This window comes from Achromobacter sp. UBA2119, from assembly GCF_002331005.1.
In the GTDB taxonomy this organism is placed as follows: Bacteria; Pseudomonadota; Gammaproteobacteria; order Burkholderiales; family Burkholderiaceae_B; genus Achromobacter; species Achromobacter animicus.
On sequence record NZ_DCYD01000002.1, the window covers coordinates 110,220 to 166,387 of the forward strand.

The 56,168-nt window shown below is 66.0% G+C and carries 54 protein-coding genes (2 of these 54 cut by a window edge); 20 read left to right on the top strand and 34 right to left on the bottom strand.

Translation table 11 applies throughout. The features are described 5' to 3' along the window. On the top strand, positions 1-557 hold the 3' portion of the coding sequence (locus B3098_RS00765; RefSeq protein WP_056569853.1) for a LysE family translocator. It extends 76 nt beyond the left edge of the window; the window shows 557 of its 633 coding nt (coding positions 77-633); its start codon lies beyond the left edge, outside the window; the stop codon is at positions 555-557. Next, positions 557-853 (top strand): hypothetical protein, encoded by a 297-nt coding sequence (locus tag B3098_RS00770; RefSeq protein ID WP_191576901.1) that lies wholly within the window; start codon positions 557-559, stop codon positions 851-853. The genes B3098_RS00765 and B3098_RS00770 overlap by 1 nt, the downstream gene beginning before the upstream one ends. 7 nt (positions 854-860) lie before the next feature. On the opposite strand, the gene B3098_RS00775 is transcribed toward B3098_RS00770, so the two are convergent. Then, positions 861-2,354 (bottom strand): PLP-dependent aminotransferase family protein, encoded by a 1,494-nt coding sequence (locus B3098_RS00775; RefSeq protein WP_286890120.1) that lies wholly within the window; start codon positions 2,352-2,354, stop codon positions 861-863. 126 nt (positions 2,355-2,480) lie between these two features. On the opposite strand from B3098_RS00775, the gene B3098_RS00780 reads away from it, so the two are divergent. After that, entirely contained in the window at positions 2,481-3,233 is a 753-nt protein-coding gene (locus B3098_RS00780; protein WP_279973338.1) for a GNAT family N-acetyltransferase, read from the top strand. Then, positions 3,224-4,108: a DMT family transporter gene (locus B3098_RS00785; RefSeq protein ID WP_175138484.1), complete on the top strand. Its 885-nt coding sequence runs from the start codon at positions 3,224-3,226 to the stop codon at positions 4,106-4,108. The genes B3098_RS00780 and B3098_RS00785 overlap by 10 nt, the downstream gene beginning before the upstream one ends. A 46-nt stretch (positions 4,109-4,154) precedes the next feature. Here B3098_RS00785 and B3098_RS00790 read toward each other — a convergent pair whose 3' ends face one another. From B3098_RS00790 to B3098_RS00810, 5 genes are all read right to left on the bottom strand, one after another. Next, complete coding sequence (locus tag B3098_RS00790) at positions 4,155-5,507, bottom strand: carotenoid oxygenase family protein (protein WP_286890124.1); 1,353 nt, start codon at positions 5,505-5,507, stop codon at positions 4,155-4,157. A 102-nt stretch (positions 5,508-5,609) separates the two neighbouring features. Continuing rightward, positions 5,610-6,575, bottom strand: coding sequence for a DMT family transporter (locus B3098_RS00795; RefSeq protein WP_286890375.1), 966 nt, complete (start codon positions 6,573-6,575; stop codon positions 5,610-5,612). Between the two features lie 2 nt (positions 6,576-6,577). After that, positions 6,578-6,913, bottom strand: coding sequence for a thioredoxin family protein (locus tag B3098_RS00800; RefSeq protein WP_175124098.1), 336 nt, complete (start codon positions 6,911-6,913; stop codon positions 6,578-6,580). 8 nt (positions 6,914-6,921) lie between these two features. Further along, positions 6,922-8,199, bottom strand: coding sequence for a Zn-dependent hydrolase (locus B3098_RS00805; RefSeq protein ID WP_286890126.1), 1,278 nt, complete (start codon positions 8,197-8,199; stop codon positions 6,922-6,924). Between the two features lie 62 nt (positions 8,200-8,261). After that, positions 8,262-9,056, bottom strand: coding sequence for an enoyl-CoA hydratase/isomerase family protein (locus tag B3098_RS00810; RefSeq protein ID WP_286890127.1), 795 nt, complete (start codon positions 9,054-9,056; stop codon positions 8,262-8,264). A 140-nt stretch (positions 9,057-9,196) separates the two neighbouring features. Between B3098_RS00810 and B3098_RS00815 the strand changes: the two genes are divergently transcribed. Continuing rightward, the gene (locus B3098_RS00815; RefSeq protein WP_279973331.1) at positions 9,197-10,108 is read left to right on the top strand and encodes an SDR family oxidoreductase; all 912 of its coding nucleotides are present in this window, start codon (positions 9,197-9,199) and stop codon (positions 10,106-10,108) included. On the opposite strand, the gene B3098_RS00820 is transcribed toward B3098_RS00815, so the two are convergent. Then, a complete protein-coding gene (locus B3098_RS00820; protein WP_175124102.1) occupies positions 10,072-10,803 on the bottom strand; it encodes a TetR/AcrR family transcriptional regulator in 732 nt (243 codons plus the stop codon). The genes B3098_RS00815 and B3098_RS00820 overlap by 37 nt on opposite strands. 154 nt (positions 10,804-10,957) lie before the next feature. On the opposite strand from B3098_RS00820, the gene B3098_RS00825 reads away from it, so the two are divergent. Together B3098_RS00825 and B3098_RS00830 are read left to right on the top strand one after the other, a co-directional pair. Then, on the top strand, positions 10,958-12,595 hold the full coding sequence (locus B3098_RS00825) for an acyl-CoA synthetase (RefSeq protein ID WP_286890130.1): 1,638 nt from the start codon (positions 10,958-10,960) through the stop codon (positions 12,593-12,595). 141 nt (positions 12,596-12,736) lie between these two features. After that, positions 12,737-14,593 (top strand): phosphoenolpyruvate carboxykinase (GTP), encoded by a 1,857-nt coding sequence (locus B3098_RS00830; RefSeq protein ID WP_175124104.1) that lies wholly within the window; start codon positions 12,737-12,739, stop codon positions 14,591-14,593. A 117-nt stretch (positions 14,594-14,710) separates the two neighbouring features. On the opposite strand, the gene B3098_RS00835 is transcribed toward B3098_RS00830, so the two are convergent. Beyond that, positions 14,711-15,589, bottom strand: a complete 879-nt coding sequence (locus B3098_RS00835; protein WP_279973326.1) for an aldo/keto reductase family oxidoreductase — start codon at positions 15,587-15,589, stop codon at positions 14,711-14,713. A gap of 108 nt (positions 15,590-15,697) precedes the next feature. On the opposite strand from B3098_RS00835, the gene B3098_RS00840 reads away from it, so the two are divergent. Continuing rightward, positions 15,698-16,603: a LysR family transcriptional regulator gene (locus B3098_RS00840; protein WP_279973324.1), complete on the top strand. Its 906-nt coding sequence runs from the start codon at positions 15,698-15,700 to the stop codon at positions 16,601-16,603. 50 nt (positions 16,604-16,653) lie between these two features. Then, positions 16,654-17,283, top strand: coding sequence for a class I SAM-dependent DNA methyltransferase (locus tag B3098_RS00845; protein ID WP_286890376.1), 630 nt, complete (start codon positions 16,654-16,656; stop codon positions 17,281-17,283). Between the two features lie 90 nt (positions 17,284-17,373). On the opposite strand, the gene B3098_RS00850 is transcribed toward B3098_RS00845, so the two are convergent. Beyond that, the gene (locus tag B3098_RS00850) at positions 17,374-17,892 is read right to left on the bottom strand and encodes an O-acetyl-ADP-ribose deacetylase (protein ID WP_279973323.1); all 519 of its coding nucleotides are present in this window, start codon (positions 17,890-17,892) and stop codon (positions 17,374-17,376) included. 13 nt (positions 17,893-17,905) lie between these two features. On the opposite strand from B3098_RS00850, the gene B3098_RS00855 reads away from it, so the two are divergent. Both B3098_RS00855 and B3098_RS00860 read left to right on the top strand, forming a co-directional pair. Next, complete coding sequence (locus B3098_RS00855; RefSeq protein WP_279973321.1) at positions 17,906-18,052, top strand: hypothetical protein; 147 nt, start codon at positions 17,906-17,908, stop codon at positions 18,050-18,052. A gap of 164 nt (positions 18,053-18,216) precedes the next feature. Further along, positions 18,217-19,482 (top strand): sensor domain-containing diguanylate cyclase, encoded by a 1,266-nt coding sequence (locus B3098_RS00860; protein ID WP_286890132.1) that lies wholly within the window; start codon positions 18,217-18,219, stop codon positions 19,480-19,482. Positions 19,483-19,548: 66 nt separating this feature from the next. Here B3098_RS00860 and B3098_RS00865 read toward each other — a convergent pair whose 3' ends face one another. The 4 genes from B3098_RS00865 to B3098_RS00880 form a co-directional block, all read right to left on the bottom strand. Further along, entirely contained in the window at positions 19,549-20,127 is a 579-nt protein-coding gene (locus tag B3098_RS00865; protein ID WP_286890134.1) for a hypothetical protein, read from the bottom strand. Between the two features lie 294 nt (positions 20,128-20,421). Then, a complete protein-coding gene (locus B3098_RS00870; RefSeq protein WP_286890136.1) occupies positions 20,422-21,180 on the bottom strand; it encodes a hypothetical protein in 759 nt (252 codons plus the stop codon). After that, positions 21,093-21,395, bottom strand: coding sequence for a hypothetical protein (locus tag B3098_RS00875; RefSeq protein WP_286890138.1), 303 nt, complete (start codon positions 21,393-21,395; stop codon positions 21,093-21,095). The genes B3098_RS00870 and B3098_RS00875 overlap by 88 nt, the downstream gene beginning before the upstream one ends. Positions 21,396-21,686: 291 nt before the next feature. Further along, a complete protein-coding gene (locus B3098_RS00880; RefSeq protein ID WP_218343428.1) occupies positions 21,687-22,550 on the bottom strand; it encodes a pirin family protein in 864 nt (287 codons plus the stop codon). 171 nt (positions 22,551-22,721) lie between these two features. Between B3098_RS00880 and B3098_RS00885 the strand changes: the two genes are divergently transcribed. From B3098_RS00885 to B3098_RS00900, 4 genes are all read left to right on the top strand, one after another. Next, positions 22,722-23,270 (top strand): DNA-deoxyinosine glycosylase, encoded by a 549-nt coding sequence (locus B3098_RS00885; RefSeq protein ID WP_286890140.1) that lies wholly within the window; start codon positions 22,722-22,724, stop codon positions 23,268-23,270. A 177-nt stretch (positions 23,271-23,447) separates the two neighbouring features. Continuing rightward, complete coding sequence (gene dsrO / locus B3098_RS00890; protein ID WP_279973306.1) at positions 23,448-24,221, top strand: sulfate reduction electron transfer complex DsrMKJOP subunit DsrO; 774 nt, start codon at positions 23,448-23,450, stop codon at positions 24,219-24,221. 19 nt (positions 24,222-24,240) lie between these two features. Then, positions 24,241-25,275 (top strand): NrfD/PsrC family molybdoenzyme membrane anchor subunit, encoded by a 1,035-nt coding sequence (nrfD, locus tag B3098_RS00895; RefSeq protein WP_286890142.1) that lies wholly within the window; start codon positions 24,241-24,243, stop codon positions 25,273-25,275. Between the two features lie 36 nt (positions 25,276-25,311). Beyond that, complete coding sequence (locus B3098_RS00900; RefSeq protein ID WP_286890378.1) at positions 25,312-28,512, top strand: tetrathionate reductase subunit A; 3,201 nt, start codon at positions 25,312-25,314, stop codon at positions 28,510-28,512. Between the two features lie 26 nt (positions 28,513-28,538). Here the strand turns inward: B3098_RS00900 and ccmI are convergent, their stop codons facing one another. The 16 genes from ccmI to B3098_RS00980 all read right to left on the bottom strand — a co-directional run bounded on the left by ccmI (position 28,539) and on the right by B3098_RS00980 (position 42,021). After that, positions 28,539-29,855, bottom strand: coding sequence for a c-type cytochrome biogenesis protein CcmI (gene ccmI, locus B3098_RS00905; protein WP_286890143.1), 1,317 nt, complete (start codon positions 29,853-29,855; stop codon positions 28,539-28,541). Further along, positions 29,852-30,337, bottom strand: a complete 486-nt coding sequence (locus B3098_RS00910) for a cytochrome c-type biogenesis protein (RefSeq protein ID WP_414631251.1) — start codon at positions 30,335-30,337, stop codon at positions 29,852-29,854. The genes ccmI and B3098_RS00910 overlap by 4 nt, the downstream gene beginning before the upstream one ends. A gap of 44 nt (positions 30,338-30,381) precedes the next feature. After that, positions 30,382-30,903 (bottom strand): DsbE family thiol:disulfide interchange protein, encoded by a 522-nt coding sequence (locus tag B3098_RS00915; protein ID WP_279973301.1) that lies wholly within the window; start codon positions 30,901-30,903, stop codon positions 30,382-30,384. After that, the gene (locus B3098_RS00920) at positions 30,903-32,915 is read right to left on the bottom strand and encodes a heme lyase CcmF/NrfE family subunit (RefSeq protein WP_286890145.1); all 2,013 of its coding nucleotides are present in this window, start codon (positions 32,913-32,915) and stop codon (positions 30,903-30,905) included. Before B3098_RS00920 ends, B3098_RS00915 begins: the two co-directional genes overlap by 1 nt. Continuing rightward, positions 32,912-33,370: a cytochrome c maturation protein CcmE gene (ccmE, locus tag B3098_RS00925; RefSeq protein WP_279973298.1), complete on the bottom strand. Its 459-nt coding sequence runs from the start codon at positions 33,368-33,370 to the stop codon at positions 32,912-32,914. Before ccmE ends, B3098_RS00920 begins: the two co-directional genes overlap by 4 nt. Beyond that, positions 33,367-33,549, bottom strand: coding sequence for a heme exporter protein CcmD (ccmD, locus tag B3098_RS00930; protein ID WP_279973297.1), 183 nt, complete (start codon positions 33,547-33,549; stop codon positions 33,367-33,369). The genes ccmE and ccmD overlap by 4 nt, the downstream gene beginning before the upstream one ends. Next, positions 33,546-34,370: a heme ABC transporter permease CcmC gene (gene ccmC, locus B3098_RS00935; RefSeq protein ID WP_279973296.1), complete on the bottom strand. Its 825-nt coding sequence runs from the start codon at positions 34,368-34,370 to the stop codon at positions 33,546-33,548. The genes ccmD and ccmC overlap by 4 nt, the downstream gene beginning before the upstream one ends. A gap of 7 nt (positions 34,371-34,377) precedes the next feature. Further along, the gene (ccmB, locus tag B3098_RS00940) at positions 34,378-35,043 is read right to left on the bottom strand and encodes a heme exporter protein CcmB (RefSeq protein ID WP_105238346.1); all 666 of its coding nucleotides are present in this window, start codon (positions 35,041-35,043) and stop codon (positions 34,378-34,380) included. After that, entirely contained in the window at positions 35,009-35,683 is a 675-nt protein-coding gene (ccmA, locus tag B3098_RS00945; protein WP_286890150.1) for a heme ABC exporter ATP-binding protein CcmA, read from the bottom strand. Before ccmA ends, ccmB begins: the two co-directional genes overlap by 35 nt. After that, the gene (locus tag B3098_RS00950) at positions 35,670-36,308 is read right to left on the bottom strand and encodes a cytochrome c3 family protein (protein WP_056569895.1); all 639 of its coding nucleotides are present in this window, start codon (positions 36,306-36,308) and stop codon (positions 35,670-35,672) included. Before B3098_RS00950 ends, ccmA begins: the two co-directional genes overlap by 14 nt. A 16-nt stretch (positions 36,309-36,324) precedes the next feature. Beyond that, positions 36,325-36,801, bottom strand: coding sequence for a nitrate reductase cytochrome c-type subunit (locus B3098_RS00955; protein WP_175185102.1), 477 nt, complete (start codon positions 36,799-36,801; stop codon positions 36,325-36,327). Between the two features lie 18 nt (positions 36,802-36,819). Beyond that, positions 36,820-39,315: a periplasmic nitrate reductase subunit alpha gene (gene napA / locus B3098_RS00960; protein WP_175138464.1), complete on the bottom strand. Its 2,496-nt coding sequence runs from the start codon at positions 39,313-39,315 to the stop codon at positions 36,820-36,822. Further along, complete coding sequence (locus tag B3098_RS00965; RefSeq protein WP_279973291.1) at positions 39,299-39,640, bottom strand: chaperone NapD; 342 nt, start codon at positions 39,638-39,640, stop codon at positions 39,299-39,301. The genes napA and B3098_RS00965 overlap by 17 nt, the downstream gene beginning before the upstream one ends. Further along, complete coding sequence (gene napE / locus B3098_RS00970) at positions 39,640-39,798, bottom strand: periplasmic nitrate reductase, NapE protein (protein ID WP_056569899.1); 159 nt, start codon at positions 39,796-39,798, stop codon at positions 39,640-39,642. Before napE ends, B3098_RS00965 begins: the two co-directional genes overlap by 1 nt. A 343-nt stretch (positions 39,799-40,141) precedes the next feature. After that, positions 40,142-41,014 (bottom strand): 3-keto-5-aminohexanoate cleavage protein, encoded by an 873-nt coding sequence (locus B3098_RS00975; protein WP_279973289.1) that lies wholly within the window; start codon positions 41,012-41,014, stop codon positions 40,142-40,144. 44 nt (positions 41,015-41,058) lie between these two features. Continuing rightward, entirely contained in the window at positions 41,059-42,021 is a 963-nt protein-coding gene (locus B3098_RS00980; RefSeq protein ID WP_279973288.1) for a 3-hydroxyacyl-CoA dehydrogenase family protein, read from the bottom strand. A gap of 122 nt (positions 42,022-42,143) precedes the next feature. On the opposite strand from B3098_RS00980, the gene B3098_RS00985 reads away from it, so the two are divergent. The 4 genes from B3098_RS00985 (at position 42,144) to B3098_RS01000 (ending at position 48,219) form a co-directional block, all read left to right on the top strand. After that, on the top strand, positions 42,144-43,055 hold the full coding sequence (locus B3098_RS00985) for a LysR family transcriptional regulator (RefSeq protein ID WP_286890155.1): 912 nt from the start codon (positions 42,144-42,146) through the stop codon (positions 43,053-43,055). Positions 43,056-43,368: 313 nt separating this feature from the next. Next, positions 43,369-46,572, top strand: coding sequence for a T6SS effector BTH_I2691 family protein (locus B3098_RS00990; RefSeq protein WP_286890157.1), 3,204 nt, complete (start codon positions 43,369-43,371; stop codon positions 46,570-46,572). Continuing rightward, positions 46,565-47,344, top strand: coding sequence for a DUF6708 domain-containing protein (locus B3098_RS00995; protein WP_279973286.1), 780 nt, complete (start codon positions 46,565-46,567; stop codon positions 47,342-47,344). Before B3098_RS00990 ends, B3098_RS00995 begins: the two co-directional genes overlap by 8 nt. Positions 47,345-47,676: 332 nt before the next feature. Beyond that, positions 47,677-48,219 (top strand): DUF6708 domain-containing protein, encoded by a 543-nt coding sequence (locus B3098_RS01000; protein WP_286890159.1) that lies wholly within the window; start codon positions 47,677-47,679, stop codon positions 48,217-48,219. A 188-nt stretch (positions 48,220-48,407) separates the two neighbouring features. Here the strand turns inward: B3098_RS01000 and B3098_RS01005 are convergent, their stop codons facing one another. The 5 genes from B3098_RS01005 to B3098_RS01025 form a co-directional block, all read right to left on the bottom strand. After that, positions 48,408-50,843, bottom strand: a complete 2,436-nt coding sequence (locus B3098_RS01005) for a TonB-dependent receptor (RefSeq protein WP_286890161.1) — start codon at positions 50,841-50,843, stop codon at positions 48,408-48,410. A gap of 70 nt (positions 50,844-50,913) precedes the next feature. Then, positions 50,914-51,966, bottom strand: coding sequence for a FecR family protein (locus B3098_RS01010; RefSeq protein WP_286890162.1), 1,053 nt, complete (start codon positions 51,964-51,966; stop codon positions 50,914-50,916). Between the two features lie 8 nt (positions 51,967-51,974). Further along, the gene (locus tag B3098_RS01015; RefSeq protein WP_286890163.1) at positions 51,975-52,496 is read right to left on the bottom strand and encodes a sigma-70 family RNA polymerase sigma factor; all 522 of its coding nucleotides are present in this window, start codon (positions 52,494-52,496) and stop codon (positions 51,975-51,977) included. 228 nt (positions 52,497-52,724) lie between these two features. Beyond that, positions 52,725-53,441 (bottom strand): GntR family transcriptional regulator, encoded by a 717-nt coding sequence (locus B3098_RS01020; RefSeq protein WP_239214342.1) that lies wholly within the window; start codon positions 53,439-53,441, stop codon positions 52,725-52,727. A gap of 15 nt (positions 53,442-53,456) precedes the next feature. Continuing rightward, on the bottom strand, positions 53,457-55,232 hold the full coding sequence (locus B3098_RS01025) for an IlvD/Edd family dehydratase (protein ID WP_279973278.1): 1,776 nt from the start codon (positions 55,230-55,232) through the stop codon (positions 53,457-53,459). Positions 55,233-55,452: 220 nt separating this feature from the next. On the opposite strand from B3098_RS01025, the gene B3098_RS01030 reads away from it, so the two are divergent. Further along, positions 55,453-56,168 carry the 5' portion of a Bug family tripartite tricarboxylate transporter substrate binding protein gene (locus B3098_RS01030; protein ID WP_175138452.1) on the top strand. It continues 280 nt past the right edge of the window, so only the first 716 of its 996 coding nucleotides appear in the window; the start codon lies at positions 55,453-55,455; its stop codon lies off the right edge, out of view.

Consider the following 56,168-nt stretch of genomic DNA (forward strand, 5'->3'; position numbering starts at 1 on the left):
TCTACCTGGTGTCGCGCTCCATCTCGCAAGGGCCGCAGGCCGGCCTGATTTCGCTGGGCGGGGTGGCGGTGGGGTTCATCTTCTACGTGGCCTGTGCGGCGTTCGGCATTACTGCCTTGCTGATGGCTGTGCCCTATGCCTACGACGCGCTGCGCATCGGCGGCGCGCTCTATCTGCTGTACATGGCGTGGCAGGCGATCCGTCCGGGCGGCCGCTCGCCGTTCCAGGTGCATGACCTGCCCAAGAGCAGCCCGCGGCAATTGTTCACGATGGGTCTCTTGACCAATCTGCTCAATCCCAAGATCGCCGTCATGTACGTATCGCTGCTGCCGCAATTCATCCAGCCCGACCACGGCAGTGTCTTCACCCAGTCGCTGGCGCTGGGCATGACGCAAGTCGTCATCAGCCTGTCGGTGAACGCCCTGATCGCCATCATGGCCGGCTCCATTGCCGGTTTCCTGGCGGGCCGTCCGTTGTGGATGGTCGTGCAGCGATGGCTGATGGGCACCGTGCTGGCCGGCCTGGCCGTGCGCATGCTTGTGGATACGCGCCGCTGATGCCGGCCGACGACGGATTTTTCGCGACGCTGGGCGGCATGCTTGGCGAGGGCCTGCGCGCCATCGTTGCAGGGATCAAATGGCTGCTCGGCGGGCTGGGCGGCGCGCTGGCCGATTTCTATGGCGGGCTGGCCGGCGCGATGGGCATGAGCCCGTCGATCTTCAATCTGGTGTTGCTGGCGCTGGGTCTGATGTTTCTGTGGGGCGCGATCAAGGCGCTGCTGCGGCGGTCCATCCTGGGCTTCCTGTTCTGGCTGTTCATGACGTTGCTGGTGCTGGGCGGGCTGGTGGACTAATCCAGTCCTAAGCCGCTTTCGCTATGGCCAGCGCCACGTCCCGCAGCCGGCGCACCAGCGCCGGAAACCGCTCCGCACCCGTGTTGCCGTAGCCGATCACCAGGCCGTTGTCTTCAATGCGCGGCGTCAGCGCAAACGACGACAGCGCACCCGGATTCATGCCCAGCTTGCGCGCCTCGGCCACGATCGCCGTGTCGGCATAAGCCGGCGGCAGCCGCACGGTCAGGTGCAGGCCGCAGTGCCCGCCCAGGACCTCGTGCTCGATTCCCAGATGCAAGGCCAGCGCCTCGCGCAGCGCCGCCTGGCGTTCGCGGTACAGGCGCCGCATGCGGCCCAGATGGCGCGAGAACTGGCCGTTTTCGATAAAGGCGGCCATGGCCAGCTGTTCCAGCCGGTGGCCGCCGCGCTGCATTTCGATGATGGACGGCATGGCCTCGCGCGCCAGGGCTTCGGGCAACACCAGAAAGCCCAGGCGCAGGGCCGGGAACATCGTCTTGCTGAACGTGCCGACATACAGCACCGGCGCATCCGGCAGCAGCCCCTGCATGGCGGCGATCGGTTCGCCCTGGTGGCGGAATTCGCTGTCGTAGTCGTCTTCGATGATCCACGCGCCGGCGCGTCGCGCGCGTTCCAGCAGATCGAGCCGGCGGGTCAGCGACAGGACCGCACCGGTCGGGTACTGGTGCGACGGCGTCGTCTGGATCAACCTGGGCGGCTGGCGGGTCCAGGCGCTTTCCGGAATGACGATGCCGTCGGCGTCGACGCGCATGGCCACCACGTTCAGGTCGCCGGCATGGAAGGCGGACTTGGCGCCGCGGTAGCCGGGATCTTCCAGCCAGGCGGTATCGCCAGGGTTGGTCAGCAGTTGCACGCACAGCGCCAGCCCGCCCTGTGCGCCTTCGGTGATGACGATGCGCGAGGCGTCGCAATGCACGCCGCGCGACACGCGCAGGTATTGGGCAATGGCTTCGCGCAGCGCGGGCTCGCCCGCCGGATGGCCGTAGCCGAGCGCGGCGGCCGGCGCCGCCTGCAGGGCGCGGTCCTGCGCGCGGCGCCACGCGTTCACGGGGAATTGCGTCAGCGCGGGCGTGCCGGGCGTCATCGGCAGCGTACCGTCGTGGGTATAGCGCGTGGAGACGATGCGGGAGAGGCGCTGCGCCGTGGCTGGCGGCTGCGCAGGGAGAGGGGCCGCCTCGCGCGCGGCGCTGCGGGCGGCGGCGGACAGCGGCGCCACGCGGGTGCCCTGGCGGTCGGCAATCACGTAGCCCTCGGCCGTCAATTGCTCGTAGGCGATCAGCACCGTATTGCGCGAGATATCCAATTCTTCGGACAACGCGCGCGACGACGGCAGCTTGCCGCCCGCGGGAAGCTGGCCGGCAAGGATGGCCTGCTTGAGGCGCTGGATAAGCTGGCGCTGGCGCGGCAGCGAACCCGGGCCGCGTGCTAGCGGACTGGACAGCAGCGGGGCAATGGCGGTGTCGCCCAATGAAGTTTCGATCATGGCCCTATTAAATTCCAGTTTCGTGGCACTTTTTATGATGCCACGGTTCCGATATCGTGAGGCCCTGGGTGTTGCGCCCGCCACCGTCGGCGGCGCGCCCTGAACCGATTCCCGAGGCACCGCCGCATGCAACCCCGCACCAACGATTTCCAGCAACCCATCGGCCCGGCGCTGCCCGGCTGGACCCCGCGTCCGCGTCCGCCGCTTGAACCCGCGCTTGGCCGCTATTGCCGCCTGGAGCCGCTGTCGGCCGAGCGCCACGCGGCAGATCTGTACCAGGCGTTCAGCCAGGCGCCCGACGATAGCGATTGGACGTACATGGGCGTCGGGCCGTTTGCCGACGAGGCCGCCTACCGGACGTTCGCCGAGGCCGCGCAGGCCAGCCCGGACCCGATGCACCACGCTATCATCGACCTTGCGACGGGCCGCGCCGTCGGCACGCTGGCGCTGATGCGGATCGACGCACCCAACGGCGTCATCGAGGTCGGGTTCGTGTCCTATTCGCGTCAGCTCAAGCGCACGCGCATTGCCACGGAAGCGCAATACCTGCTGATGCGCCGCGCCTTCGACGAACTGGGCTACCGCCGCTACGAATGGAAGTGCGACAGCCTGAACGCGCCGTCGCGCGCCGCGGCGCTGCGCCTGGGCTTCAGCTTTGAGGGCATCTTCCGGCAGGCCACGGTCTACAAGGGCCGCAGCCGCGACACGGCGTGGTTCTCGATCATCGACAGCGAATGGCCCGCGCTGCGCGCCGCGTACGAGCGCTGGCTCAGCCCGGACAACTTCGATGCCGAAGGCAACCAGCGCCAGGGGTTGGCGTCGCTGATCGCCACTGAGCGGGGCAGCAACGCTGGGGGAGACCACGCGGCGTGCGCCTGATCCCGGTGGCATTGGCCCTGTTCTGGGGCCTGAACTGGCCGGCGGTGAAGATCATTCTGTCGATCTTCCCGCCGTTCACCTTGCGCGTGCTGGGACTGGGCAGCGGCGCGCTGCTGCTTTTGCTGCTGGCGGGCGCCAAGCGGCTGCCGCTCTTGCCGCCGCGCAGCGCGTGGCCCGGCATCGCGGTGGGCGGCGTCCTGGCGGTGGCCGTATTCAACCTGGCCGTGGCCTGGGCGCAGCTCAGCACCAGCACGTCGCGCGCGGCAGTGCTGACCTTCACCATGCCGATGATGTCCGCGCTGTTGGCGTGGCTGGTGCTGGGCGAACGCCTGGACCGCCGCCGCGGCCTGGCGCTGCTGTTGGGTGCGTGCGGCGTCGCCGTGCTGGCATGGCCGGTGCTGCAGGCGGTGTTCGGCGGCAACGACGTGGCCGCCGCCAAGGGGCTGGTGTTTCCGCTGGTGGCCGCGTTCGGGTGGGCAGCCGGCACGGTGTATCTGAAGCGTTGGCCCGTCGCGGGCGATCGCATCGTCATCACGGCGTGGCAGCTTGTCGTCGGCGCCGGTTGCGCCCTGGCCGGCGCGCTGATCGCCGGCGAATCCTTTCCCACGCACGGCTGGACCGCCAGCGTCGCGGGGGCGCTCTCGTTTCACATCATCCTGGGCACTGCGGTCGCGTACTGGCTGTGGTTCGTGCTGAGCGAGCGTGTCAGCGCCACCGTCGCCGCGCTGACCACGCTGATGGTGCCGGTCGTGGGCGTGCTGGGCGCGATGGCGCTGGTGGGCGACCGGCCGGCCCCGGCGGACTGGTGGGGTTTTGCGTTCGTGATGGCCGGGGCGGGGCTGATCGTGTTGAATCTAGGTCAGCGGCGCGCCTGACCTGGATCAGCGGCGCATCTGACCCAAGTCAGCGACGCGCCCGAGGCTAAGCGGCTGCGGGCGAGGGCATCCAGGATCCGTGCAGCCCGGCGGGCACGCGGCGCGGCAGGCGCACCTGCGCGACCGGCCCGGCAGTCAGGTCGCGCGCGTCCAGCACGATGAACCGGCCGCCCGCGTCGTCTTCAGCGTGCACGAAGCTCAGGATGTAGCCGTCCGCTTCACCCGCGCCGGCCGGATCGGCGGCAAACACCGGTTCGCACGCGGTCTGCCCGGCGGGCAGACAGTACACGGTCTTCGCACCCGTCTCGACGTCATAGCGTGCAAAGGCCTCGAAGGCGCCCGGCTGCGGCGTTTCGCCCGGACGCGGTTCCCGCAGGCCGGCATAACAGAACCGCGTGCGCCGCCCCAGCCACGCGTCGTTGACCCGGCCGAACTCACAGGGCTGGTCGTCCAGCGTCTGGTCGTCCACGCGTCCGCTGGCCATGTCGATGCGCAGCCGGTGCATTTCCAGCCGCTTGCGCGACGTGGGCCCGTAGCCATCGTGCCAGGGCAGCACCGCCTCGATCACGTTGCCGTCCACGTAGGCATTGGCGACGTGCCAATTGAAGAAGGGGGCGGCCTCGATCCACCGGATCTGCGCCGCGTCGGTGCAGTCGCGCGGCACCAGCAGCACCTGCGTGCCGCGCTGCGGCTCCCACCCGGGCGCCGCCGGTCCGCGGCTGAAGTCGAACACCAGCGGGCAGACAAACGCCACCACGTGGGTGGCGGTCAGGCCGATGTCGTGAACCAGCGCGGGCCAGGGCGATGCAAATGCGACCTGGCGGTCCACCCGCCCCGTGCTGTCCAGCCGCATGTATTCAAGCGTGCCCGCCAGGAGGTCGTAATTGATCGCCAGCATTTCCCCGGTCAGCGGGTCGACCTTGGGGTGCGCGGAGAACGCGCCGGCGAGCTTGCCCTGGAATGTGTTGGCGCCGACCGTGCCCAGTGCGTCGTCCAGTTCGTACGGGCAGCCGCCTTCGTACAGCGCGTGAATGCGGCCGGCGTGCCGCATCACGTTGGTGTTGGCCAGGTTCGCGTAGGGTGGCGGACCGAACGTCGGGTTGTAGATGCGATGGCCGGCGTCCCGTTCTTCCTGCAGTTCGGCAGTCAGCACCCAGCGGTTGCGGTAGCGCGCGCGGCCGCTATCTAGGTAGAGCGCGTGGATCATGCCCGTGCCGTCGAAAGGATAGGAATAGCCCGGGCCGGGCTCGAATTGCGGATTGGGTCCGTTGCGCATGAAGACGCCGGACAGGCCGGGGGGCAGGGCGCCTTCGACGGGCAGATCGGCGTCGTCGCGTTCGTCGAAGACCGGCGCGAAGGCGCGGGTCAGGGCGGGGTTGTCGCTGTGCCAGGGTTGCATGTGACCTCCAGGCCGAGGCCGCGCACCGGGCTCGATGACACCGCGAAGCCGGTGGCGGCAAAAGTCCGTTATATCCGCCCGGACCGCCGGGAAAAAGCCGAGTTAACCATGATGGGAATTGCGCCGCGCCTGACGCTTGCGCAGCCGTTCCCGCACCATTTCGGCCCCGCTGACCAGCGTGATTCCCGCCAGCACCATCACCGCGCCGATCACGAAGCCCGCATCCAGCGGTTCATCCAGGATCAGCACGCCGAAGCTCACGCCGAACAGCGGCGTCATGAACGACAGGATCGACAGGCGGGACGCCAGATACCGGCGCAGCAGCCAGAACCAGGCCAGATAGCTGGTCAGCGCGACGACGACCGACTGGAACACGACGCTGAGCACGGCGGCCGGGGTATAGCGGATGCCATGATGGCCGGTGGCGGCAGCAAAGGCCAACAGGCCTACCGAGGCCACGGCCATCTGATAGAAAAGCGTCTTGGCCGGGGCGGCTTCGGACAACGACGTCTTGCGGATCGCCACCGTCGTCGCGCCCCACAGGAGTCCAGCGAGTAGTCCCATCGCGTCGCCCAGCAGCATGTTGCGCGCGCCGTCGTGCGCCAACGGCTGGCCGCCCTTGACCAGGAACGCCACCGCGATACCGCAGAAGGCCAGCGCGACGCCCGCCCATTGCAGCGGCTTCAGACGCTCTTCGGGTAGCAGCCAGTGCAGGCCCAGCGCCGCAAAGATCGGCGCGGTGTATAGAAACACCGACATGTGCGAGGCCGTGGTGTAGACCAGCCCTTGCGCGACGAACAGGAATTCGCCCGCAAACAGCAGCCCCACGATCAATCCAGGCAGGAACGTGCCGTCGGTGAACGCGCGCTGCCCTTCGGCGCGCCACACCACGACGGCCAGCACCAGGGCCGCGAAGGTGGAGCGCAGCCCGATCTGCATGATGGGCGCGATGTCGTCCGCGACCAGCTTGATGGCGATCTGCTGGAAGCCCCAGCACACGCACAGCGCCAGCATGGCGCCGGTGGCCAGCGTGTCCAGCGGCAGGCGCTGCGGCTTGGCGGCGGTGATGCTCACGGCAGTTCGGCGGGATAGCTGTCCAGCGCCAGGCCGATCTGCTGGCGCAGGTCCCATTCAGCCAGCGAGGCTTGCACTGGGCCATAAAAGGCGCCGTCGCGGGCGACGAACATGGCGGGCAGGTGGAAGACCTCGTAGCGCTCGACCAGGCCGCGGTTGTCGCCGGCGTCGATCCAGCAGATGCGCTCGACCGGCAGTTCCACGCCCGGAAGCTGCTCGCGCGCCACGCGGCAGGTGCCGCAGGTGCGGCTGTGAAAGACGATGAGAGACAGGCCGCGCGCGTCCAGCAGAAAGCGGTCGGCGGTGCTGTCGTTGAGTTCTATCTGTTCCATCGTGTGTCTCAAGCGCCGCGCAGCACGCGGTCCAGTTCCAGCACCGACTGGTACAGCACGCGCGTGCCGTCCAGCAGTTGCGCGGGTTCGATCCATTCTTCGGGGCAGTGGCTGCGGCCGTTCAGGCAGGGGATGAAGATCATGCCGATGGGGCCGGTGGGGGCCATGTACACGGCGTCGTGGCCGGCGCCGCTGGGCAGCCGCATCGACGCGTAGCCAAGCTGGTCGGCGGCCGCCTTGACCGCGTCCATGACCAGCGGCGAACAATCCGTGGGCTGCGCGCGGCTGAGCTGCGTGAAGCCGGCAGTCAGGCGCAGCGCCTTCAGGTCGTCGGCCACGCCCGCCATCAGGGTTTCGGGAAAGGCGTCCAGCACGGCGTTGCTATCGCTACGCATTTCCAGCGTCATCTCGACCCGGCCCGGCACCGCGTTGGCCGCATTGGGCGTCATGCTCAGCCGGCCGACGGTGGCGACGACGTAATGCGGATTGCCGCTGGCCGCGCTGGCCTGCCGGTTGGCGGCGTCGATGATGCGGGCCGCGCCCACCAGCGCGTCGCGCCGGATGTCCATGGGCGTGGTGCCCGCGTGGTCAGGTTGGCCCTCAACCACGATCTGCACGCGGCGGATGCCGACGATGTTGGTGACCACGCCGATCGGCAGCTGGCGGCTTTCCAGCACGGGGCCTTGTTCGATATGCAGTTCGACAAAGGCGGCGGTTTCGCCTGCGCGGCGCAGCGGGGCGTTGAGCGCGGACGGGTCGCCGCCGATGCGGGCAATACCCTGCGCCAGCGTCTCGCCCTGCGGATTGCGCGCGTCCAGCATGTCGGCGCCGAGCTGGCCGCACAGCGCGCGGCTGCCGACACAGGAAATGCCGTAGTCGCTGGGTTCTTCGGACAGGAAGTCGATGACTTCGAAAGGATGGTCGAGCGTGATGCCGTGTTCCTGCATCGTGTGCGCGACTTCGATGCCGGCCAGCACGCCGATGATGCCGTCGAAGCGGCCGCCGGCCATGACGGTGTCGCAGTGCGAGCCGGTGGAAATCGGTTTGCGCGAGGCATCGCGCCCCGCGCGAGTGCCGACCAGGTTGCCGCCCGCGTCCAGGCGCGTGGTCAGGCCCGCGGCTTCGAACTCGCCGCGCAGCCAGGCGCGCGCGTCATCGAATAGCGGCGAAAAAGCGCGGCGCGTCCAGGGGACGTCGGGCAGGGTGAATTTGGACAGGGTGTCGACGCGCGACCAGAGGCGTTCGGCGTTGAGCGGGGGGAAAGCGGGCGGTGTGGCTTGCGGCATGAGACTTCCAGAAGATCCGCCCTGGATTATGGCATCAATGGCGCGGCGTCCTTGCCCGCCGCTTACGTCGTGCCGCGCCAGGACGGTTCACGTTTTTCCAGAAAGGCCGTCACGCCCTCGCGCGCTTCCTCGGTGCTGCGGATGGCCGCAATGCGTTCGACCGAGTCGGCGATCAGGGCGGCGTCTAGCGGCCGGCCGGCAAAGTCGCGCACGAGCCGCTTGCTGGCCTGCACGGCGCCCGGACCATTTGCGCACAGTGTGCGGCAGAGCGCTTCGGCGGCCTCAAGCGCCTGGGCCGCCGGGACGACCTCGTGCACCAGCCCCAGCCGCAGCGCGGTCGCGGCGTCGAAACGTTCGGCGGTCAGGAAATAGCGGTTGGACGCGCGCTCGCCCAGGGTGCGGATCACGTAGGGGCTGATGGTGGCGGGCAGCAGGCCCAGGCGGGTTTCGGACAGGCAGAAGTGTGCGCTGTCCGCCGCAACCGCGATGTCGCACGCGGCCACCAGCCCCATGCCGCCTGCGTAGGCGTCGCCGTTGACGCAGGCGACGATGGGTTTCGGGCAGGTCCAGACCGCGTGCAGCATATCCGCCAGCCGCGTGGCGTCCTTGCGGTTGTCCGCATCGGTCAGCGTGCCCATTTTGCGCATCCAGTTCAGATCGCCGCCGGCGCAAAATGCCTTGCCCGCGCCCGTCAGCAGCAGAACCCGCACCTGGGGATCATCGACCGCAGTCTGGATCGCGGCCGTCAGCGCGGCGATCAGCGTCTCGTCGAACGCGTTACGCATGTCCGGCCGGTTCAGCGTCAGGCGGGCGAGGGGGCCTTCTATGGTCAGGTCCAGCGGTTCGGTCAGCGTCATGCGCGGTCTCCGGTGTTGTTGATGATGGCTCAACAGGTGTTCCGATCAATTCGGTTGATTCTATGGGCAAAAGCGTGGCGTTGCGATGCTTGTTTTCAGTAGATTGAGTTATCCTCAACAAAAAATTTTCGGAGACAGACATGAATCAGCCCGCGGGGAGTCGCGCCGCCGATCAGCGTTACGCATCGGTATTCCGGCCGGGATTGTTTGACGGCAAGACGATCATGGTCACCGGCGGCGGCAGCGGCTTGGGCCGTTGCACCGCGCATGAGCTGGCGGCACTGGGCGCGCGCCTGGCGCTGGTCGGACGCAACCCGGACAAACTGCGCACGGCGGCCGAGGAAATCGTCCGCGTCTATCCCGAGGCCGCCGATCGGATCAGTCAGCACCCCTGCGACATCCGGGACGAAGCCGGCGTACGCGGCGCCGTCACCGACGCGCTGACCGCGCACGGCAGTATCGACGGCGTTTTCAATTGCGCGGGCGGCCAGTTTCCCGCGCCGCTGGACCGCATCAGCCTCAATGGCTGGAACGCCGTGGTGCAGAACAACCTGCACGGCACCTTTCTTGTGTCGCGCGAGGTCTATACGCAGCACATGCGTCAGCACGGCGGCGCCATCGTCAACATGCTGGCCGACATCTGGGGCGGCATGCCGGGCATGGGACATTCGGGCGCGGCGCGCGCGGGGGTGTGGAACCTGACGGAGACCGCCGCCTGCGAATGGGCGTATGCCGGCGTACGCGTGAACGCCGTGGCGCCGGGCTGGATTGCATCCAGCGGCATGGACAGCTACGACGAGCACTACCGTGGCGTGCTGCGCGAGCTGAAAATCAAGGTGCCGCTACAGCGCTTTGGCACCGAAGCCGAACTGGCCGCCGCCGTCGTCTTCCTGCTGTCGCCCGCGGCGGCGTTCATCAACGGAACCGTAATCCGGGTGGACGGCGGCGTGCCGAACGCGCGCCATTCATGGAACCTGCAGCCGGCCGAGCGCGGCGAGACCTACAACGGCTTTCCTCAGTACGTGCCGCCGTCGCTGTTTTCGGAAGACTGAAGCCGATGCAGCGCGTTCTGGACTTCGCCCCGGAATTGCGCCAGCGCCAGGGCGTCCTGGCGCGGCGGCTGCAGGGCCTGCCACAGAAAACCGACCAGCTGGTCGGCCGTGGCGGCCACATCGACATTGACCTCCGCGCCGCGCCGCATCGCGTCCCACAGCACGTGCTCCATCGGCCCGTACACCGCCGAACGCAGCAGCCGCAGCGGCATGTCCTGGCGGATGTCGCCGTCGGCCTGGCCTTGCGCCAGGATGCGCATCAGCGGCGCGGTGTAGCGGCGCTGCAGGTCGGCGTAGATGTCGCCGAAGTCGTCGTTGCGCGCGCGGCCTTCGGAAAGTATGAAGGCGCACAGGCCCGGACCTTCGGCCAGCAGATGGCGCAGATGCGTGTGGACCAGGTAATGCAACTGGGCGCGCGCCCCGTGGATATGCGGCAGGTGGTCCTCCACCCGCGCGATGATTTCGTCGTACCAGTCGCTGATGACGCGCACGCAGAGTTCGCGCTTGCCGCCGAAGTAGGTGAAGACGGTGGCTTCCGAGACGCCCAGCCGCTGCGCGATCTCGGTGGTGGTGGCCGCGTGAAAGCCCGCTTCGGAGAACACCTGGCGCGCGACCCGCAGGATGTCGCGGATGCGTTGTTCGGACTTGGCGCTGGCCGGCGGGCGGCGCATCGGGACGGCTGGGCTTTTTTCCATGCAGGCTACAGGCGAAAAAGGGGCGGGCGGCCTGTCTGGCCGTCCGCGCGAGGGCCTATTATTGAGCGACGGTCAACTTCGTGGCAAGGCGGGGGGCAACCCGCCGCCGCAGCGGGCCTTTCATGGCAACAACCATAACGATCAAGAGACAACCATGCTGCACAGAGCAGATTCCTACGCGCAAGTCGTGTCCGCCTTCCAGTGGCAGGTGCCCGCGGCCTACAACATCGGCGTCGACGTGTGCGACAAATGGGCCGACGGCAGCGGCCGGCTGGCCCTGATCTATGAAAAGAGCGACGGGGCGCAGACGCGCTATACGTTCGATCAGATCAAGGCGCAGTCCAACCAGTTCGCCAACAGCCTGGCGCGCTACGGCATCCGGCGCGGCGACCGCGTCGCCATCTACCTGCCGCAGGCGCCGGAGACCGCAGTCGCCCACGTCGCCGCCTACAAGATGGGCGCGGTGGCGGTGCCGCTGTTCACGCTGTTTGGCGTGGACGCCATCCAGTTCCGGCTGGCCAACAGCGGGGCGTCGGCCCTCGTCACGGACGCGGAAGGCTGCCGCAAGCTGCTGGAAATCCGCGACAGTCTGCCCGATCTGAAAGTGATTTATTGCGTCGATGGCGACGCCGGGGCTGCGGGGGGCACGGTAGGCGCGCTGCCGTTCCACCAAAGCCTGGCGCTCGAATCCGACGCCTTCGACCCGGTCGAGACCGCCGCCGACGACCCGGCCGTCATCATTTACACGTCCGGCACCACCGGCAAGCCCAAGGGCGCGCTGCATGCGCACCGCGTGCTGCTCGGCCACCTGCCGGGCGTGGAGATGTCGCACGAGTTCTTTCCCGAGAACGCCGTGCTGATGTGGACGCCCGCTGACTGGGCCTGGATCGGCGGGCTGCTGGACGTGCTGCTGCCGTCGTGGCACCACGGTGTGCCGGTGCTGGCGCGGCGGTTCGAAAAATTCGATGGCGCCTCGGCGCTGGAACTGATGGCGCGCCACGGCGTGACGCACACCTTCCTGCCGCCGACCGCGCTGAAGATGATGCGCGGCTGCGACTGGCCGGACCACGCCGGGCCGCGCGCGCTGCGCTCGGTGGCCAGCGGCGGCGAATCGCTGGGCGCCGAACTCATCGACTGGGGCCGCCGCGTGCTGGGCGTGACCATCAACGAATTCTACGGCCAGACCGAATGCAACATGATCGTGTCCTCGTGCTCGTCGCTGTTCGACCCCTGCATCGGCGCCATCGGCCGCGCCGCGCCCGGGCATCGGGTCGCTATTGTGGATGACAGGGGGGCCGAAGTGGCCGATGGACAGGAGGGCAACATCGGCGTACTGCGCCCGGATCCCGTCATGTTCCTGGGGTACTGGAAAAACCCGGAGGCCACGGCGGAAAAATTTGCCGGCGATTACCTCCTGACCGGCGACATCGGCGTGCGCGATTCGGAAGGTTTCATCCGCTTTGTGGGCCGCAACGACGACGTCATCACCAGCGCCGGCTACCGGATCGGCCCGGGACCCATCGAAGACTGCCTCATCGGTCACCCCGCGGTGCGCATGGCGGCGGTGGTGGGCATGCCGAATGCTGAGCGTACGGAAATCGTGGTGGCGTTCGTGGTGCTGAACGAGGGTGTGGTGGGCGACGAAGCGCTGGTCAAGGCACTGCAGGCGCATGTCCGCACCCGGCTGGCCGCCCACGAATATCCGCGCGCGATCCGCTTTGTAACCAGTTTGCCCACGACCGCGACCGGCAAGATCATCCGCAGGGAGTTGCGTGCCGGATACCCCGCATAAGCGGACTCACCCGGTGACAATCTCGCCCATGTGGATGGGTTGACTGGCTGCCCGGCGCTGCAAGTATGATTGCGCAAACTGGATACGGCCCCTCTCAATTGGGGCCGTATCACCTTTAGCCAAAGTATGGAGATAGCCCCAATGAATAAGCCTTTGGACGGGGGATTGGCAGCCTTGAACGTGCCCGCGTACGTCAAGCATCGCGGACTGATCGACTGGGTCGCCAGTTTCGTCGCGCTGGCCAAGCCTGATCGCGTGGTGTGGTGCGATGGCTCGCAGGAAGAGTACGACCGCCTGTGCGAGCAGATGGTCCAGGCCGGCACCATGCGCCGGCTCAACCCCGCCAAGCGCCCCAATTCCTATCTTGCGTGGTCCGATCCGTCCGACGTGGCCCGGGTTGAAGACCGCACCTTCATCTGTTCCGACCGCGCCGAAGACGCCGGCCCCACCAACAACTGGGCCGATCCCGCTGAAATGCGCGACACGCTCAACGGTCTGTTCGATGGCGCCATGCGCGGTCGCACGCTGTACGTGGTGCCGTTCTCGATGGGCCCGCTGGGTTCGGACATCGCCCACATCGGCGTCGAACTGTCCGACAGCCCGTACGTGGCCGTGAACATGCGCATCATGACGCGCATGGGCAAGCAGGTCTATGACGTGCTGGGCACCGACGGCGACTTCGTGCCGTGCCTGCACTCGGTCGGCAAGCCGCTGGCCGAAGGCGAAGCCGACGTGGCCTGGCCATGCAACCCCACCAAGTACATCGTCCACTTCCCCAAGACCCGCGAAATCTGGAGCTACGGCTCGGGCTACGGCGGCAACGCGCTGCTGGGCAAGAAGTGCTTCGCGCTGCGCATCGCGTCCACCATGGGCCGCGACCAGGGCTGGCTGGCCGAACACATGCTGATCCTGGGCGTCACCTCGCCCAAGGGCCGCAAGTACCACGTCGCCGCCGCCTTCCCGTCGGCATGCGGCAAGACCAACTTTGCCATGCTGATCCCGCCGCAAGGCATGGACGGCTGGAAGGTCACCACCATCGGCGACGACATCGCCTGGATCAAGCCCGGCCCCGACGGCCGCCTGCACGCCATCAACCCCGAAGCCGGCTATTTCGGCGTGGCCCCGGGCACCAGCGAGCAGACCAACTTCAACGCCATGGCCACGCTCAAGGCCAACGTCATCTTCACCAACGTCGCGCTGACCGACGACGGCGACGTCTGGTGGGAAGGCATGACCAGCACGCCGCCGGCACATCTGGTGGACTGGCAGGGCAAGGACTGGACGCCTGAAATCGCGCGCGAAACCGGCCGCAAGGCCGCGCATCCGAACGCGCGCTTCACCGCGCCGGCCGCGCAGTGCCCGTCCATCGACCCCGAATGGGAAAACCCCAAGGGCGTGGTCATCGACGCGTTCATCTTCGGCGGCCGCCGCTCCACCACCGTGCCGCTCGTCACCGAAGCGCGCAACTGGGTCGAAGGCGTCTACATGGCCGCCACGATGGGCTCGGAAACCACCGCCGCGGCCGCCGGCCAGCAAGGCGTGGTGCGCCGCGACCCGTTCGCCATGCTGCCGTTCTGCGGCTACAACATGAGCGACTACTTCGGCCACTGGTTGAAGCTGGGCAAGCAGCTCGAAGCCGCGGGCGCGACCCTGCCGCGCATCTACTGCGTGAACTGGTTCCGCAAGGGTCCGGACGGCAAGTTCGTCTGGCCTGGCTTTGGCGACAACATGCGCGTGCTGCGCTGGATGCTGGGCCGCATCGACGGCCAGTCCAAGGGCGTGGATCAGGTGTTTGGCGTGTCCCCCAGCTACCAGGACATCGACTGGACCGGCCTGGAATTCAGCCCGGACAAGTTCGAGCAGGTCATGTCGGTCGACGAGAACGCCTGGCGCGAGGAACTGGCGCTGCACCATGAGCTTTTCGGTCAGCTGTCGCAAGGCCTGCCCGACGAACTGCGCACCACCAAGACCGAGATCGAGGGCCGTCTGGCGGCTTGAGGCTGCTGGGGTCTACCGGTTGATCGAACCCGCCTGCATTGACGCAGGCGGGTTTTTTATTGCCGCCGGCTTGAGTGCGCAGGGCGCGTCCGGCGTTCAGGTTGTTCAGGCCGGGGCTTACACCGTCTTGCTCGCCGCGATGCCGTCCAGCGCCTTGGCCACGTCGTCCGGCAACTGCAGCGACGCCGCGGTCAGGTTTTCCTTCAGATGTTTCTGCGAAGACGTGCCGGGAATCAACAGGATGTTCGGCGAGCGGCGCAGCAGCCAAGCCAGCGCGGTCTGCATCGGCGTCGCGCCGATCCGCGCAGCCGCGTCGTTCAGGATGGACGACTGCAACGGGCTGAACCCGCCCAGCGGAAAGAACGGCACGTAGGCGATCCCTTCGCGGGCCAGGTCGTCGATCAGGGCATCGTCGGCCCGGTGGGCGACGTTGTACTGGTTCTGCACGCAGACGATGTCGCAGATGCCGCGGCCTTCTTTCACCTGCGTGGCCGTCACGTTGCTCAACCCGATGTGGCGGATCAGCCCTTGCTGCTGCAGGCCGGCCAGCACGGACAGCGGCGCTTCGATGGACCCTTCCGCCGGGCCATGGACGTCGAACATGGCGCGCAGGTTGACCACGTCCAATACGTCGCGGCCCAGGTTGCGCAGGTTGTCGTGCACCGCGCGGGTCAGCTGCTCGGCCGAGAACGCGGGATTCCACGAGGCATCGTCGCCGCGCACCGCGCCCACCTTCGTCACGATCACCAGATCGTCGGAGTAGGGGGCCAGCGCTTCCCGAATCAATTGATTGGTGATGTGCGGGCCGTAGAAATCGCTGGTGTCGATGTGGTTCACGCCGGCGGCAACCGCGTCGCGCAGCACGGCAAGCGCGGCATCACGGTCCTTCGGCGGACCAAAGACGCCCGGGCCGGCGAGCTGCATGGCGCCATAGCCAAGCCGATAGACCTGGCGTGCGCCGAGGGTGTAGGTGCCGCTGTCTGCGAGTTGGGTCATGTTGGGTTCCTTGTTTCAGTGAAGGAGTGGGGATGGGCAAACGATAGAGCTTTCGCCACTGGCTGATAAGCCAATACAATCCGCACGGCTTGTACGGAAAAATGCACAATGGCGACTGACCTCGATCACCTCCATGCCTTCGTCGCCGTCGCGCGCGCGCGAGGATTTCGCGAAGCGGCCCGGACGGCGGGCACCAGCGCGTCGCGCCTGAGCGACACCGTGCGCCGCCTGGAGGCGCAGCTTGGCGTGCGGCTTTTCAACCGAACGACGCGCTCCGTGGCGCTGACCCAGGCCGGCCAGGAACTGCTGGCCCGGCTGGCGCCCGCGCTGACCGAGGTCGAGGCGGCGCTGGACGCCGTCAACGGGTTCCGCGACAAGCCGGCGGGCACGCTGCGGCTCAACGTGCCGCTAAGCGCGGCCAAGCTGGTGCTGCCGTCCATCGTCCCCGACTTTCTGGCGGCCTATCCCGATATCCGACTGGAGGTCGTTGCCGAGGAAAGCTTTGTCGACGTGCTGGCTGCCGGCTGCGACGCAGGCATCCGCTACGACGACCGGCTGGAACAGGACATGATCGCCGTGCCCATCGGCCCGCGCGTGCAGCGCTTTGCAGCCGGCGCCTCGCCCGACTACCTGAACCGGCGCGGGCGGCCCGCGCATCCCGAAGACCTGATGCAGCACGCCTGCCTGCGCGGCCGCTTTCCCAGCGGGGCGATGCCTGCGTGGGATTTTGAGCGGGGCGGAGAGACCGTGCGTATCGATGCGTCCGGACCGTTGGTCGTGCAGATTGGGGGCGCGGTCGATCTCGCTGTAGACGTCGCCATCGCGGGGGCGGGCGTCATGTATCTGTTCGAAGATTGGCTGCGCCCGCACTTTGAAAGCGGGGCGCTGGAGCCCGTGCTGGAGCCGTGGTGGCCGCAGTTTTCGGGGCCATTTCTGTACTACTCGGGCCGTCGCCTGGTGCCGTCGCCGCTGAAGGCGCTGATCGACTTCATCAAGGCGCGGCCGTTTCCTTGAGCGGCGCGCCGCGTCTCGCCGCCCCGCGCCGTTTGATGCACAATCGCCTGATGCACCTGGATCCCGAAGACCTCGCCAAGATCACGTCCCTGACGCTCGCCCATTACGAAGAGAACGCCGATTCCTTCCAGGCCGGCACGCGGGACCACGACGTCAGCCAGAACATCGCCGCGTTGCTGCGGCACATTGACGGTGAACCGCCGTTCGACATCCTCGATCTGGGTTGCGGGCCGGGGCGCGACCTGAAGACCTTCCTCGCGATGGGACACCGGCCCGTGGGCCTTGACGGCACGCCGCGTTTCGTGGAAATGGCGCGTGCGGCAAGCGGGTGCGAGGTCTGGGAGCAGGACTTCCTGCGGCTCCAACTGCCCGCGGCGCGCTTTGACGGCATCTTCGCCAACGCCGTGCTGTTTCATGTGCCGGGGCAGGAACTGCCGCGTGTGCTCAAGGAGTTGCGGGCAGCACTGCGGCCACGCGGGGTGCTGTTCAGTTCCAATCCCCGGGGCGGCAACCAGGAAGGCTGGAATCGCGGGCGCTATGGGGCGTACCACGATCTCGACGGCTGGCGTGCGCTGATGGAGGCCGCCGGATTCGAAGAGCTTGAGCATTACTACCGGCCCGATGGACTGCCGCGCGAGCAGCAGCCGTGGCTGGCTAGTGTGTGGCGCCGGCGGGATTAGCGGGGCGGAACTGAAAGGCGTCGATGAGCGGCTATCCCGTGGCCAGGCAATCGGGGGCAGACGGCAGAGCGGCCGCCTCCTCGCGTCGCGTCATTCAGGTGGCCGGTTCAAAACTCGCTCGTAGTGACTCAGGTCAGCGTCCGAAAAGCAGCAGAAGATGACCTCTTGAATTGAAGAATCCCTGGACAGGCTTACACGAACGGTATCGACCGCAATCTGCGCCGCCAAATCAATGGGATAGCCATAGATGCCGGTACTGATGCTGGGAAACGCAATCGAAGCTACGCCTTTTTCCTCCGCCAGCGCAATGCAGCGTTGATAGCAGCTTGCCAGGAGCGCCGGCTCCCCGTTATTCCCCCCGCGCCAAACCGGGCCCACCGTGTGAATGATGAAGCGCGCGGGCAGCCGATATCCGCCGGTCACCTTTGCGTCGCCCGTCTTGCATCCGCCAAGCAGCCGGCACTCATGCACCAGATCAGGTCCCGCGGCACGATGAATCGCGCCATCTACGCCGCCACCGCCCAGCAATGAGGAATTGGCGGCATTGACGATCGCGTCCACTTGAAGCTTGGTGATGTCTGAGCGGATGGCTCGCAGTGGGGTGGGCATTTGAATTCTCCTCGTGACGGGAATGCAGCGGCATTATCCCGGCGCCATTCAAGTGGTCAACCGCCGGCACTTCTGCCGCACCGACGTGTCGGACGGCCACTTTATCGCCAAGCCGAGCGTGTCTGACGGCTGCTTTATCGCCGATTCCGAGCGTGTTTGATGGCTACTTTATCGCCATTTCCAGGCGCCCTCGGCCGAACTCCTGGGATCAATACCGGCCGACTACAATGAGCGCCGCCCACGCAGGTCGCTGGGTGTCCATCGCTGACCACCGCTCAGTGGCGCCGGCGCAGGAAATCCGCTTTCCCTCTCGACGTCCCTTTCATGGTTGCCTCCACGCTCGTTGGCATGCTGTGCGCACACCTGCTGTGCTTTTCCGGCATGTTCCTGCTTATCAGCCGTCGCCTGCCAGAAAACAGGATGGGGATGGACGTCTTCGCCGTCGGCAATCTGCTGCTCGCGGCGGCCTACATCCTGCAACTGGTCGAAGGCGGTCCCGCCTGGAGCGTGATGAGCGTCGTCAATCACTGCCTGACGCTGGCCGCGCCAATCGCGTACCTGCTTGGCGCCATGCGATTCTTCGGACGCCAGGTGCGCCTGTGGTTGCCGCTGGCGGTGTTTTGCCTGGTGTATGGGTTACTGCAGTGGCTGGTGCAATGGCAATTCGGACCGGAAGCGCGCTACGCCATGCTGGCCGCGTCAGCGACGCTGCTCTTCTTCGCAATGACCGTCACGGTGCTGTGCGGCACGCGCACCTTCGCCAAAGACTTGCGCGCAGAGATGATCTTCTTCGCGTGCCTGATCGGCGGAATCTGTGTGCTGAACGCGCTGAAGTTTCTGAAGATTACGGAAGGCGGCCTGGACGCGCTGCACATGGACAGCCGCTTCCAGATGATTTTCTACATCTATATGTCGACGCTTGCCACCATCGTGCCGCCTTCCATTGTCTGGCTCGTGCTGCGCCGGCTGACCGATAGTCTACGCAATATGGCGGCGCGGGATCCGATGACGGATCTGCTTAATCGCCGGGGACTGACGGAGGCGCTAGTTCAATACTTCAACGGCCGGAACGCGGCGCCTGCGTATTTGCTGGTGTTGGATGTCGATCATTTCAAGCGGATCAACGACAGCTACGGCCATCAGGCGGGCGATGAGGTGATTTGCCAGGTGGCGGGGCTGCTTCGTGCTGGTGTGCGGCGTGGGGATTTGACCGGGCGGATCGGGGGAGAGGAGTTTGTCGCTGTGCTGCTAGAAGCGGACTTGGCAGACGTCATGGTCCTGGCGGAACGGCTGCGCGCCAGCCTTGAGAACCAGCCGATCCACGTCACCGGCGGCCACGAACCGCTGCACTGCACGGTCACGATCGGCGTTTCGTCAAGATTTAATGGAGCGAATAGTTTGGCGGGGGCGCTTCGGGAGGCAGATGCGGCGCTTTATCGAGGGAAGGCCGGGGGGCGGAATCGGGTAGAAGTGGGCGGTAGTGACGCCGAAAGCGCGATCACCGGAGTGGCGTTAGTGAAGGAAAGTTGTGAGCCATTTACATTTGATGGGGACGACGCATCGCAGCCCCGCCGTCTACGTGGGTCCTAATCGCGACGTGCGGGGACGTCCGTAAATGTCTGCTTCCGGGCAGGAACGCACTTTCCCTCACAGTTCCTAATCTACGAAATTTTCGAGGTTCCATGAGACCACTGGAGCGCCAACGACCCGTTGCGCCTGGACCTTCTCCACGATTGCTTTCCTGTGTGCAGCACCCACAAGAAACACTAGTTGAGTGAGTGCGGTGCGGCTGCAATAGCCATTGATTTTCTCAAGTATTCCGGTCTCGCGACGGTCATGCGTCTCGCTCCAGAGCGCGTAGCACCGTTGCAATTTTGCGTCGCCGATCCATTCGACAGTTGCACGCATCTCATCGTAGATCGCTGCCCATGCTTGAGCGCAACGATCGCTGTTGAGGTATGGAAAACCGAGATCTCTCGTGGCTTGGCTGTGCTGATCCACCAGGCGACGATACGCGACGCTCGTTTGTTCGACCTTGTCGAACAGCTCCTTTGATTTTTGAAAGAATTCGTCGCTTGGCTTATCCAAGTCTACAGGCACTACGTCTACCGGCCAGCACTTGCGATAGCGGGCGACAGCAGCAGATTTCGAGACAGCCGAGAGAGCCATCGATATAGTCATCAAGATTGGCGGTTGGAATTTCAGCGAAGATGACGTCAGGCTGAAGGCGGTCAAGGATCGTCTGCAATTCCGACAAATTGGCACGCCCACATTCGGCGTGGACGGTTCCGATCAACGATATACGCATCAAATTTACTCTTGGGAGGCAGACTTGGTGGCGCCTGAAAGCGTTATAGCCGAAACTGTCCGCTGAGGGGCGGAAGCCTGCCGTCACCAACGACTGCCCGCCGCCCTGAGCGATCATTAGTTCCGGTCTCTTCTTGTGATCGATGAAAATTCGGGGGAGTTTCCACGCAGACGAGAGCATTGGCATAATTGAGCGCTTTTGGCATTTTTCGCCCGAGGCGCTCAGCCAGCCGGTACAAGCCTTCTAGAACCGCCATAAAGCGACCGCTTCCCAACCCAGCATCCCAGCACCAAAAGCGCGGCATAAACCACGAGCATCACCTCCGACACCACATTGGAATCCGCGGCGCGTATCAGTTGGTCCCAAGTCATCGCTCGAATCGCCAGAAAGCCTAGTCCAACCCCCAGCACCTGTGCCAGCCAGAACGCCAGCGTACCGAGGACGACTGCCCGTCCTTGGCGCGCGTCACCGATCGAGTGCGGCAGAATCCTCAGGCAAACGACGGTGCACAGCGCCAGAAGCAGAACTGGCAGGATCAGGAAGCCGAGCGCGTATTGCAGCCAACCCACGGTGAGCGACTGCGCGTTCAGGTAGCTGCCCATGGCGATGCACACGCTCAGTTGCCAGCCCAGGATCATCAACCCGGCACTCCAGGCCGCGTGGCGTTGTTCATACGCCGGGCCACCGGCTTGGTCCGCGGGCTGCACGGTCAGCGTGGCGATGCGCACGGCGAGATATGCGCCCAGGACTTCCAAGGCAACGGCCAGGGCACCGAGGAACAGGCCCCACGTCAGGAATTTGTTGGCCGTGCCAGCGTGTTGCGCGGCGTACAGGACCAGCGCGCTTTGCAGATAGATCATGAGGGCCGACACGGCCAGCGAGAACACCAGCGTCAAGATGATGACGATGCCGAAAAGCTTTCCGGCGCGTTCACGGCGTGCGTATTTTGCTGCCGCAGCCAGCGATGCGTGGTGCTCCATACGGTCAAACCGACAAAGATGGACGAGGCCGCGATGTTTGCCAGAAATGGCACCAGGTACTGCGGAAGGCTGAACGTCTCGCGCAGTTGCGCGGATTCGGGCAATCCGATCAACGTGTAGCCTTGCAGCAGCGCGGCGTAGGCCACGCGCACGATGACGACTGTCAATGCCAGGCGCAAAGCGAGAGAGCAGGGGGAGCGGGCGGGAGCGGTCATCGACGTTGTGCGTAAGTGGCCAGAGACAGCAGCGGAAGAATTAGGGATCGACCATAGCACGGCGCTACCGCAGAACGACATACCGCTCCGCGACGCGCTGACGCCCGCTGCTTTTGCCCGCACGGTGATTGGCGCGAGGGCGCGGGCGCCCGCGAGGCGCCATTTGGATAAGCAGGTTCACGCTGCGCCAGGCAACGTCCGTGATCGTCAGATCTGCAACGCCCAAAACGCGACCGCGCCCGCATGCCGGTAACTGGCATGCGGGCGCGGGTCACTGGCGGCGCGCTAGCCTCAATGCATCTGCCCGTACTTCCCGGCGTTGAAGTCCTGGATGGCCTCCACGATTTCGGCCTGCGAGTTCATCACGAAGGGCCCGTAGCCAACGACCGGCTCATCGATCGGCTCGCCGCTCAGGATCAGGAACACGGCGTCGTTATTCGCTTCGACCGTGATGTCCTCTCCCTCTTGCGAGAACAGCGCCAACTGCGCATCCCGCGCGACAGCTTCGCCGTTGACCAGCACCGTGCCGCGCAACATCACGAGCATGCTGTTGCGGCCCGCCGGTATCGGGAAGGTCGCCGTCTTACCCGCCGCCAGCTTCACATCCCAGACATCCATCGGCGTGAAAGTCCGCGCCGGACCCGTCTGGCCACCGTAGCTGCCCGCGATCACGCGCAGCGAACCCGCGTCATCCGGCAACGCCACGACCGGGATGTCCGCATTGAGAATGCCCTGATAACCGGCCGGCGCCTTCTTGTCCTTGGCGGGCAGGTTGACCCAGAGCTGCACCATCTCCAGTTTTCCGCCCGTACGGGTGAAGGCGTGGGAATGGAATTCCTCGTGCAGGATGCCCGACGCCGCCGTCATCCACTGGACGTCGCCGGGGCCGATGACGCCGCCGTTGCCGGTGGAGTCGCGGTGTTCGACTTCGCCGCTGTAGACGATGGTCACGGTTTCGAAGCCGCGATGCGGATGCTGGCCGACGCCGCGGGGCTGGCTGGCAGGGCCGAATTCGGCGGGGCCGGCGTAGTCCAGCAGCAGGAACGGGCTGGTGTCGCGGCCCTTGTCGTTGTACGAGAACATGGAGCGCACCGGAAATCCGTCGCCCACCCAGTGGGGACGGGGGCTGGCGTGCACGCCTAGGATCTTCTTCATGGTGAGGTTTCCTGTTGCGCGGCCCCTTCGGGGCCGTTCGTCATAGGCAAGAAGATAAGGGCGGAATGCCGATATCGGTAGTGCCCGTGGCTGATAAGCACTGTTCCATGGGGCGAACGATCATCGCGCGGCGGCAAGTCACGCCCGCGCCGGGCAGGTATCCTTCCGGGCATGGACAAGATCAGGGACGAAATCGCGGCGGCGCGGTTTGAGACGGTGGTGACGGGATTTGCCCCGGTCGTGGGGGAGGGTGCGCGCGTGCTGGTGCTGGGCTCCATGCCCGGCGTGGCCTCGCTGCGGCAGGTGCAGTACTACGCGCATCCGCGCAATGCGTTCTGGCCCCTGGCAGCGCGGATCTACGGGTTTGATCCGGGCCTGGCCTACGACGAGCGCTTGCGTGCGTTGCAGGCTAACGGCGTGGCGCTGTGGGATGTGTTGCAGGCCTGCGAGCGGCCGGGCAGTCTGGATGCCGACATCCGGGGCGATACGCTGGTGCCGAACGATTTCCAGGCATTTTTGAGCCTTCACCCGTCCATCGGGCGCATCTGCTTCAATGGTGCGAAGGCCGCGGCAATGTTCCGGCGGCATGTGCTCCCGACGTTGCAGGCGCCCGGGCTCGACATTTACGAGCTGCCCTCGACGAGTCCCGCCCACGCGGCGGCCAGTTTCGAGCAGAAACTGACGGCGTGGGAGCCCGCTTTGAAGTTTTCGACGCGCTGAAACTGCAGCCCGTGGCCAGATCGCATGGCGTAATTCCCGACCACCCCTCGCGCCAACCGCGATTGCGCCGTTCCACGCCGCCTCGACTCCGTCCCCCAATTGACAGATATCAAGGCTCTATATAACTACAGGTGATAAGTTAATTTCCGTAACACTTAAACGTTTCGGAGTTTAACGATGCACACCCCCCACAGCCCCCCGGAAACGCCGCTCCCGGGCAAACGCGGTTTCCTGAAAGGGCTCCTAGGCCTGGGCGCCGCCGCCTCGGTCATTCCCATCCACGCTGAGGCCGCGCCGGGGCTCAATGGCCAACCGCCGCGCCGGCCCGGCATGGCCGGCAAGCGCTACGGCATGGTCGTCGACATGCGCAAGTGCATCGGCTGCCAGTCCTGTACGGTGAGCTGTTCGCTGGAAAACGTACCGCCCATCGGACAGTTCCGCACCACCGTCCTGCAGTACGAAGTCACGCCCGATAGCGGCGGCCCCTGTTCGATGGTGATGCTGCCGCGCCTGTGCAACCACTGCGACAAGCCGCCCTGTGTGCCGGTCTGTCCGGTGCAGGCCACGTTTCAGCGCGAGGACGGCATCGTGCTGGTCGACAACGCGCGCTGCGTGGGTTGCGGCTATTGCGTGCAGGCCTGTCCCTATGACGCCCGCTTCATCAATCACGAGACCCAGACTGCGGACAAATGCACGTTCTGCGAGCACCGGCTGGAAGCCGGACTGCTGCCGGCCTGCGTGGAAAGCTGCGTTGGCGGCGCGCGCGTGATCGGCGACATGAACGATCCGGACAGCGCGATATCCCGGATGCTGGCCGAACACAAGGCCGACATCAAGGTGCTCAAGCCCGAGATGAAGACCGATCCCCACGTCTTTTACATCGGCCTGCCCGATGCGTTCGTGCACCAGGTCGACGGCCAGGCCGGCGTGCGCCTGGCGGGTGGTCACTGACACGGAAGGGGAGACTCTCATGCGAATTTCTGAATTGCTCACGCCGGTATACGACGCTGCCTGGTTGCCCTGGGCCGTGCAGTATTTCTTTCTGATCGGCATCAGCGCGACCACCGCGCTGACCGCCGCCTTTGCGACGTTCGGGCGGGCGGATTCCGCCCCGCGCCGCTTGCTGCCGGCGGCGGTGACGGTGCTGCTGGTCAGCGCCATCGCCGCACCGGTGTCGCTGCTGGCCGACCTGCATCAGCCCGGCCGTTTCTGGCACTTCTATGCGCACATCACGCCGTGGTCGTGGATGTGGCTGGGGGCGTTGCTGCTGCCGGTCTTCGTGACGCTGGCGCTGCTGTTCTGCGCGGCGTGGTGGTGGGGGCGGATCGGGTGGCTGCGGGTGGTGGCGGCGGCCCTGGCGCTGTCGGCGCTGTCCATCCTGGTCTACACCGGGGCCGAGGTAATGGTGCTGCGTTCGCGGCCGTTGTGGCACACCGTGTTCCTGCCGGTGAACTTTGCGCTGACCGCCTGGCTGGGCGCGTTGGGTGCAATGTTCCTGGTGGGCCGCTGGCTGCCCGGCGGATTGCGCGCGTTGCCGGTGGAGATGTTGCGCCGGCTGAGCGTGACCGCCGTCGTGATGATGGCGCTGGGCGCGGGGGCGTGGGTGCTGCTGGGCCTGCTGGGACTGGATCCGTCCTTCGAGGCTGCGCTGCGGCTGTTCGCAGGCTTTCCGATCTGGCGCCTGAGCCTGGCGGGCGCCGTGATCACGGCCTTCTGCATCGTCGGGCTGTTGCAACGGCCGGCGCGCACGCTGGCGGCGCCGCTGCCGTCGGCCGCGTTGGCGCTGACGATGCTGGGCGCGGCGTGGATCTTCCGCTGGGTGGTTTTCATGAGCGTGCAGGGCGTGCCCAAGTACGGCGCCGGGCTGTACCTGTATGAGATGCCGTGGGGCAGCGACGGGCTGCTCGGCATGGTGGGCGTGCTGGGGCTGTGCGTGGCGCTGATCACCGCCGTCACCTGGGCCCTGGACATCTTCCCCGCGCGCGCACGCGCCGTGGCCGCCTGAGCGCGCCAAGACGATAAGCACATGGATAAGAAAGCAATGGACAAGCAACACGAAGATGACAAGCGCCGCGACGCTGACGATGGCCCGGACCAGCCGCGCGACGAGGCACGGCGCAAGCTGATGATGCGCGGCGGCATGGTGGCCGGCGGTATGGCAGCGTTTGCGGCGGGCTATGGCGACACGGTCGTCAAGGCGGTGAAGGGCCTGGCGCAGGGCACCGCGGGCGTGCCGACGACGCACGCCGTGCGCGGCAATTCGCTGACGCCGGAGTTTCGCATTGATCCGCTGACCGGTGCGCTGAGCGCCCAGCCGGGCCAGATCGTCAGCCCGTCGAGCTGCCTGGGCTGCTGGACGCAATGCGGTGTGCGGCTGCGCGTGGACACCGCTGAGAACCGCATCCTGCGCGTGGCCGGCAACCCGTACCACCCGCTGGCCACGACGCGGCCCGCCGCGATGGACACGCCCGTGCGCGATGTCTATGCGCAACTGGGCGGCGATAGCGGGCTGGAAGGGCGCGCCACGTCGTGTGCGCGCGGTTCGGCCATGTTGGAGCAGATGGACAGCCCGTACCGGGTATTGCAGCCGATGAAGCGCGCCGGCAAGCGCGGCGACGGCAAATGGCAGACGATCAGCTTCGAGCAACTGGTGCAGGAAGTCTGTGAAGGCGGCGACCTGTTCGGCGAAGGCCACGTGGACGGCCTGCGCGCGATCTTCGACCGCGAGACGCCGCTGGACCCGGACAATCCGGAGTACGGCGCGAAGGTCAACCAGTTCCTCTTTACCGACGCGTCCAACGAAGGGCGCACGCCGCTGATCCAGCGCTTTGCCGGGCAGTCGTTTGGCACGGTCAACTTCAGCAATCACGGCTCGTACTGCGGCCAGAGCTTCCGGGTGGGCGCGGGCGCGGCGCTGGGCGACCTGAAAGGCATGCCGCATGGCAAGCCGGATTGGGACAACGCGCGCTTCGGGCTGTTCATCGGCGCGGCGCCCGCGCAGGCCGGCAACCCCTTCCAGCGCCAAGCCCGCCAATTGGCCGAGGCACGGGTGCGCCCGGGGGAATCGGCGTTCAACTATGTGGTCGTGTCGCCCGTGCTGCCGGCCTCGTCCAGCCTGTCGGCGGGATCGGGCAATGAATGGGTGTCGGTCAATCCGGCCAGCGACCTTGCGCTGGCGATGGGCCTGATCCGCTGGATTCTGGACAATGAACGTTTCGACGCGCGCATGCTGTCGCAACCCGGTCCGAACGCCATGAAGGCGGCGGGCGAGGCGGCGTGGACCAACGCGACGCATCTGGTGGTGGCCGAACCGGACCATCCTCGCCTGGGCGCGTTTCTGCGTGGCGCCGACATGGGCTGGGCGCGCCCGGCCGATGCGGACGAGAAATGGGAGGACGTGTATGTCGTGCATCTAGCCGACGGCACACTGGCGCCGCACACGACGGCGTCATCGGCGGACCTGTTTGTGGACGACACCATCGCCGCGCCCGGCATGGCAGGTAGCCAGGACGCGCTGCGGGTGCGGACCTCGCTGACCCTGCTGCGCGAGGAGTCGCGCCGCAAGACGCTGGACGAGTACGCCGCGCTTTGCGGGGTGCCGGCGGCCAAGATCGCGTCGCTGGCCGAACGCTTCACCAGCCACGGCAAGCGCGCCGTGGCCGATGCGCACGGCGGCACGATGAGCGGGTCGGGCTTCTACACCGCGTACGCCATCGCCATGCTGAACACGCTGGTAGGCAACCTGAACGTCGAGGGCGGACTGGTGCTGGATGCCGGGCCATTTCCACCTTACGGCATGGGGCCGCGCTACAACATCGCCGGCTTTGCCAACAAGGCCTCGCCCAAAGGCGTGTCGCTGTCGCGAAACCGCTTTCCGTACGAGAAGTCCAGCGAGTTCAAGCGCAAGAAGGCCGCGGGCCAGCCGGCGTATCCGGCGGCGGCGCCCTGGTATCCGGCTACCGGCGGACTCAGTTCGGAGATGCTGGCGTCGGCGCTGGCGGGCTATCCGTATCGCGCCAAGGTCTGGTTCAACCATATGAGCAACCCGGTGTACGGTATTGCCGGGTTCCGCCACGTGGCGCTGGAAAAACTGAAGGATCCGCGCATCCTGCCGCTGGCGGTGTCGATCAACCCGTTCATCAACGAGACCAACGCGCTGGCCGACTACATCGTGCCGGACACCGTCACGTACGAAAGCTGGGGCGTGTCGGCGCCGTGGGCCGACGTGGTGGCCAAGGCCTCGACCGTGCGCTGGCCTGCGGTGCAGCCGCGCGTGTCGCGTACCGCCACGAACGAGCCGGTGTGCCTGGAGACCTTCCTGATCGCGTGCGCCAAGCGCCTGGGCATGCCGGGGTTTGGCGAGGGCGCCATCTCGGACAAGGACGGCGGCAAGTACGCGCTGGACACGCCCGAGGATTTCTTCCTGCGCGGCATGGCCAACATCGCGTTTGCGGCGGGACGTCCGGTGCCGGAGGCCAGCGACGACGACATGGCGCTGACCGGCGTCGACCGCTACCGCGACCTGTTGCAGACCAAGCTCAAGCCGGGCGAATGGCGGCAGGTTGCGATGCTGATGAGCCGGGGCGGGCGTTTCGACCGGATGGACGACGCGTGGACGCAAGCCGGCGAACAGCCGCGCCGCACGCGCGTGGCCTACGCCAAGCCGCTGCATGTCTGGAGCGAGGAATTGGCGGAGTTCCGCCATGCGATGACGGGCGAGCGCTACAGCGGCTGTCCCACCTGGTATCCGACGCGCCTGGCAGACGGGCGCGATATGCGGGATGAATACCCGCGTGAGGACTGGCCTTTCCTGCTGAGCTCGTTCAAGTCCAACCTGATGAGCTCGATGTCGATCGGCGTGAACCGCCTGCGGCAGGTGCATCCGCACAACCCCGTGTCGATCAGCCGGCAGGACGGCGAACGGCTGGGCATCCGCAACGGCGATACGGTCCGCATCGTGACGCCGGGTGGGTCGGTGACGGGGTTGGCCCTGCTGCGCGATGGGGTTCAGCCGGGCGCGGTGGGCATCGAGCACGGTTACGGGCATACCGAGCTGGGCGCGCGCGCGCATGTCGTCGACGGCAAGCCGATGCCGCACGATCCGGCACTGGCGGCGGGGGTCAATCTGAACGATCTGGGCTTTGGGGACGCGACGCGCGGCCAGCACGCCAATGTCTGGATCGATTGGGTATCGGGCGCGGCGGTGCGGCAGGGCTTGCCGGCGCGGATCGAGCGGGTTTGAGCCAAAAGCGCTGACGGCGGAAGCGGTCAGCGCACGACGGTGTCAGCCACCAGTTCCAGCCCGTCGGCGCGCGGCCCCACGTCCGTCAGCACGCCGCTCAGGTCGCCGGCCTGGGCGGCAGCATTGCCCGAACGGCTGACGCGGATCTCCACGCGCACCTCGCCGGCTTTGGACAGCGTGGCATCCGGCGACATGGACGTGCTGTCGTCCAGCACGAACGCCCGCGGCAGGTCCGCAACCTGCATCTTCAGGATGGCGACCGGCATGCGGGATCCCTCCATGGGGCGCGCCAGGATGAAGACGGTGTCGTTCGGCGCGACCTGGCCGCGCAGCGTGTCGGCGATGCGGGCCTGACCGGCGATGCGGGCGGGCGCGGAGGGCGTGGCGGCCGGAGCGGCGGGCGTTGCGGAAGCAGCCGGCGTCGACCCTGCCACCGCAGGCGATGCGGACGAATTACCCGACGCAGCCGCCACTGAAGCTCCCCCAGCCCCACCCGTCGCCATGGCGCGCGCCTGCGCGATATTCGTCTGGATCTGCCGCGCCGCCTCCGACTCTGCCGGCAGCAGCCTTTGCAACCGTTCCCAGTGCGTGAGCGCCTCGGCGGCGTCGCCGCGGCGCAGCGCCATCATGCCGGCCAGCGCCAACGCCTTGGGCTGATCCGGCTCGGCCTGCAGCGCCTGCGCGACGGCCGCGATGGAATCCTCGTCGGGCTGGCCCTGCCGCGCCGACAGCAGCGCGTCGGCCAGATCGGCCAACACCACGGGCTGGCCGGGCACCAGCCGCAGCACCTCCCGATACGCGGCAATGGCGTCGTTGTAGCGGCCCAGCGTTTCGTACGATCGGCCCAGCATGTACCAGCCATCGGCATCATCGGGCGAGGCGCGCAGGCGCTGGGCCAGCGCGTTGATCGCCAGCGCCATGTCGTTGTCCGCCTCCTGCGCATGGGGTTCAGGCGCTTGCGCCATGGCGATCGTGGCCGCCGCGCGCGGATTGCCCAACTGCCCGTACAACAGCACGGCGGCCACCGGGACGGCCACCGTCAGCACGCACGCCGCGGCAATGCCGGCGCGCTGTCCGCCCAGCCGTGCGCAGGGATCACGGCGCATCGCCAGGTCCTGCAGCAGATCGCGTTGCAGCTCTTCGTCGGCGCGGGCGTGCGCCTGCGGGCTGAGCGCGCCGTTAGCCAGATCGCGTCGCAGTTGCTCCCGCTGCGCCAGATAGAAGGCGCGCACGCTGGCGTCCGACGCGGTCTCCGCGGCCGGCGTGCGGCGCAGCAGCGGCGGCACGAGGCAAAGCAGGGTGGCCAGCAGCAGGGCCAGGACGATGAGCCAGAGCGTGGTCATGAGCCGGAATCCAGGAAGCGGGCGGCGCGGGCGCGTTCGTCCGCGGTCAGCGGTGCGCGCGTGCCGGCGCGCCGTTTCAGCGTGCGCACCAGCACCAGGAAGCCCACGGCCAGCAGCGCGAAGGGGCCCACCCACAGCAGCCAGGTAATCGGCTTGAAGGGCGGGTCGTAGCGCACGAAGTCGCCGTAGCGGTCTTCAAAGAAGCGCATGATTTCCGTGTCGCTCTTGCCTTCGGCAAGTTGGCCGCGGATGAGCTTGCGCATGTCCAGGGCGAGGGGCGCGTTGGATTCGGCCAGGGTCTGGTTCTGGCAGACGAGGCAGCGCAGGCCGTGCGCGAGCTTGTCGGCGCGCTGTTCCTGTTCGGGTGACAGCACGGGTGAGGGAGCCGGCGCGGCGCGAAGGGGCGTCGGGGTCAGGAATGTGACCAGCAGGCCGGTCACCAGGACGGCCTGAATGGCGACCGTTATCAGCTTGCGGGGCAACCGAAGCCACGGCCTCAATGGACGGCGTTGCACACGCCGGGCCCTCATTGCAGCGCCTCGATGACAGGCTGCAAGCGGGTACGCCAGAGCTCCGGCGTGATCAGCCCCAAATGCTTGTACCGGATGCGGCCGTCGCCGTCGATCACGAACGTCTCGGGCACGCCATACACGCCGTATTCGATGCCGACGCGCCCGTCGACATCGCTGGCGGAGGCCAGATACGGATTGCCATTGCGCGCCAGCCACTGCCGCGCCTCGTCGGGCTTGTCTTTGTAGTTCAGTCCGTAGAGCGCAATGCCATGGCGCTGCGCCGCCTCGCGCAGCACGGGCAGTTCGTCCTTGCACGGTCCGCACCACGACGCCCACACATTCAGCAGCCAGACCTTGCCCCGCTGCGATTCCACGTCCAGTGTCTTGCCGGGCTCCAGCAGATCCGGCAGGCCGATGGCGGGCGCGGGCTTGTCGATCATCGCTGACGGCACCGCGCGCGGGTCGCGCGACAGCCCCTTCGCCAGGAACGTGGCCATAGCCAGGAACACGGCAAGCGGCAGCAGATAGCGCAGCATCAATAGCCCTCCCGCGCCGCGCCCGCGGCCTCGGGCAGGGCAGCGTGCGCGTCCTTGCGCGCCTGCGCCTCGCGCGCGCGCCGGTAGCGTCCGTCGCCCGCCGCCAGCAGTCCGCCCAGCGCCATCAGGATGCAGCCGGTCCAGATCCACGTCATGAAGGGCTTGACCTGGATGCGCACGGTCCAGGCGTTATCGGCCACGGGTTCGCCCAACGCCACAAACAGGTCGCGGGTAAAGCCGCTGTCGATGTCAGCCTGGCTGAGCGCCATGTCCTGCACGGTGTAGTGGCGCTTTTCCGGATACAGCGTGACCACGGGTTTGCCATCGCGCATCACTTGGAAAACGGCGCGTTGCGCGGTGTAGTTGGGGCCGGTGGCCGGGCCGATGCCGGCAAACGTGAACTGGTAGCCGCCGGCTTCCTGCGTGGCGCCCACGTCGACACGAAGCTCGCGTTTGACCTCATAGCCGTTGGCCAGCGTGACGCCCGCGATGAAGATGCCGATACCCGCATGCGCCAGCAGCATGCCGTACCACGAGCGCGGCTGGCGGGTCAGCCGCCGCAGCAACTCGCCATCGCCGTCCGTCAGGCGTTGCCACGCGTGCGCGCCGGCGCTGGCGACCGACCAGGCGGCCAGCCACAGGCCCAGCACGATCATCGGCGAACCGAAGCGCGAAGCGCCGGGCATCGCCAGCGGCACAAGCACCGCCGTCAGCACGCTGACCGCAAAGGCCACGCGCAGGCGCTTGCCCAGGTGGGGAAGCTCTGCCTGTTTCCAGCGGGCGACCGGTCCGACTCCCATCAGAAAGATCGCAGGCGTCATCAGCGGCACGAACACGGCTTCGAAGTAGGGCGGTCCGATGGAGATCTTGCCCCACTCAAGCACGTCCAACACGACCGGATACAACGTGCCCAGCAGCACGGAGCCCGCCGCGACCGTCAGCACGACGTTGTTGGACAGCAGCAGCGATTCGCGCGACAGCAGCGAAAAGCCGCCGCCCAGCCCGACCGTGGGCGCGCGCCAGGCGTACAGGGCGAGCGAACCGCCCACGATCACCGTCATGAAGGCAAGGATGTACAAGCCGCGGCCGGGATCCACGGCAAAGGCATGGACCGAGGTCAGCACGCCCGAGCGGACCAGGAACGTGCCCAGGATGCTGAGCGAAAACGTGCAGATGGCCAGCAGCACCGTCCAGCTGCGGAAGGCGCCGCGCCGCTCGGTGACGATCAGCGAATGAATCAGCGCGGTGCCTGCCAGCCACGGCATGAAGGAGGCGTTCTCGACTGGATCCCAGAACCACCAGCCGCCCCAGCCCAGCACGTAGTACGCCCATGCGCTGCCCAGCAGGATGCCGATGGTCAGGAACGTCCACGCGGCCAGCGTCCACGGCCGCACCCAGCGCGCCCACATCGCGTCCAGCTCGCCCGACAGCAGCGCCGCGATGGCAAAGGCGAACGCCACCGAAAAGCCGACGTAACCCATGTACAGCATGGGCGGATGCACGATCATGCCCGGGTCCTGCAACAGCGGGTTCAGGTCGCGGCCGGCCATCGCGGCCGGAATCAGGCGCTCGAATGGATTGGACAGGAACAGCATGAACAGCAGCAGGCCGACGCTGATCCAGCCCATCACCGCCAGCACGCGGCCCACGAAAGCCAAGGGCAGCCGCTTGCTGCACAGCGCCACGGCCAGCGTCCAGGCCGTCAGCAGGAGCTGCCACAGCAGCAGCGACCCTTCATGCCCGCCCCAGACCGCCGCGAAGCGGTAGCCAGCCGGCAGGTCGGCGTGGGAATTCGCGGCCACGTACAGGACCGAAAAGTCGTTGTGCACGAAGGCCCACGCCAGGCAGGCGAAGGCGAGCGTCGTCAGGCCGAACTGCCCGATGGCCGCAGGCCGCGCCACGCGCAGTCCCGCCTGCCAGCCGGTGGCAGCGCCGATGAGCGGCAGGATGCCCTGCGCCAGCGCCACCAGCAGCGCAAGGATGAGGGCGAAAAGGCCGATTTCCGGGATCATTTCGCCTCCGCCTGCAGGGTGGCGGCGGCTCGTTGCTCCGCCTTCTTGATCGCGTCGGCGGCTTCGGGCGGCATGTAGTTTTCGTCGTGCTTGGCCAGCACTTCGGTGGCGCGGAACACGCCGTCCGCGCCCATCTTGCCGGCCACCACCACGCCCTTGCCCTCGCGGAACAGGTCCGGCAGCAAGCCCTGATAGGTGACGGGCACGGCGTGGGCGGTGTCGGTCACGGCAAAGCGCAGCGTCAGGCCGTCGGCCTCCCGTTGCAGCGAGCCTTGTTCGACCAGGCCCCCGACGCGATAGCTGCCGCTGGCGGGCGCCTCGTGCGCGATGACCTGCGTCGGGCTGAAGAAGAACACCAGATTCGATTGCAGGGCGTTGAGCACCAGCGCGGTGGCCAGGCCCAGCAGGGCAAGGCCGCCCACGATGGCGAACGCGCGGCGTTTGCGCGGGCTCATCGGCGCGTCCTTCCTGCGTGACGCGCGGAACTGGCAACATCCTCCTGCCGCTGGCCGCTTCGACGCGCGCGCCGCCACAGCGCCAGCACTTCCCACGCCATCACCGCGAACGTGACGCCGTACGCGCCCAGGATGTACGGCCCGTGGCCTTGTAGCGAAAAGAGGGTGTCCCAGCTCATGGCGCCTCCGTCCGGGTGCCGCTTGCCGGCGCGCCCGGCTGTCCGCCGCCCATCTGTCCGGCGATCTTCTGAATGGCGCCCGGCTCGCGCGCTGCAATGATCCCGCGCACGCGCGCCAGCGCGACCGCCGCGCTGTACAGCCAGAACGCCGCCACCATCAGCAGCATCGCGGTCACCATGATGCGCGCCATGCTCGGGGCGGTTGTCAGGTTGATCGACGCGCCCTGATGCAGCGTGCTCCACCACTGCACCGAGAAATAGATGATCGGCACATTGACCACGCCCGCCAGCAGCAGAATTGCGCCGCCCCGGTCCGCGCGCTGCGTATCGTCGGTGGCGGCCTGCAGCGCCATGAAGCCCAGGTACAGGAACAGCAGGATAAGCTCGGACGTGAGCCGCGCGTCCCACACCCACCACGTGCCCCACGTCGGCTTGCCCCACAGCGCGCCCGTCCACAGCGTCAGGAACGTGAAGATCGCGCCGGTGGGCGCCAGCGCGCGCATCATCATGAACGACAGGCGGGTGTTGAAGATGAGACCCAGCGCCGCATAGCCCGCCATCACCAGGTACAGAAACATCGACATCCAGGCCGCGGCCACGTGGATGAACAGGATGCGGTAGACCTCGCCCTGCTGGCTGTCCACCGGCGCCACCACAAGTCCCGTGTACAGCCCGGCCGCTGCCAGCAGCGCGGCGCCCACGGCGAAAAATGGAATCATCCGCCCGGCCAGCGGGTAGAACAGCGCCGGCGACGCGTAGCGCATCCAGCTCGATCGCATGGGGGCGGCGCGGGGGGAGTCGAAGGTGGAGGGATTGTGCATGGATACCTCAGTCCAGCGCCACGCGCAGCGCCGCCGACGCGCTCCACGGGCAAAGCAGGATCGCCAGGCACAGGCCGGCGCCCAGCAGCGAAAGCTGCGGCCCCGCGCCCAGGCCGGCATGCGTGGCCGACACGGCGCCCGCGCCAAAGATCAGCACCGGCACGTACAGCGGCAGCACCACCAGCGGCAGCAGCGCGCCGCCGCGCAGGCCCAGCGTCAGCGCCGCGCCCAGGCCGCCTACCAGCGCCAGTGTCGGCGTGCCCAGCAGCAGGGACAGCACGAGGATGCCGATGGCGTGCGGCGACAGGCCAAATTGCAGAGCCAGCACCGGGCTGGCAAGAATCAGCGGCACGCAGGTGCTGAACCAGTGCGCGCCCAGCTTCACGCCCACCAGCAGCGGCAGCGGATGCGGCGACACCAGCAGTTGCTCCAGCGCGCCGTTGTCGTAGTCCTGCGCGAAGGGACGATGCAGGCTCAGCAAAATGCCGAGCAGGGCGCAGACCCACAAGACCCCTGGCCCGATCGCCAGCAGCAGCACGGGATCGGGACCCACCGCCAGCGGAAACAGCGAACCCGTGACGATGAAGAACAGCGTCGCGCCCAGCGTGTCCGCCGGTCGACGCCAGGCCAGCCGGACTTCACGCAATGCCAACTGAGACAGCGTTGCCAGCATCCGCGTAATCATCCATGTTCAGGGTTTGGGTGTGATGGGCAGGCGTGCCGGGGGCGCGATGCGAGGCGACGACGGCGGCGCCGCCCGCGGCCAGATGCGCTTCAAGCGCCTGCGCCAGTTGTTCCAGGCTGGCCGCGTCCAGGCCCGCGTCGGGCTCGTCCAGCAGCCATAGCGGCTTGGCGCCCAGCACCACGGCGGCCAGCGCCAGCCGGCGGCCCTGGCCCTGCGACAGGCGCGCGGCGGGCGTGTGCAGGCAGGCGCCCAGGCGCCAGTCGTCAAGGCAGGCGGCGATCACGTCGTCGCGCCGCGGCGTGCCGGCCACATGCAGGCTGCACCGCAGGTTTTCCAGCGCGGTCAGGTCGCCCGACAGGCCGTTGCCGTGCCCCAGATACGCCGTGCGCGCAAAGTGAGCCGACGGATCACGGCGGATGTCGCCGTCCGGGTCGAAGATGCCGCCGTCCAAAGGGCGCAGCAGGCCGGCCAGCATGCGCAAGAGGCTGGTCTTGCCGCTGCCGTTGGTTCCCCGCACGTTCAACAGTTGCCCGGCGTGCAGATCAAAATCCAGCGCGCCGGGGCCGCCGCGCCGGCTGACCAGTCCGCGCGCGCTCAGCACCGGCAGCGGCGCGTCAGCGGGCTGCATTGGCCACCTCGTTGGACGCCCTGGCCGGCGGCGTCGCTTCGGAGGTCTGGCCAGGCGGAATGTGCGGCAGCGTATGGGCGATGCCCTTGTGGCAGTCGATGCAGGTCTTGGACCGGTCCGCGAGATAGGTCGAGTGCATGTTCTGCGCCCGCACGCTCTGCCGGGTGAAGTCCATGTACTCGTAGTTGTGGCAGTTGCGGCATTCCAGCGAGTCGTTCGCCTTGAAGCGCGCCCATTCGTGCTGCGCCAGTTCCAGCCGCTTGTCCACGAACTTCTCGCGCGTGTCGATAGTGCCGAAGATCTTGCCCCAGACCTCCTTGGACGCCTGCATCTTGCGGGCGATCTTGTCGGTCCAGTTGTGCGGAACGTGGCAGTCCGAGCACAGCGCCCGCACGCCGGAACGATTGGTGAAGTGGATCGTGCCCTTCAGCTCCGAGTACACGTTGTCGCGCATTTCATGGCAGCCGGTGCAGAACTTCTCGGTGTTCGTCAGTTCCATGGCTGTGTTGAACGCGCCCCAGAACAGGATGCCGCCGATGAACCCGCCCACCGTCAGAAAACCCAGGCTGAAGTGCACGCTGGGCCGGCGGATGATGTTCCAGTAACGCTTGATGAGCTTGACCATGACGGGCTCCTGTCCCTTACTTCTTGTCGGGCGCCGGAGCAGAGAGGCGCTTGAGGATCACGTCGATGTCCTGGAAATTGTTCGGGACCAGCGGCTTGGCCTCCGTTTGCGGCACGTGGCATTGCAGACAGAAGTACCGGCGCGGGGACACTTCGGCCAGCACGTTGCTGTCGCGGTCCATGTAGTGCGTCACGCTCAGCGGCACCGCCTGTGTCTGCTCGGTGTTGACGCGCGCGTGACAGGCCAGGCAGCGGTTGAAGTTCTTGTCGATCTGGTAGCCGTCGATCTTGTGCGGAATGGTGGGCGGCTGCATCGAGTACGTGCGCATGCGCCGCACGTCGCGGTTCTCGACCGGGGGCATCAGCGGCGGCGTGGCCGACTCGGTCAGGGGCGTCGGGCCCCGCATGGGATCAATCATCGGATCGGTCGGCGCGGCCCAGGCGTTTGTGCCGATCAGAAAGACCAGGGCGATCGAAGTGGCGCGAATGTTCATGAGCGTCTCCGTCGGCCGTCAAGCCTTGGTGATCTTGACCGCGCACTTCTTGAAGTCGGTCTGGAACGAGATCGGATCGGTGGCGTCGAGCGTGACCTTGTTGATCAGTTGGCCGGCATCGAACCAGGGCACGAACACCAGGCCGCGCGGCGGCTTGTTGCGTCCGCGCGTTTCCAGCCGGGTCTGCATCTTGCCGCGCCGCGACGCAATCTCCACCAGTACGCCGCGCCGCAAACCCATGGCCTGCGCGTCGTCCGGGTGCATGAAGCACACCGCATCGGGAAAGGCGCGGTACAACTCGGGCACACGCCGCGTCATCGACCCCGAATGCCAATGCTCCAGCACGCGGCCGGTCGACAGCCAGAAGGGGTATTCCTCGTCCGGCACCTCGGGGGGCGGCTCATAGGGCAGGGCATAGATATTGGCCTTGCCGTCGGGGTTGCCATAGAAGTTGAAGCCGGAGCCCACCTTCACGTACGGATCGGCCTTCTCGCGATAGCGCCAGCGCGTCTCGACTCCGTCCACCACAGGCCAGCGCAGGCCGCGCACCTGGTGATAGGTGTCAAACGGCGCCAGGTCGTGGCCATGACCGCGGCCGAATTCCGCATATTCCTCGAACAGGCCCTTTTGCACGTAGAAGCCGAACGCCTTGGCCTCATCGTTGGCGTATTCCGGGTCCAGTTCCGTATTCGGAAACTTGTTGACCTTGCCGTTTTCGTACAGCACCTGAAACAGGGTCTTGCCCCGCAGCTCGGGTTTCTTGGCCAGCAGGTCCGCCGGCCAGACTTCGTCCGTGGTGAAGCGCTTGGAAAACTCCATCAACTGCCACAGGTCCGACCGCGCGCCGCTGGGCGCGTTGACCAACTGGTGCCAGAACTGCGTGCGGCGCTCGGCGTTGCCGTAGGCGCCTTCCTTTTCCACCCACATGGCGGTGGGCAGCACCAGATCGGCCGAGATCGTGGTCACCGTCGGGTAGGCATCAGACACCACGATGAAGTTCGCCGGATTGCGGTAGCCGGGATAGCCTTCGTTCAACATGTTGGCCGCGGCCTGCATGTTGTTGTTGACCATCACCCAGTAGGCGTTGATGGTGCCGTCCTTCAGCATGCGATTCTGCAAAACCGCGTGCGCGCCCACCTTTTCAGGGATGGTGCCGTCAGGCAGCCCCCAGACCTCTTCGGCGCGCGCCCGGTGCTTCGGGTTGGTCACGACCAGGTCCGCGGGCAGGCGATGCGAGAACGTGCCCACTTCGCGCGCGGTGCCGCAGGCGGACGGCTGCCCCGTCAAAGAGAACGGGCTGTTGCCCGGCGTGGAAATCTTGCCCGTCAGCAGATGGATGTTGTAGACCAGATTGTTCGCCCACACGCCGCGCGTGTGCTGGTTGAACCCCATGGTCCAGAACGACATGACACGGATCTTCGGATCGGCATACAGCTCGGCCAGCGCTTCCAGATTCCGCTTGGGCACGCCGGTCAGCTTGGCGGTGTAGTCCAGGTCGTACTTGGAGACGAACTTCGCGTATTCGTCGTAAGTGATCGGGCGCGAGCCGCCGGCGTTGTTGGCGTTCTTGGCGGCCTTTTGCAGCGGGTGCTCGGGACGCAGGCCGTAGCCGATGTCGGTGTTGCCTTCCAGGAACCGCGTGTGTTCGTCGATGAATTCCCGGTTGACGCGCTTGGTCTTGATGATGTGGTTGGCGATGTAGTTCAGGATCGCCAAGTCGGTTTGCGGCGTGAAGGTCAAAGAGATGTCGGCCAGTTCATACGACCGGTTCTCGAACGTGGACAGCACCACCACCTTGGTATTGGGCTTGCTCAACCGCCTGTCGGTCACCCGCGTCCACAGGATGGGGTGCATTTCCGCCATGTTCGCGCCCCACAGCACGAAGGCGTCGGCGTTTTCGATGTCGTCGTAGCAGCCCATGGGCTCGTCGGCGCCAAAGGTGCGGATGAAGCCCACCGCCGCCGACGCCATGCAGTGGCGCGCGTTCGGATCGAGGTTGTTGGTCCGAAACCCCGCCTTCATCAGCTTGAGCGCCGCGTAGCCTTCCCAGATGGTCCACTGGCCCGAGCCGAACATGCCGACGGCTTCCGGGCCCTTGTCCTTGAGCACGCGCTTGAACTGTTCGGCCATGACGTCGAACGCCTGGTCCCACGACACCGGCGCCAGTTCGCCATCCTTGGCGTACTTGCCGTCCTTCATGCGCAGCAGCGGCGTCGTCAACCGATCGTTGCCGTACATGATCTTGGACAGGAAATAGCCCTTCACGCAGTTCAGGCCGCGGTTGACCTCGGCGTTGAAGTCCCCGTGCGTCGCCACGACCTGGTTGTCCTTCACCGCGACGTTCACGCCGCAGCCGGTTCCGCAGAATCTACAGGGCGCCTTGGACCACTTCAGCTTGGCCGCTTCCGATTCCGTCACGATGTTCTGCGTGTAGCCCACGATGGGGATGCCGGCTACCGTGGCGGCAGCGGCGGCGGCAGATTGCTTGATGAACTCTCTACGAGCCATGGACATCGTCAATCTCCTCATTCATCGCGGCAAGCGTGTCGGAATGCTGATAGACCAGCGCCGACGCCAGCACGCCGTCCAGCCGCTGGATCTGCGCTATCTGCGCAAGCATGTCTTCGGTAGAGGGGGCTTCCAGGGTGACGACCAGCTTGCCGGTCTCGGAAGCGCCGTGGATTTCCGCGCCGGCGATCGCGAGGATCGCGCCGCGCACGTCCGCCAGCCGGCGTGGGGCGGCATGCACCACCATGCTGGCGATGTGCAGCTCGGGCGCCGCGCTACAGGGCGCGGAGGCGGGCTGATGGGGGGGAATGGGGGGGCGGAGGCTTTGCATCAGCTTCCCGGGGGGCCTGCGAACATCTGGTAGATCCAGACCGCAAAACCGTACCCGGCCACGATGATCACTGCCAACACCGGGGCCATGACTGCCGTCAGGAACAGGAAACTTCGCAGTTCCTGGGCTTTTGTGTAGCCATCGGATTCGTCTTGCACACACCACCTCGCAGCAGAAACTTGTGGGGGTATTGCGTTAAACGTACAGATGCGAAAGTTTGTAGCAGATATGCTTGCGCGGCGTCAATGTTGCAACACAGCGAAATAATGTCGGAGAGATTACAGAGCGGGGGAAAGGGGGCGCGTGCGATCACCGGCAGGGGCGATCGAAAGCGGGGTATCCGGCGGCCCCAGTCGACTGTGCGGATAAGCTGACAACGGTTAAATCCGCAGCCGGATTAACCGGTTGCGGATTAACCGGTTGCGGATTAACCGGTTGCGGATTAACCGGTTGCGGATTAGCCGGCTGCGATTTGCTTGCGCCGCGTCAATCGTTAGCGCATCAACCGATCGCGCCGTAAATGCGCCGCGCGTCCGCCGCCGTCGCCAGAGGCCGGCCCAACGCCCGCGCGCCTTGCGCGGCCTGGGCGACCAGCGCCGCGTTGTCCGGCGCCACCGACCCGTCACGCAGCTTCAGATTGTTTTCAAACCCGACTCGCATATGGCCGCCGAAGGCCGCCGCGGTTGTGACGCAGGCGTTTTCCTCGGGGCCGAAGGCGCAGATCGCCCAGGGCAACGAATGGTCGTAAGCGGCCAGGAACGGCAGCAGGTCGTAAGCCGAGGACGTCTGTCCCGCGCTGTAACGGCCCAGCACGAACAGCACCGACCATGCGCCGGGCGGCACCAGACCGCGCGCGCGCAGCGACAGCCAACGGCGCACGTCGGCGTCGTCGTACAGGATGATCTGCGTCATGACGCGTCGGTCGGCAAGCCACGCCAGAAAGGCGGCCAGCTCCGCTTCCGGAATGCCGGGCACGGCGATTTCGCGCAGGCCGATGGAGACGGCTTCGGGCTGCAATTCGCGCACCATCGCAATCTGCTCGGCGGCCTGATAGACGCCCGCCGCCTCGCTCGTCACCTGCACCAGCAGTTCGTCGCCGACGGCGCGCTGCACCGCCGAGAGCGCGTCGCGATAGGCCTGCGCATCCAGCAGATGGCTGCCGTCGGGCTTTCTGACATGCATGTGCATCATCGCGGCGCCGGCGTCCAGGCATGCCCGGGCCTCGGCGGCCAGCGCGTCTGCGGTCAGCGGCACGGCGGGGTGGTCGGCTGCCTTCTTGTACGCGCCGTTGGGCGCGACGGTGATGATGACGGGCGAGTCGGCCAACGCGGCGCGGGGGAGGGCCGGAGCGGGGGCTGACGTAGAGGTGGCCATGGAAGCGGGTGCGCAAGCAGGCACGGAGTGGGTTGCAGGCGCGTTCAAGGCTTGATCTCCGGCAGTTCGGGAGCGATCAGGTCCAGGCCGGCGCGCAGCAGCCGGTCGTAGCGGGCGCGCTCTGCAGCAATGGTCTCGGGCGTCCAGGCATAAAAACCTTCGCCTGCCTTCATGCCATGCCGGCCGTCCGCGGCGCGTTCGGTCAGGCAGCGCGCCGGATGGTCGGCGTTGCAGAACGTCGGATACATCGTTGCGCCGGCCGCCGCGTGCACGTCGATGCCCGCGTGGTCGCGCTGCATCACGGGACCCGCCGCCAGGAACCGGAACCCAAATCCGAACCGCACGGCGGCGTCCACGTCCTCGGGCGACGCGATGCCGCGGTCGATAAGGTCGAAGGCTTCGCGCGACAGCGCGTGCTGCAGGCGGTTCGCCAGAAAGCCCGGCAGATCCTGCTTCACCTTGACCGGCACGCTGCCGCAGCGCCGCATGAAGTCGATCAGCGAATCCGCGCAGGCCTCGTCGCTGGCTTCGCCCAGCACCACTTCCACGAGCGGCACCAGATGCGCCGGCATGAAGAAGTGCAGGCCCAGCATGCGGCCGCGCGTGTCCAGCCCCTGGCTGATCGCGCTGATCGGGAAGCTGGAACTGTTGCTGGCCAGAATGGCATCGGGCCGCGTGCGCCGCGCCAGGTCCGCAAAGAGCGCCTGCTTGATGTCCAGGCGCTCGGGAATGCACTCGATCACCAGATCCACCGTGGACCAGTCAACTTCGTTTAGCGACGGCGCGGTGGCCAGCAGGGCGGCGTTTGACTCGCGCCCGATGGTCTTCAGGTTTTCCGCCACGCGCGCCGGCAAACCGGCCGCGCGCTCGGCATTCGATTCGATCACCGTCGTGCGGCACGCCGCGCGCGTCAACACGACGGCGACATCCGCACCCATCGTGCCGCCGCCCACCACCACCGCATGCGCCGCGCCCGGATTGGGCAGCGCGTTCGTGTCTTTCTGCATGCTGTTCTCCTGATTCTGAAATCTCGCTTTGGCGCGAGTGTAGAGAAGGGCGGTTGATTGATGAATCAGAATTTTTGAATAGAATGATCGGTCAATCAGATCAATAGGGCCGGGGGCAAATCATGCAGATCAACCTGTCGATGCGGGACATCGACACCACGCTGGTGCTGGGCCGAACGCTCAACTTCCGCCAGGCCGCGGGGCAGCTGCATCTGTCGCAATCCGCGCTGTCCACCCAGATCCAGCGCATCGAGGACGCGCTCGGCGTGCGCCTGTTCGACCGCACCACGCGCACGGTTCGGCTGACGGCGGCGGGCGAGGTCTTCCTGCAACAGGCCGCAACCCTGCAGGCCGCGTTCCGCGACGCCATCGCCGCGGTCGGCAGCATCTCCAGCGCGGAACAGGGGCAGGTGTCGGTGGCGGCGTTGCCATCGCTGGCAGCACGGCTGCTGCCGCGCGTGCTGATGACGTATCGCCAGGCGCACCCAAATGTGGCGCTCAAGGTCCGCGACACGCTCTCCGGTCCGGCCTTCGACCTGGTGCGCGCGGGCGAGGTGGACTTTGCGCTGACCGCCGCCGACCCGCAGCACGCCGACCTGCACTACGTGCCGCTGATGTCCGACAGCTTCATCCTGCTGATCCCGGAGGCACATCCGCTGGCGCGGGCCAAAGGGCCGCTGCGCTGGGCCGATACGGCTGGGGCGGAGCATGTGTCGATGGTGCATCCGAGCAGCGTGCGCCAATACACGGAATGGGCCTTTCTGCAGAACCGCATCCGCTTTGCACCCGCATTCGAGGCCGAGCATTTGACGACCATCGTGGCGATGGTCGAATGCGGCTTCGGCGTCGCAGCGTTGCCGGAGATCGCCGCTGGCGCGGTGGCGCAAACCGGCATCGTGCAACGGCGGCTGACGGCGCCGGTGGCCGAGCGCTCGATTGGGTTGGTGACGGCCCGCAATCGCAGCTTGTCGCCCGCTGCGGTGGCGCTGGTGCAGACGTTGAGGGAATACGTGGCGGCGCAGCCGCGGCAATAGCAGCGAGGATTGATCGAGTAGTCAGGGCGAGCTTTGCTCGTCCTGCCACTGCGCCCGGCCGAATCTAAAACTCTTCTGATATCCAAAGTCTGGCCGGTGTGACGTAATGGCGGCGCATTTCATGCGCGTCCATTGCGATCCTCTATTCGCGGCGGACGCTCTCTTATAGGCGGACCGGGTACTCATCGGTGACGAGCTTGGTCTATCCCCACAGGAAGCACGTCATTGCTATCCGGTCCGATCTGCGCTTCACATTCTCCATCGGCGCCTGGAAGCGGATGTCTGCTTCATCGCCCCGGGTAGAGGACTATTCATGAGCATAAGCGCAACCTTGGGCCGAACGATCAGCCATGCCGCTCCGAATCCGACGGATGCATGCAAAGCCTGCGAGCGCACTGGCCTACCCATTCTCCCTTTGCGTGCCGCGTACGCGCCGGCGCCCGGACAAACATGCCGTCTACAGCCTGCCGGTAGCAACGCGCCAGCAACGGTTCAGATGCGGCTGGACCAGCCTCGCATCTTGCGGCAAGGATACCTTTATGTACTGCTCGACGAGATGGAGTGGCAGGCCTATGAGGTGACGCCTGAAGGCGCGCTGCGCCAGTTTCGTCCCTATCAGGTCCCACGAGACGAGCCCAGCCCTCTGAGCAAGGACTGCGTCAACAAGGATCACGACGTCCCCGCATCGTTCATCAATATCGACGCCGGAAAATTCTCGACCGCATGGATAGCCATCGCCAATGATCCCTGGCCCGAGAGTGTGCTGAATCAATACTTGTGTGGCAATGCGGCCGACGGAACGGATCCGAAGAAGCGCTGCTACAAACTTGATTTGAAAAGCGCGCGCGACGACCCGGCCAGCGTCGGTATTGCAATGACCGAAGACAACCTTGGATTGGGCTCTGTGCTGGAGTACGCAGAGGTCAACGCCGGCGACTTCCAAAGCGTTCACGGGTTCTACTCGCGTAATCATCGGCTTGGGGCGATGGAAGGCCACATTCGGACTATCGTTCAGCGGGAAAAACTTCCGAACGGCGTACTGGCATTGGTTCTGCCCGATCCAATCGGGGTGGTACAGGAATGCAATGCGCAGCGCGTTCATTTGTTTAGAGAAATGCAGGAGTGGCGCGCCGAGCCGCAGCGACGATTTGAGTTCTTTACTTCCCAGGCGCTGCTTGGCATCAAGGAACTGCAGGCCGTTTGGGCTAAGGCGGAAGCAGAAGAAGAGGCGAAGGCAGCGGAAGAGAATCGTCGTAGGCACAACAACAGCATCGCGGGACTAAAGGTGGGCTATCCGCAGGTGCATATTCCAGGAGAAGCCGAGCGCATAGCAAAGAACAAACAGGCCGAGGCAAAGGAACGCCTAGAGGAGCGCTACGACGAGCGGGCTCGAGCCACCTTCGAGGAAGCCTATCTGGCCGCGCAGGACAATTGGCAAAAAGCTGTTGACCGAGTTGGCGAGTTGTACGTCAGAGAATACCTATCCAGACCTTTCCAGCTTGCCGTCCAGTATGACTACAGCGCCACGTCCTGGCGTTCGACGGAGGGCTTTATCCGGATGCTCGCGCTTTGCCTTGCCGGTGGCCCCACGGAAGTCATAAAGAAAGGCGATGAGAAATTGGGCGCGACGCAACGGCTGTGGAAAGCACAGTTGGAGAATCGAGAGAGCCACCTGTATCAGGCTCTGGTGGCGAAGGACATGGCTTTGCTGAACCAGCTGCAAACCGCGCTGACGGGCAATGACGTTGGCAAGGCGTACGACACCATCAAGACCGTCATCGGAACAGCGGAAGGCAAGACTCTGATGGTCGCGCCCGTGCAAGAGGCCATCGGACAGTTGCTCGCGGCCATGGGCAGCGCCAGTAACGCGTTGGGACAGCAACTGGCCTCCCAAACGCACGCGCTGGTCGGACGTCTGCACAGCGCAGCCTTCCTGCGATATTCGGGGCAGCACGTGACCCAGATCGTGGTGTCTTTGAAGCTTGGAGAGTATCTTTCCTTGCTCAATGAGGCCTTGCAGGAACGCATTGATAAGTTCCTCTCGCATATTGACGAGAATTTCCGCAAGCCGGCAGCGCACAGGATTCGCGCGATGGTGGCGAGCGGCGCTATTGCCATCGCTGTGCCCGGTAACCATGGCAAGGTCGTCAACTTGATAATCTGGTCGCTGGAAAGGGGCGAGGCGCTTCAGAAACGTCTGAGCGCATTGGGCAGCGCCGGCAGCGAAGGCGTCGCGGATGCGATTCGCACCGTAAGCGTAGGCGCTGAGACGCTCGAGACCGGCGCTGTTCATTTGGTTGGCAAGCTCTCGATTGGCGCTGAGGAAACGAGAGATATCGCAAGGCGAGCGATGCAACGCATGCGCAGCGCTGCCATATCAGTGGCGCCCGCAGGCGTGGATCTGCTGCTTGCACTCGGTAGCTTGTGGTTTCAGCAAGATAGCCTGCGAAAGAACTACGCGACGCTGCTCAACACGCCGGGGAGCGGAAACGCAGAGGCTCTGGCAGCGGTGTGGTCGTCATCCGTTGGCGCAATGGGCGTAGGCGTGGAGGTGGTCGGCGTGGGGGTACGCGCGTTGAGACCAGACTTGAACGTCACTGTGCAAATCGCGGGTCGGACAAAAGCGGTCACGCTCGGGACTCGCCTTGCCCAGTACGGAGGGGCAATTGCGGCATCCGCGAATGCCTTAAACGCGTTTCAATTTTACTTTGCCGCCAACAGAGCAACTTCGGCAGGCGATGACGAGGCAGCGCGCTTTTATGTGGCCGCCGCAGCGGTTTCGGTTGTCGCCGTTGTTTCTGGAGTGCATGCAGCGTTGGTCGGCGGCGCTCTCCTTGGTCCGGTGGGAATAGCAATAGTGCTCGGACTAGCTGCCTACGGGGTAGCAAGTCTGGCGACCAAAAAAGAATCCTCACCGCTGGAAATCTGGGCTCGACGAACGTTATACGGTTTGCCCGAACGACAGCGTAGGTGGAAGACCCCGCAGGATTTGGATTCCGCCACTGGCGAACTTAACGCGGCAGTGTTAGGTTTGGCAGCTGATGTCGGCATCAACTTTAGGATGGAACGCGCGTCGGACATCGAGATTGCGGGAGAAGCATACGCCTCTCACGGGGATGCCGCTTCTATACCCATGGGCGTGTATCTGGACTACGCGATTTCGCTGCCAAACTACTCCCCCGAGAGTTCGTGTTACCTATGCGCCGTGACGGTGTACCGACCCGGCGAACAAGAAGAAGCCATTGCTTCGATCGGCAACGTGGCAGGCTTTGAAGGGCCGGCCTCCCCTAGACCGACAAGGAGTCGAGATTACCATCCGAAGACTACCAAGCCCATTGTCTATTTCGATAATGACCGGCTTTGTTTGATCATAAGAGGGGCGGTCGCTCTGCATGCCAATCATGGGATTCACGCAGTAAAACTGGAACTTTCGTACTGGCCGGATAAGTCTGACAAACTCGGCGTCGCAAAAGTAATCCGCATGCACGACAAGATGGATTCTCCCGAGAATGAGTAACCATCCAAAGCGACCACGGTTGATTCCGCCTTGCCCCGGCTGGCAAGAGGATTTGCCGCATCCTGATTCAGCTCCCTCCGTTGCCGCATTCCTAGATCCGGATAATCCCAATCACCTATGCGCGGCATATCTCGAACTTTCACGCTCCCCACATCATGCACGGGGGCTGATGCTGTATCTAACAATTTCGGCGTCAGCATTTTTGATATTTTTAGGCCTCGTACCCGTGCCTGTAGTAGAGGCAGGCACGCTCGAAAATGCTTTCATAGTAATCGTCGATTTACTCCTGGTATGGATGGTGGCATTTGGGGTTCGCGTTGATATCGCACCGCCGCGCGACCTGCCCTTGCGATTCAATCGGGCTCGTCAGCGCGTGTATGCCTATAACTTCCAATACCGCTGGTGGAACCCCTTTGAGCGCTGGCGTGTTGCCGCAGTGTCATACGATTGGTCGCAGGTCCGTGCGGAACGGTGGAAGTTACGAGGGGTCACCGCACAAGGCGCGCTCATTATCAAATGGGGTGTCGTTCTGTCTATCGTTGAACCGGGCACAAATAAGGTAGTTGATCGCTTCCCGCTGAGCACCATGGGTGCCGATGAGTTCGCTTGGTCCTACATATGTACCTACATGCAGCAAGGCCCTGAGGCGCTTCCTCCGCCTGGTGCGCCACGCGATCATGACGACGTACCTTGGTACAACCTTGCCTTGCGTGTCGCGCCGAAAGTGAACTGGCCTGCCGGCATGGACCTCGAATCAAGGTCTCGTCCTTGACGGTAGGACCGCCGATGGCGGAACGGTGGCAATGGCTTCACCCTTAGAATTTGCTCGGCTCATTGTGCAAGAAGACAAAATCTTCAACGTGGGGGACAAGTGATCATGAAAGGACCGCGGCTCTCGCCCCCGTGTTCAGGGTGGACTGCTGATCTGCCAGGACCAGAGGTCGTCCAACGTAGCGCGCCAGATCTGGATATCGGCCGCATCAACCATCTTGACCTCGTTTACCTCGAAATACCTCGACCTGGATTCAAAAAGGGCATTCTGTTGTGGTTTGGATTGTTGGCCGCTTTCAGTCCGGTATATGTCGGGGGTTATGTGGTTGCTGGTTGGCAAGATTTATCCGTGTTGAACATTTTGTCCTTTGCGGCCTTGATATTGCCAGTCAGCATATGGGCATTTTTCCTCTTCATGAAATGGAGTTGTGTCTTCCAAACGAAGAGCCAATTCGATTCAACCGCGCTCGCCAACGAATTTACGCATACAACTGTAGGTACCGCTGGTGGAACCCATTTGAACGCTGGGGCATCGTCCCTGCGACCTACGAGTGGTCCCAAGCGCGTGCCGAACGTTGGAACAAGCGCGCCGTAACTGCTCAAGGCGCGCTCATCATGAAATGGGGCGTAGTTCTTTCCATCGTCGAGCGAGGCACGAATAAGGTCATTGACCGCTTCCCACTGAGCACCATGGGTGCCGACGAATTTGCCTGGGCGTACATCTGCACATATATGCAGCGGGGCCCTATGGCGTGCTCGCCTGCAAACTTGCGCCGCGACCTGAATGACGTGCCTTGGTACAACGTTTCCGTGCGCTTCGCGCCCAAAGTGAAGTGGCCTGCTGACATGGATCTCGAGTCTAGAACAGCACCGTGACGCGCGAGCACGCAAGCGAACGATTGGCTTACTGGGAGTACATTCCATTTGGGGATGTCTGCGTTCGCTGACCTGCTGATGCCGCCCGCCGTTCTCCCGCAAGCAACAAAAAAAGCCGGCCCCTCCAAAGGGGCCGGCTTACCACCGTGATGGCGACCTAGGCGCCACCTAAAGAACGCCAGTCACCCTCAAAAGTCGATCTGCGCCGACAACAAGAACGTACGCGGCGCAGCAACCGTCGCGTACGAGCCGCTGGCCAGCCAGAAGTCCTTGTTGAACAGGTTCTCGATGTTTGCGCGGAACACCACGGAGCGGCCCAGGATCTCGGTGTTGTAACGTGCGCCGATGTCGTAGCGCGTCCAGGAGGGCAGGGTCAGCGTGTTGGCCGCGTTGAAGTACATCGACGACGTGTGGATCACGCGGGCGTTCAGGCTCAGGCCGCGGACCCACGGCGTGTCCCAGTCCACCCCCAGGTTGAAGGTGTTCTTCGGCACGCCGTTGGCGTCGTTGCCGTCGTTCACGCCGCCTGCGGTCTGCTTGAGCGTGGCGTCGTAGAACGTGGCGCTGGCCATCATGCGCAGGCCCGGCATGGCTTCGCCGAAGGCGGCCAGTTCCAGGCCGCGGTTGCGCTGTTCGCCGTCGAAGCTGTAGATGCGCGTGTCGGGATCGGTCATCGAGTTCGGGCGCGTGATCTGGAACACCGAGGCGCTGGTGATTATCTTGCCCCAGTCGACCTTGACGCCCGCTTCATATTGCTTGGACTTGTACGGGGCGAAGACCTGGCCGGCGTTGGCCGCGGTAGCGGGCGCGATGCCGCCGCGCGTCAGGCCGGACGTGAAGTTGCCGTACAGCGAGACGTTGGAGATCGGCTTGAACACGATGCCCGCGACCGGCGAGATCGCGCTTTCGTCGTACGACCCGGTGCGCGCGCCAGTGGTGGTCGAGTAGTTGTCGAGCACGACGCGCTGGTTGCGCATGCCGCCGGTGATCAGCAGGGTGTCGCCGGCGAAGGACAAGGTGTCGGTGAGCGTGTAGCTGGTCAGCTCGGTCTTGGATGCCTTTTGCGGCGCGCCGCGGTCTGCGGTGACGGGCGGTAGCGGGGCGGGACGGAAGATGCTGGACGGCACGCCAGGACCGGAGGACGTGACGTAGGCGTTGCCGGACTCCTGGTCCAGGCGCGTGGCCGACAGGCTCACGGTGTGGCCGATGCCCCAAGTGTCGAAGCGGGCGCGCAGGCCGATGTCGCCCGTCCACGTGCGCGAGTACGAATCGTAATAGGCGTTGGACACCGTGAAATTGCCCTGCGCGTCTGCAGGACCCGACGGGAAAGTCTGCTCGGCGGTGCCGTAGCGGTAGCCGGTGGCGCCGTAGACCATCAGGTGGTCATTGATGTCGTACTCGAGGCGGGTGGCCACGGTCGAATCGTTCAGCGTGAGCTCGGTGCCGGGGTAGAAATTGCGGTGGCCCGAGGGCGGCGAGGGCAGCGACGTCACATTCGACTGAAAGCCGATCTGCGGACGGAAGTTGTCGATGTTCTCGTGCTGGGTGTAGGCGTCCAGCGACCAGCGCAGCTTGGTGCCGCGGTAGTCCAGCGCCAGCGCGCCCACGCCTTGCTCTTGCCTGCCGTCGTCGATGTTGGTGTCGCCGTTGCTGTAGACGCCGTTGACGCGGATGCCCCATTCGTTGTTGTCGCCAAAGCGCCGGCCCATGTCGAGCTGGCCGCCCAGTTGCGATTTGCTTTGGTAGGTGGTGGTCAGGCGAGTCAGGGGCTCGTCGCCGGCGCGCTTGGTGACGATGTTGATGCCGCCGCCGATGCTGCCGTTGGGTCCGATGCCGTTCATCAGCGTGCCGGGGCCTTTCAGGACTTCGACGCGCTCCATCATGGCGGCGGGCATGCGGCTGGCGGATGCCAGGCCGTACAGGCCGTTCAGGCCGACGTCGCCGGCAGCCACGGAGTAGCCGCGGATCTGGAACTCGTCGGAAAAGCCGCCGCTGGAGGTGGTGGTGCGCACCGAGGATTCGCTGATGACGATGTCGGCCAGCGTGCGCGCCTGCTGGTTCTCGATCATCTGCGCGGTGTAGTTGGTGGTGCTGAATGGCACGTCCATGACGTCGCCCGTGCCCAGCACGCCCAGGCCGCCGCCGCGCGCCACCTGACCGCCCGCGAACGGCGCGGGCAGGTGGGGGTCGGCGGCGGAAGCGGTCACCGTCACGGCGGGCAGGTTGGTGGTGGCGATGCCCGCGTTGGCGGGGCGGTCCAGGACGTAGCTGCCGTTCGACTGCGGCAGCACGCGGATGCCGGTGCCGGCCAGCAGGGCGTCCAGACCGCCCCGCACGCCGTAGGTGCCGCGCAGCCCGTTGCTTTGCAGGCCGGCCGTCACTTCGGGCCGGAACGACAGCACGATGCCGGCTTCGCGTCCGTAGCGGCCCAGCGCGTCCTCCAGCGTTCCCGCGGGGATGTCAAAGGTGCGGGTGGCGGCGGCCTGTGCGTGGGCGGCGGTGGGGATGGCCAGCGCGGGCGCCGCGAGCAGCGTGGCGGTGGCGATGCGGCCCGCCAGGCGCGCCGTGGCCGCGCGTCGCAGGGAACGGGAGGACTGGCGCTTGGGCGCCCGGACGTGATTCATGAACTGGCCTTTCAGAGAGGTGAGGTTGCTGTGTGCTCACCTGCCTTGACCCGCCAGATCGCAAAACGGATCAACTATTTTGTATCGGCGGTGCGGGACGTGCCGGGCCGGGGCCGGCGATGAGGTGCAGCCGGCGTCCGCGCCAGAGCCGCGACTCGGTTTCGACGCGGATATCCAGCGTGGCGCTGAGCGCGGCCAGCACCTTGTCCACGTTGCTGACAGGAAACGAGCCTGACAGCCGCAGGTCCGAGACGGCGGGGTCGCAGCTGATCGTGTCGCGGCTATAGCGGCCCAGCTCGGCGACGAAGTCGGCCAGTCGCATGCCGCGCGCCACGATGAACCCGTCCTTCCAGGCGATCTGGTTTTCCTCTGCGGTGGCGGGCTGCGCGATGCCACGTGCCGAGTAGTTGGCGCGCAATCCCGCCTGCAACGTCAAGCCGTGCTCGGCATCGTCGCGCGGGCGGATCTGGACCGCGCCCTGGAAAACGCTGACTTCCGTCGAGCCATCCAGCAGCCGCACGGCGTATTCGGTGCCGAGCGCGCGCGCGGTGCCGTGGGCGGTTTCAACGCAGAACGGCCGGTTCCGCGTGCCCGATTCGTGGGCCGTCGCGATCAGGATCTCGCCCGCGATGAGGGTCACCCTCCGGCGGTCGGCGCTGTAGCGCACGTCGATGGCGCTGTCCGTGTTCAACACCAAGCGGGTGCCGTCCGGCAGCGTAACGTTGCGGCGTTCGCCGATGGCGGTGCGATGGTCCGACGTCCAGGTGCGCCACGGCGTGATTTGCCCCACGCCCCACGCCGCGCCGCTCGCGATGGCCAGCGCGCTCATGGTTTTCAAGGCGCGGCGGCGCTGGGCGGAAGCAGGTGCGGCCAGCGCTGCCTTCGCGATGGCCGCGTTGGCGGGTCCGGCCAGCGGCCGCAGCGTGCCCTGCACGGATTCAATGCGCAGCCACGCGCGCTCGTGGTCCGGATGCGCAGCGCGCCACGAGGCCCATTCGCGCACCGTTTCCGGCGCGACGGGTTCGTCTTGCAGTTCCACCAGCCATTCCAGCGCGCGCTGCGCGACGGCGGGCGGCAGGGTGGCGGCGTCGCGCGTGTTTCCGTACCAGGACGAGGCGGACATGCGCCGGCTCATCCCGTGAAGGAAAGATCGGCAAAGCAGCAGCGCTGCAAAGCCTTGATGAGGTAGCGCTTGACGGTGGGGATCGAGATTCCCAACGCGTCGGCCACTTGGGCGTGGGTGTGACCTTCAAGCTGCGACAACAGAAAGGCCTGCCGCACGAGGGCGGGCAGGCCGTCCAGCAGGCGGTCCAGCTCCAGCAAGGTTTCCAGCACGATGGCCCGGTCTTCGGGCGACCAGTGCACCGCTTGCGGCGCCTGGGCCAGCGCGTCCAGGTACGCGCGTTCGAGCTTTTCGCGGCGCCAATGGTTGGACACCAGGTGCTGCGCCACGGTGGTCAGAAACGCGCGCGGTTCCGTGAGCGTGGCGGGAATGCGTTCGCTGCTCAGGAGGCGGATGAAGGTGTCGTGCGCCAGGTCTTCAGCCTGATCTGCGTTGCCCAGGCGGCGTCGCAACCAGCCCCTCAGCCAGGAGTGGTGGTCGCTATAAAGTGTTTCGATGGAGGAGGGGAAGGCGCATCCCGGCGTACTCAAGATCCAACCTTTTGGTCTAGCCGCCGGCGCCTCGCAGTGGGAGGCGGGACAACTGCACATGCGAATTTCTGGAAATAGTAATTGTTATTATTACCGATTCCAGGCACGGCTTGTCAAATTGTTGCCGAGCGCGCACGGCCGGGCGTTGCCCGGAAACGTCAGACGTAAGCGGCGAGCCGGGGCGGTCGGATGTGAGCGTTCGGACGGCGAGCCGTTACACGCGAGCGGTCAGACCGGCGCGGAAGGCGCCAGATAGGCGCCCTGCGTCTGCGCATACGCCTGTTGCGACGCCAGATAGGCATCCCGCGACGGAATCAGGTGATCACGGCACACCGCCATCAGCGCGTCGCGGTCGCCGTCGCGCAGCGCCTGGATCATCGTCCAGTGTTCCTGGCGGGCGCGTTCGCGGTGCCCGGCCGTCACCAGCGAGCCGAAGCGGATCGGGTGGGTGCGGCGCGCGTATTCCTCGATGGCCTGTCCCAGCACCGCGTTGTCCAGCAGCCCCACGAATTCCCGATGAAAGCGCTGGTTGCTGCGGAACACGCGGCGCGCGTCGCCAGCGGCGACAGCCGCATCGTGTTCGCGCTGCACCGCCACCAGCGCGGCCAGCCGCGCTTCGGACACGGGCAGCGGCATCTGGCGGGCGGCGTGCACTTCCAGCACTTCACGCAAGGCATACAGCTCCATCACCTCGCGCACGGAAAACGCGCGCACCACCGCGCCGATGTTGCGCTTTTTCTCGACCACGCCCAGCAGTTCCAGGTCGACCAGCACCTGGCGCACCGCGTGCCGCTTCATGCCGAAGCGCGCCATCAACTCGTCCTCGGTCAGGCGTTCGCGCGGATGCAGCCGGCCGAAGACGATGTCTTCTTCCAGCGTGGCCACCGCTGCCTGGACGGCGTCGGGGGCGGGTTCCTGCAAGGCGGCGGGCGTGATGGCGTTCATGGCTAAAGGGCGGGATTACTTCTTGGGGACCCTGTCGTTCGTGACACCGGCGCGCAGGAAGTCGAAGTCGACGCCCTGATCGGCCTGCGTCACGGACTGCAGGAACAGCTTGCGGTAGCCGCGGTCGGCGGTGGGGCGCGTGATGGGATTGGCGGCCGTGCGACGCGCCAGCTCGGCGTCATCGACAAGCAGCGCGATCTCGCGCCGGGCCACCGACAGGCGGATGCGGTCGCCGTTCTGCACGTAGGCCAGCGGGCCGCCGATGGCGGATTCGGGCGTGACGTGCAGCACGATGGTGCCGGCCGCGGTGCCGCTCATGCGGCCGTCCGAGATACGGACCATGTCCTTGACGCCCGCGCGCGCCAGTTTCTTGGGAATGGGCATGTAGCCGGCTTCGGGCATGCCCGGCGCGCCGGTGGGGCCGATGCGCTTGAGCACCAGGATGTCGTCGGCGGTCACGTCCAGCGCGTCGTCGTCGATGCGGCGCGCCATGTCTTCGGCGTCCTCGAACACGACGGCGCGGCCTTCGTGCTCCATCAGCTTGGGGTTGGCTGCCGATTGCTTGATGATGGCGCCGCCGGGCGCGAGGTTGCCGCGCAGCACGGCCAGGCCGCCCACCGGATAGATGGGGGCGGCGGCCGTGCGGATGACGTCCTGCTTGAAGGGCGGCGGGGCGTCGTCCAGTTCTTCGCCGAGCGTGCGGCCGGACACGGTGAGGACGTCCAGATGCAGGAACGGGCGCAGCTCGCGCAGCAGCGCGGGCATGCCGCCCGCGTCGTGGAAGTCTTCCATATAGTGCTGGCCCGACGGCTTCAGGTCGACCAGCACGGGCGTCTCGCGGCTGATGCGGTCCAGGCCGGCCAGGTCGATGTCGATGCCCAGGCGGCCGGCGATGGCGGTCAGGTGGACGATGCCGTTGGTCGACCCGCCGATGGCGAGCAGCACGCGCAGCGCGTTTTCGATGGACTTGCCGTTCAGGATGCGGTCCGGGGTCAGGCGCGAGGCTGCCATGGCGACGGCCGTGGCGCCGGTGTGTTCGGCCACGCGGACGCGGTCGGCGGTGACGGCCGGGGCGGACGCGCCGCCCGACACCATCATGCCCAGCGCCTCGGTAATGCAGGCCATGGTGCTGGCCGTGCCCATGACGGAACAGGTGCCGACACTGGCAACCAGCTGGTTGTTCACGTCGGCGATCTCGACGGCGTCGATCTCTTCGGCGCGGTAGCGGCCCCAGTAGCGGCGGCAGTCGGTGCAGGCGCCCACGCGTTCGCCGCGGTGCGAGCCGGTCAGCATCGACCCGGTGACGAGCTGGATGGCGGGCACGCCGGCCGAGGCGGCGCCCATCAGTTGTGCGGGCACGGTCTTGTCGCAGCCGCCGATCAACACGACGGCGTCCATCGGCTGCGCGCGGATCATTTCCTCGGTGTCCATGGACATGAGGTTGCGCAGGTACATGCTGGTGGGCTGCGAGAAGCTCTCGTGCACCGAGATGGTGGGGAAGTCCATGGGCAGGCCGCCGGCCAGCATGACGCCGCGCTTGACGGCCTCGATTAGTTGCGGCGCGTTGCCGTGGCAGGGGTTGTAGCTGCTGCCGGTGTTGACGATACCGATGATGGGACGCGCCAGCGCATCGTCCGACAGGCCGGCGCCCTTGATGAAGGCCTTGCGCAGGAACAGCGAAAAGCCAATGTCGCCGTAGTTGGTCAGCCCGCGGGCGACGCCGCGCGCAGTGGCGCTGTCGCTGTCAAAAGGGCCCTTGCCGGGCTTGCCGCCCTTGGTGTCGTCCGTCATTTTCAGTCCCGATAATATTATTGATAATCCTGCGGCGACATCATATCCAGCCCGTCGCCGGGCCTGCAAGCGGTTTATGGCGGTAGCTTAATTGATCTGTTTTAGAGATCAGTCGATAGAAAAATACCGATTCTTCAATCAAGGGTGGACCCCTACACTGGCGCCGTTGACGAACCGGGCGTCCGTTCATTCCTATACCCATCCCGGCTGGAGAGACCACATGTCAGACCTGCGTCTGCGGCCGCGCCGCGCCGTGCTGTTTTCCCTGCTGGCGCTGTGCGCCGGCGTTTCCGCCCCGGCATTCTCGGCCGACGCCTATCCCGACAAGCCGATCCGCATGATCGTGCCTTACCCGCCCGGCGGCGCCACCGACGTGATCGGCCGCGTGCTTGCGCAGGAACTGACGGGCGCGCTGGGTCAGACCGTGGTGGTGGAAAACCGAGCGGGCGCCGCCGGCAACATCGGCGCGGACCAGGTGGCCAAGGCGCAACCCGACGGCTACACGCTGCTGATGGGCGCGCTGACCAGCCACTCCATCAACGCCGCGCTCTACCGCGGCCGCGTCACGTACGACGTGGAAAAGAGCTTCGCGCCCGTCGCCATCGTGGGCACGGTGCCCCTGGTGTTCGTTGTGAACCCGTCGGTGCCGGCCAAGACGCTGCCCGAGTTCATCGCGCTGGCCAAGTCCAAGCCCGGCTACGTGACCATGGCATCCGCCGGCAACGGCTCGCCCCAGCATCTGGCCGGTGAAATGTTCAAGCGCACCGCCGGCGCGGACATCCTGCACGTGCCCTACAAGGGCAGCGGCCCGGCCATGACCGACCTGATGGGCGGTCAGGTGCTCAGCATGATCGAAACGGTGCCTGCCGCGCAGGGCAATATCAAGGCGGGCAAGCTGCGCGCGCTGGCGGTGACCTCGCCGCAACGCGTCGATGC

Bases quoted from the DNA above. Each gene is read 5' to 3' on its own strand.
- ccmI (WP_286890143.1), bottom strand. From the start codon at position 29,855: ATGACCACGCTCTGGCTCATCGTCCTGGCCCTGCTGCTGGCCACCCTG.
- B3098_RS00780 (WP_279973338.1), top strand. From the start codon at position 2,481: ATGCAACCCCGCACCAACGATTTCCAGCAACCCATCGGCCCGGCGCTG.
- B3098_RS00980 (WP_279973288.1), bottom strand. From the start codon at position 42,021: ATGCAGAAAGACACGAACGCGCTGCCCAATCCGGGCGCGGCGCATGCG.
- dsrO (WP_279973306.1), top strand. From the start codon at position 23,448: ATGCACACCCCCCACAGCCCCCCGGAAACGCCGCTCCCGGGCAAACGC.
- B3098_RS00965 (WP_279973291.1), bottom strand. From the start codon at position 39,640: ATGCAAAGCCTCCGCCCCCCCATTCCCCCCCATCAGCCCGCCTCCGCG.
- B3098_RS00805 (WP_286890126.1), bottom strand. From the start codon at position 8,199: ATGCCGCAAGCCACACCGCCCGCTTTCCCCCCGCTCAACGCCGAACGC.
- B3098_RS00840 (WP_279973324.1), top strand. From the start codon at position 15,698: ATGGCGACTGACCTCGATCACCTCCATGCCTTCGTCGCCGTCGCGCGC.
- nrfD (WP_286890142.1), top strand. From the start codon at position 24,241: ATGCGAATTTCTGAATTGCTCACGCCGGTATACGACGCTGCCTGGTTG.
- B3098_RS01010 (WP_286890162.1), bottom strand. From the start codon at position 51,966: ATGTCCGCCTCGTCCTGGTACGGAAACACGCGCGACGCCGCCACCCTG.
- B3098_RS00775 (WP_286890120.1), bottom strand. From the start codon at position 2,354: ATGATCGAAACTTCATTGGGCGACACCGCCATTGCCCCGCTGCTGTCC.
- B3098_RS00985 (WP_286890155.1), top strand. From the start codon at position 42,144: ATGCAGATCAACCTGTCGATGCGGGACATCGACACCACGCTGGTGCTG.
- napA (WP_175138464.1), bottom strand. From the start codon at position 39,315: ATGTCCATGGCTCGTAGAGAGTTCATCAAGCAATCTGCCGCCGCCGCT.
- B3098_RS00870 (WP_286890136.1), bottom strand. From the start codon at position 21,180: ATGGAGCACCACGCATCGCTGGCTGCGGCAGCAAAATACGCACGCCGT.
- B3098_RS00955 (WP_175185102.1), bottom strand. From the start codon at position 36,801: ATGAACATTCGCGCCACTTCGATCGCCCTGGTCTTTCTGATCGGCACA.
- B3098_RS01025 (WP_279973278.1), bottom strand. From the start codon at position 55,232: ATGACGGACGACACCAAGGGCGGCAAGCCCGGCAAGGGCCCTTTTGAC.
- B3098_RS00850 (WP_279973323.1), bottom strand. From the start codon at position 17,892: ATGCCCACCCCACTGCGAGCCATCCGCTCAGACATCACCAAGCTTCAA.
- B3098_RS00875 (WP_286890138.1), bottom strand. From the start codon at position 21,395: ATGACCGCTCCCGCCCGCTCCCCCTGCTCTCTCGCTTTGCGCCTGGCA.
- B3098_RS00835 (WP_279973326.1), bottom strand. From the start codon at position 15,589: ATGACCCAACTCGCAGACAGCGGCACCTACACCCTCGGCGCACGCCAG.
- B3098_RS00825 (WP_286890130.1), top strand. From the start codon at position 10,958: ATGCTGCACAGAGCAGATTCCTACGCGCAAGTCGTGTCCGCCTTCCAG.
- B3098_RS00920 (WP_286890145.1), bottom strand. From the start codon at position 32,915: ATGATCCCGGAAATCGGCCTTTTCGCCCTCATCCTTGCGCTGCTGGTG.
- B3098_RS00915 (WP_279973301.1), bottom strand. From the start codon at position 30,903: ATGCTGCGCTATCTGCTGCCGCTTGCCGTGTTCCTGGCTATGGCCACG.
- B3098_RS00845 (WP_286890376.1), top strand. From the start codon at position 16,654: ATGCACCTGGATCCCGAAGACCTCGCCAAGATCACGTCCCTGACGCTC.
- B3098_RS00830 (WP_175124104.1), top strand. From the start codon at position 12,737: ATGAATAAGCCTTTGGACGGGGGATTGGCAGCCTTGAACGTGCCCGCG.
- ccmE (WP_279973298.1), bottom strand. From the start codon at position 33,370: ATGAGCCCGCGCAAACGCCGCGCGTTCGCCATCGTGGGCGGCCTTGCC.
- B3098_RS00900 (WP_286890378.1), top strand. From the start codon at position 25,312: ATGGACAAGCAACACGAAGATGACAAGCGCCGCGACGCTGACGATGGC.
- B3098_RS00860 (WP_286890132.1), top strand. From the start codon at position 18,217: ATGGTTGCCTCCACGCTCGTTGGCATGCTGTGCGCACACCTGCTGTGC.
- B3098_RS00975 (WP_279973289.1), bottom strand. From the start codon at position 41,014: ATGGCCACCTCTACGTCAGCCCCCGCTCCGGCCCTCCCCCGCGCCGCG.
- B3098_RS00815 (WP_279973331.1), top strand. From the start codon at position 9,197: ATGAATCAGCCCGCGGGGAGTCGCGCCGCCGATCAGCGTTACGCATCG.
- B3098_RS00790 (WP_286890124.1), bottom strand. From the start codon at position 5,507: ATGCAACCCTGGCACAGCGACAACCCCGCCCTGACCCGCGCCTTCGCG.
- ccmA (WP_286890150.1), bottom strand. From the start codon at position 35,683: ATGCAGCCCGCTGACGCGCCGCTGCCGGTGCTGAGCGCGCGCGGACTG.
- B3098_RS01005 (WP_286890161.1), bottom strand. From the start codon at position 50,843: ATGAATCACGTCCGGGCGCCCAAGCGCCAGTCCTCCCGTTCCCTGCGA.
- B3098_RS00990 (WP_286890157.1), top strand. From the start codon at position 43,369: ATGAGCATAAGCGCAACCTTGGGCCGAACGATCAGCCATGCCGCTCCG.
- B3098_RS00800 (WP_175124098.1), bottom strand. From the start codon at position 6,913: ATGGAACAGATAGAACTCAACGACAGCACCGCCGACCGCTTTCTGCTG.
- B3098_RS01020 (WP_239214342.1), bottom strand. From the start codon at position 53,441: ATGAACGCCATCACGCCCGCCGCCTTGCAGGAACCCGCCCCCGACGCC.
- B3098_RS00810 (WP_286890127.1), bottom strand. From the start codon at position 9,056: ATGACGCTGACCGAACCGCTGGACCTGACCATAGAAGGCCCCCTCGCC.
- B3098_RS00820 (WP_175124102.1), bottom strand. From the start codon at position 10,803: ATGGAAAAAAGCCCAGCCGTCCCGATGCGCCGCCCGCCGGCCAGCGCC.
- ccmC (WP_279973296.1), bottom strand. From the start codon at position 34,370: ATGCACAATCCCTCCACCTTCGACTCCCCCCGCGCCGCCCCCATGCGA.
- B3098_RS00885 (WP_286890140.1), top strand. From the start codon at position 22,722: ATGGACAAGATCAGGGACGAAATCGCGGCGGCGCGGTTTGAGACGGTG.
- ccmB (WP_105238346.1), bottom strand. From the start codon at position 35,043: ATGCTGGCAACGCTGTCTCAGTTGGCATTGCGTGAAGTCCGGCTGGCC.
- B3098_RS00950 (WP_056569895.1), bottom strand. From the start codon at position 36,308: ATGGTCAAGCTCATCAAGCGTTACTGGAACATCATCCGCCGGCCCAGC.
- B3098_RS00770 (WP_191576901.1), top strand. From the start codon at position 557: ATGCCGGCCGACGACGGATTTTTCGCGACGCTGGGCGGCATGCTTGGC.
- ccmD (WP_279973297.1), bottom strand. From the start codon at position 33,549: ATGAGCTGGGACACCCTCTTTTCGCTACAAGGCCACGGGCCGTACATC.
- B3098_RS00880 (WP_218343428.1), bottom strand. From the start codon at position 22,550: ATGAAGAAGATCCTAGGCGTGCACGCCAGCCCCCGTCCCCACTGGGTG.
- B3098_RS00995 (WP_279973286.1), top strand. From the start codon at position 46,565: ATGAGTAACCATCCAAAGCGACCACGGTTGATTCCGCCTTGCCCCGGC.